We start from the raw sequence: 47,221 nt of genomic DNA on the forward strand, positions 1-47,221 counted from the left end.
TATGGGTTGTGAACAAGCTGATTTAAATTGTAGTTAATTATTAAAAAATAAGAAGAACAGATGACTCTATACACTTCAAAGAAAGTCGTCGCCATTGGCGGAGGACATGGGCTTGGACGCATGCTAGCGGCGTTAAAAGATTTTGGCTCCAATGCGACAGGGATTGTAACCACCACAGATAACGGCGGTTCCACTGGGCGCATTCGCCACTGCCAAGGTGGCATTGCATGGGGCGATACACGTAACTGTATCAACCAGTTGATCACTGAGCCTTCCATCAGTTCGATGATGTTTGAATATCGCTTTAAAGGTGCGGGAGAACTCAATGGCCATAATCTCGGTAATTTGATGCTGACTGCATTAGATAACCTATCTGTGCGCCCTTTAGACGCGATCAACTTGATCCGCAACATGCTCAAAGTCGATGTTAATATTTTACCTATGTCAGAGCATCCTTCTGATCTTAGTGCACTTTCTATGGATGGTCACTGGGTCACGGGTGAAACGAACGTGGACGAGATGACGGAAGATTTAAGGCGCTTAGATTTATCACCTGAAGTGCCAGCAACCAAAGAAGCCATACTCGCCATCAGTGCAGCAGACTGCATCATCCTTGGCCCGGGAAGCTTTCTCACCAGTGTGATGCCACCACTACTGCTGCCCGAAATTGGCAATGCCATTGAGCAAAACGTAAAAGCAAAGCTGATTTTTGTTGAGAACTTGTCTCCCGAGCAAGGACCTGCTGGTCGCATGTCGCTACGGCAGAAATTGGAATGGTGTGAGCGCGCCTGCCACGCGCGAAAAATCGATGTGGTGATCGGCGATACACCACATCCGGAGCTGGCTGAACACTGGCATTGTGTCACTACAGAGCTAGCATCATCCAATCGTGACTGGCGGCACGACCGAGTTAAACTTCAAAAAGCCATTGAGAATCAACTCACAATCTAATCCATCAAGTGGCAGTTAATCCACCAAGTGGCAATAGCAACGATGCGTCTCTTCGATAAGAGCGCGCATCGCCGCCACTTCTTCAGCCTCATCAAAAATGCAGTTTGCCTTTCCTTTGCTATCGATATCCACCGCTTTAGCGCACAGTTTATCCGCACCAAAGCTGGCGGCACTGCTTTTTAGAGCATGGCTGATGTCTTTTAAATATTCGATTTTATCCGGCAGATTTTGATCAGCTAGCTTCTGTGTATAGGCGCTCAGCTCGCTGAGAAAAATATCGAGCAATATTGGCACATTCTCTTCTCCAATTTCTTGGGCCAAATGCGCAATTTTGTTTTTATTGATCAGTTCCATATCTCTATGAGTTCTCTCTACTGTTCCACGCTTGAAGCTTGCGGTAGATCGTTGAAGGGCTAACGTCTAAATAACTGGCTGCTTTAGGAATATTACCATCACACGCTTCTATCGCTTGTTCGATGGCTTGTTTTTCCGTCATCCATAAAGGAAAAATATCGTGCACGGTTATATTTTCCTTGCGCGTTTCCGTCGTTAGGTTTGCTAATCGGATCTTGTTATCCACGACTTGATTTAGCGGTGGCGGTAACATGCTCAGTTCGATCTCGTTGCCGTGGTTCAATACCACCACATTCCGCAACACGTTTTGCAGTTGACGCACATTACCCGGCCATTCATAGCGCGTAAAACGCTCCACAACCTCTGGCGCCAAGCGGACAAAACCTTTGCCTTCTTCTTTAGACATAAAGCCGAGCAAAGAGTAAGCAATTTCAATAACGTCATCGCCTCGCTCGCGTAGCGGTGGTAAATGCAATGGGATCACATAAAGACGATAGTACAAATCTTCACGAAAACGACCCTCTTGTACCTCTTTCCATGGATCGCGGTTGGTAGCGCAGACAAAACGAACATCGACACTTTTCATCTTCGATGAGCCCACTTTCTGGAATGTGCCCGTTTGGATAAAGCGCAACAGCTTGGTCTGCAAATCCAAATCCATTTCACACAGTTCATCCAAAAACAGTGTGCCGCCATCAGCCAACTCGGCTGCGCCTTGGCGATCGGTCGCTGCGCCAGTAAATGCGCCTTTCACGTGGCCAAAGAGTTCACTCTCTATTAAGTCTTTAGGAATGGCGGCGCAGTTAATCGCAATGAAGGGTTTATCGCCACGTTTACTGGCCGCATGAATCGCTTCTGCGCACACCTCTTTACCCGTACCACTTTCGCCAGTAATAAAAATACTGGCTTTACTGGAGGCCGCTGAGTCAATGGTTCGATAGACTGATTGCATGGTTTGACTGCTGCCGATAAAACCTTGGTAGTTCTGATTACCCGGGTTACCAGCCTCATTTTTTAGTTTGCTAGCTTTACGTATGGCGTTGTTAACCGTGACGCGCAAGCGGTCTGCTTCACAAGGTTTGATCAAGAAATCTTGGGCACCGTGACGCATCGCTTCCACTGCGGTATCGATCGAACCATGAGCGGTCATGAATATCACTGGCACATTGGGGTAGTGACTTTTCACAGCATGTAAAACGTCCATGCCCGTCATATCGGGTAATCGAAGATCCAGCAATATGAGGTCCGGCTCTCGGTGAGCTAAACTCTCTATCGCATCACGACCTGTACCAACAATATTGATATCGATTTCAAGGGGGGTGAGGTATGAACGATACAGCGCCGCAACGGAAGCCGTATCTTCCACCATCAAAAGGTATTTAGCCTTTTGTAGAGAAAAGTCAGGTTGCATATTCTAGCCATTATTATTTTGCACTTTGCCTTAACTATTGCATTAAGGTTCGCATTTTGCAAAATAAAATAACAAAAAGGCACTAATTCGTTAGTTAATAGCCCTTTTTGCATAAAATTAATTGGCACGATATGTGCTCTATTCAATATGACCCTTAGGGGTCACCTAGCCAACTGACGTTGTTAGTGAATAAAGTGTTCACAAATAACAGCCAATAGACCTTTTTCTATTGGCTATTTTTTTAACTGTTGGTAATGAACTGCTGACGCAGTTTTTCAATTTGGTCACGCTTTTCGGCAGCCAATTCAAATTCTAGGTTTTGTGCGTGTTTGTACATTAACCCTTCTAGTTTGGCGATCTCTTTTTCCAGTTGTAGCGGCGTGAATATTTCATAAGTTTGCGAGCTTTCTGCCACCTTCGACAAAGGAACTTGTTTGCTCATCCTCTGCTGCTTGGACTTAGTAATATCACCTAACTCCATAATATCTTTGACATTACGTTTCAGCGCCTGAGGTGTTATCCCTTGTTCTTCATTATGTGCTTGCTGCTTTTCACGGCGACGATCGGTCTCATCCATCGCTTTCTTCATTGAGTTAGTAATGCGGTCAGCATAGAGAATCGCTTTGCCTTCAATATTACGTGCCGCACGGCCAATGGTCTGAATTAATGAACGTTCTGAACGTAGAAAACCTTCTTTATCCGCATCAAGAATTGCGACAAGAGAGACTTCAGGCATATCCAAACCTTCACGCAGTAAGTTAATACCCACTAACACATCAAATTCGCCTAGGCGAAGGTCGCGAATAATCTCAACCCGCTCAACAGTATCAATATCTGAGTGCAGATATCTGACCTTAACCCCATGTTCATGAAGATACTCAGTTAAGTCTTCAGCCATGCGTTTAGTCAATGTCGTGATCAGCACACGTTCATCTTTCGCTGAGCGAATGCGGATCTCTGACAACACATCATCCACTTGTGTTGCAACTGGTCGTACTTCCAGCACGGGGTCCAGTAATCCGGTTGGGCGCACCACTTGATCCACAATTTGTCCGGCTGATTTTTCTAGCTCATAGTTGCCCGGGGTAGCAGAAACAAAGATCGTCTGCGGTGCAAGCGATTCGAACTCTTCAAACTTTAATGGACGGTTATCTAAAGCGGAAGGCAACCGGAAACCAAACTCCACTAACGTTTCTTTACGTGAACGATCGCCTTTGAACATCGCGCCAATTTGCGGCACGGTTACGTGTGATTCGTCGATAATCAATAAACCGTCATGCGGTAGATAGTCAAACAGGGTCGGAGGCGGCTCTCCCTCTTTTCGCCCACTAAGATAACGTGAATAGTTTTCAATACCTGAACAAAAACCGAGCTCATTCATCATTTCAATATCAAATTGAGTACGCTGCGATATGCGCTGCTCTTCGAGTAGTTTATTGTTTTCCAACAGATAGGCTTGGCGAGTTCGCAGCTCCTCTTTGATGTGCTCTATCGCATCTACAATGCGCTCTCTTGGCGTAACGTAGTGCGTTTTAGGATAGATGGTATAGCGAGGAAGATCTCGCTGAATCATTGCGCCCGTCAATGGGTCAAACAAACTGATGCAATCTACCTCATCATCAAACATTTCAACACGCACGGCCGCATAATCCGATTCCGCGGGAAAGATATCGATGACCTCTCCACGAACTCTAAATTGACCACGTTCAAACGCCATATCGTTACGTGTGTATTGGAGCTCGGCTAAACGGCGGATAATGTCGCGCTGATCCATCACATCACCACGGCGAACATGCAGCATCATTTTCAGATAAGAATCAGGATCACCCAAACCGTAAATCGCCGATACAGAAGCTACAATAATCGCATCTTTACGCTCAAGCAGCGCTTTAGTCGCGGAGAGTCGCATTTGTTCTATGTGTGAGTTAATCGAGGAATCTTTTTCTATAAATGTGTCCGTGGTCGGCACATACGCCTCTGGCTGATAGTAGTCGTAATAAGAGACGAAATACTCAACCGCATTATTGGGGAAAAATGACTTCATCTCACCATACAGCTGGGCTGCGAGCGTTTTATTCGGTGCCAACAAGATAACCGGACGCTGCGCCTTGGCGATCACATTAGCCAAGGTGAATGTTTTCCCTGAACCCGTCACACCCAATAAGGTTTGATGAGCAAGACCTGCATCTAGCCCATCAAACAATTGCTTGATCGCCGTAGGTTGATCGCCTGAGGGTTGATAGCCCGATACCAATTCAAACGTTTTGCTCATAATGCCGTTGTCCTCTATAACTGAATAGGCATTCTCGCTGTTAGCCATGTTTTGTTGCAAGTAATTGTTCAAAATAGTTGCGTCGTAAATCACCCCTGTTTTGAAAAAATGCTAGTTTCTTCTCCATACGTTTGCTACCATCTTCGGCCTGATTCGTAAAAAACCACTCCTAACTTTCAAAAATAATCCACTTGTTTTCCCCAAAATTTCAAAATGACTCCCTTTTTCTCATCGCCATTCATTTTCATTTCTTATTGATAATTTCAGTTGATAAATCAAAAAATAAAATAAAAAACATAGTGTTATATAAAAAATAAACTCAACAAATGAGTAGAGTAATAACTCAACATTCATTGATGAAACGAATTGCTCAGGATTCGTCAACACACTTATCCACAATTTTGGTGGATAACTAAACCTAGCCTAATGCCGATAAGGGGTACAGAAAAGTAAAGTATTTTCAGGGAAATATTTTTACTTTTTCTTCGGCTGGAAAGGTTGACACTGGACACCCCACTCGCTACCATTCGCACCGCTCAAAGCAATTCCCCCTTAGTTCAGTCGGTAGAACGGCGGACTGTTAATCCGTATGTCGCAAGTTCAAGTCTTGCAGGGGGAGCCAAATTCCAGAAAAAAGACGTCCTAGGACGTCTTTTTTTGTATCTAAATCTAGCTATTTCAAGGAATTGTATTCTCTTTACGTCTTTTCCTGACTCGTACTGGCTTAGAAGTTTAGGTACATAAATATTTTTCCCAAAAAAGTGACCCGTTAATCAATATAATTGCCCTTCATCCAAAGCAGAAGAAACCCAAACGAGAGGAGCATTCCAATTAATCGTGATCTCATTAAACGACCATGCATTAATGTTATCTCTATAACAGGTTTGGCCAACACACTGCCCCTTCAATGTCGCAGCGACTGGATCACTGTAACTCACGGAGTTGGGTCCACCCACTAGTGCGCCAGGTGCTGGAGCTGGTGACTTTTCATCCGCAGCATGTGCCCAAAAACGGTGATGTGGACTTTTAGCCGCATTGGTGCCGTAACCTGTAATATAAGACAGGTTCATTGGGTTCGCGCCTAGTAAGTAATCCATCGCATTTGCAGCCGCTTTTACATACTTAATATCGCCGGTGAAATCATTCGCATAGATTAAGAAGATAGCTCTATTTACAAAACTCGAGTTCGATCCCCATGGATACTCTTCTACCGTGTAAGGAATATGATAACCCTCGTTATTAATCTGGCCCACAAAGTTATCAGAGGTTGCGATTAAGTTTTTCCTTGCAACTTTAATTTGATCATCACCCAATCCATTAGGCACAACGGCCAAGCTTATTGTTGCTAAAGGCGCTGTGTACCCCCAGAACATTTCGCCATCTGCTTCAATGTTACCTTTTGGTGTCTCTAGATAATGAGGAGAAGCTTTCAGTGCTTTAAGGTACTTGCTGTCACCAGTGGTGATATAAAGTTCACTTGCAGCCCAGTAGAACTCGTCTGAAAGCTCTTTATCATCATATGGGCCCGACCCTGTGAAGTTATCATAGGCAAGAATATTAGGATTTTTGCTCGCGGCTTCCCAAGCCTCTTGCGCCGCATTCAAACAGTTTTTTGAGAACGCAGGATCAATCTCTTTCCAAATTCGCGCACATTGAGCACCAATTGCTGACAAGTTCAACGTAGCCGCAGTGGTTGGATAACCCACATATCGCTTCTGGGTGTCCATATGAGGTGGCAGTGGCATACCTGTCCAAGCTTCATCAGCAACTTTATGGAAAGCCATACCTTTTGCGTCAATCTTAGTCAGTTTAAGTGTTTTGTCTTCAGACTGGTCACCAACAGGAGCCGCTACAGGTTGGTCACTATGGATCTGCATTGCCAATATAAATTCGATATTCCAACGAGCCTCAGACAACAAAGGATTAACGCCATTTCCAGCTTCTGGAATTTTCACTTTCCCTTCTGCAAAAGGAATTGGTGCGTTATCTAGCCATTTACCTCTTTCAAACAGGTTCAAAAGGGTCCAAGTCGAGATACCGCTGTTAACCGTATACTTACCATGGTCGCCAGCGTCATACCAACCGCCAGTTACATCGACAGAAAAATCACAGCCTGGCCATTTATTACCCCAGCTGTCAGTCTTATTAAAACAGGTAACCACATCGCTCATATGCCCGCCGGGACGCGCTAGATCGTCACGCTGTACCAGAGCCTTATCAATCTCAATACCACTACGGTTTTGGTAGAAGTAAGACAATGCATCGTACTTCAACTGATTGTAGATATCTTTGCTAATGCTAAATGGCAAGCTCTCGTCTTCACCGACTTTTACTTTCAAGCCACTCATATCTGATCTGTAGTTCGATAGGTCAATACGGTGAATAAACTCGCCTGATGCCTTATTAAGACCAAAAACTTCCGTTTTACCTAAATCGACATTGATATTGCTGTTGTTTGTTAGCACCCACTTTAAGGGCTCTTTAGATTCATTCGCAACAAATACAAACTTATCTGCTTGAGGAAGGTAACCGACTTGGTTAGCACGAACAGAATTTATCTTCAGCTCTTCAATGTATTTCTCACCGACGACTGAAACATTGCTAACGCATACGGTTCCCTTTTTCTGGGCGCCCATTTGAAACTGGAACTCAGTTTTAGCATCGCTTTCAACATCATGGCTGAACTTAAACTTATAGCTCTTCTTCTTCAGTGAGACTTTTGTATCATCCACAAAATAGTTGGTATAAGGAGGACCTTCATGCTGAATAAGCGTTCTCATTTGAGTATCAACGGTTGCATAAGCATCAAATGAAACTTCATAATCTGCTTTGTTTGCCAACCCAATCCCGCCCTGTCCTAAAATCACATTCCAAGGGTTCTCTCCTGGACTTCTAATCTCAAGACATGCTTCGCCATTTTTGATTTTTACATCTGCACCAGCATTCCACCAACCATCCATGTTCCCGTTAAATTTGCCGTTCTTAATTTGCTCATTTGCATAAGCAGAACACGATGAAAGAATGAGTATTGTTGCCAATGATAGTTTGAACTTATGCATATTTACTCCTAGACATATAAATTACAACACCATTGAAATTAAGCGATTTTCATGGCTAATAAGTAGATGTCTGAGCACAAAAGAACCGTTCTAAAAACGCCTATTTCTCTCTTCGTGATACTGCTAGCACTTACCTCTAGGTTAATGAATCTGTTTCAAGGAAATCTCATCGATAAATTGACTTGTGTTCTAGCGAACAATTATATCAATCGGGGGTAAATTAACTTTATAGCCTTTACAACATGCTCTTGAGCCCGGCTAACTATCTAGACCTTTGATATGAGCATAAGACCAGCTTGTACTCTTGAACTAAACGACCATGGTAAAAATCTTCTATTGGTAACCCCAAACGCTCACCAATCACCGTGGGCATTAATGTATTGATCTGCGGCAAGAGACCCAAAAAGCACAATCATCACAAACGTAATAGTGATTGAGCATTGCTAACAGCTCATTTTAAACGCGTTCCCCCATTTTGATTTAAATCTGTTTACATATTGACAATTGTACAAATGTTTCACACTATCGAAAATAATTAATGATAATAATTATCATTACGTCGTAATATTTATGCGGATAGTGCCCATGAAATCTCTACATAATGTGATGAACGTTTCATCAATCACCCCTTTACCCAATCTCTACCTTCTAGACCAATCATCAGAAACCGATAATCAACGATCAATGGCCGTTCACCAACACCGCCAAGACATTCAAAATATCTTGGCGGGTCGTGACTCAAGGATGTTGGTGATTATTGGGCCATGTTCAATCCACGACCCTGAGGCTGCAATTGACTATGCACAACGACTCGCAAAGGCACAAAAACAGTTCAGCAGCACTCTCAAGTTGGTGATGAGAACTTATTTTGAAAAACCGAGAACGCGGACTGGCTGGAAAGGATACATGGTTGACCCTGATCTCAACGGTCAATTTAACTTACTCAAAGGGCTCAGCTCTAGCCGTGAATTACTCAAGTCAGTCTTAGCGCTGGGTGTACCAACAGCAACTGAGTTTTTAGATACGCATATCGCACCGTATATCGCGGACCTTATTTGTTGGGGTGCGGTTGGCGCAAGAACCACAGAATCACAACCGCATCGCCAACTCGCGTCGGCATTGCACTGCCCTATTGGTTTTAAAAATGGTACTGACGGCAATACGACAATTGCAATCGATGCGATTCATGCCGCTAACGATTCACATCTGTTGATTATGGCGGGTGAGAATGGACAACCGGTTGCGGTGCAAACTCAAGGTAATCCATATTGCCATATCATTTTACGTGGTGGTGTCACGCCAAACTATGCAAGTCACAGTGTTAAAAGTGCGGCTTATCAATTACACCATAGCCAGCTCAGCAGCAGGCTAGTGATTGACTGCAGCCACGGCAATAGTGGAAAAATCGCTAAGAATCAATTGGATGTAATAAACAACATAGCCCAGCAACTGCTGTCTGGAGAGCGCCACATTGCGGGGGTAATGTGCGAAAGCTTTTTGCAAGGCGGTAGCCAAGCTTTGGATAAAGGCCCGCTCTGCTACGGTCAATCGATCACTGATGAGTGCTTAAGTTGGGAGGATACAATGTGCTTTTTAAATACGCTCGATGATGCGGTCGCAACACTTCAACAGCAGCAATATTGTCAGCCCGCTCCAGTGTAAACGACCACTAAGGTGAAGCTCCCGTTTGCTTCACCTTGTCTACCGTCAGCGGCCTTCACCTAATTATCGAGCGTAGCGCCGCCATCCACTCTCAAATCATGCATGGTGATTTGACTTGCTGCATTGGACATCAAAAACATAACAACCCCAGCAATGTCTTCGGGCTCCGCCATTTTGCCAAGGGGTATCCCCAAACGGTACTGTTCAAGATTACCTTTTATCACTTCCCTTTCACCATATTCGCTGTTCCATAACTGCGTTTGCATTTCGGTGCGTGTTGAGCCTGGGCTAACGATATTGCATCGAATTCCATCGTTTGCAAGCTCAAGAGCTGCGCACTTGACCAACATATGCAAAGCCGATTTAGATGCCGCATATGCTCCAATATTGAGCCGAGGCGTATTCGCTGAATTAGAACCAATCACAATAACATTGCCACGCTGGCGCACTTTCATTCCTATCGCAACCCCTTGCAAAGCGGCTAAGGTGCCAAACGTATTGACATCAAACATCGCTTTGATCTCTGACATCGATAATTCGGTTATTGAACCAAGGTGCAATATGCCCGCGCAGCTGATGAAATGATCAAACTGATAGCGCTCATTCAGTTCTTGTACCCTTTTTTTTACGTCGTCATGATGCTGTAAATCAAGCTCATAGCAATGAAGCTGCTCGGTATAGCGCTCGTTCAAACTCGCTAATTGCTGAGTTAATTGGTGGTGATTTCTATCCGTCGCTACAACTCGATAACCGCTCGCCAGTAAAGATTCCAATACCGCATAACCAATCCCCTGCCCGGCTCCAGTCAATAAAACCGTTTCGTCTAATTTCATCATTTTCCTAACTTTACTCCGTTAAATCCACACTAAACCATAGCCATAACTGAATCTCAGCCTTAGTTAATAACATTAATTATCATTTGTTATTGATAATTATTATCATATATAATCTGCGTACTTTAGTGGTTTGTAAAATAATAAGCAATTAGGCGTAACACGTTATTAATGGAGTTTTGGTGATGAAACGTGAAGTTATTGGGTTTTCAAAAATGGCTAATCAGCTATTGGATGAGCACTTAAAAGAATCTCCCTTCTTTTTTGCTTCGCCTCACAACACCATGCTTGGCGTGGGAATTGCTCATCAGTTCAATCAGGCGATCCCATTCTGTGAGCTGGCGGATCAAGCAACCAAGATGCTAGAAGCAGCAAAAACAGATGAGTACGACAATCCTATTTTATTTGCGACGATTCCTTTTAATGAAGAGACGGCGACGCGTTTCTTTATTCCAGAAAAGCTCTATGTTTCTGGTAGCCCGCGGGCCAGTGAAAAAGAGGAGCAGCAGAGCCACAAAGCGACCATTGTTTCACCGCCAACAGGCAACGACTACAGACAAGGAGTCACAACCTTACTTGAGCTGTTTAATACCACCGAACTATCAAAAGTGGTGCTATCACGTTTAGTGAAACTCTCGACTCCACAACACATCGATCAAACTCGTTTATTGCGTAATCTGTTGTCCATCAATCGCAATGGCTACACTTTTTCTACTGAAATTGGCCCTAACGCCAAGTTAATGGGCGCCAGTCCCGAGTTGTTGTTGGCGAAAAAAGGCGGGTTTATCGTTTCTAACCCCCTAGCAGGCTCGCGGCCTAAATCAAACAATGCGGTGCAAAACCAACAACGCTCTGCTTCATTACTTGATACGCAAAAAGATCTGAATGAACATGCCTTCGTCGTCGAGGAAGTCGAGAAAGTACTCAGCCGCTACTGCCATAACTTATTTACCCCTATGGTCCCATCAGTGATTGAAACCGAAACGATGCTGCATTTATCAACAGTGCTTGAAGGACAAGCCGATGATCCGATGATTAACTCGCTACGCATTGCAGCAGAGTTACACCCCACACCCGCAGTGTGTGGTTATCCAAGATTATCGGCTTACCAAGCGATTAAGCAGATCGAAACCTTCGACCGCGGCTACTTCACTGGCATGATCGGTTGGTGCGACGCTCGGGGGAATGGCGAGTGGGTTGTCACGATACGCTGCGCGGAAGTAAGCCAAAATGAGATGAGTGTGTTCGCTGGAGCTGGCATTGTGAATGAATCCTCACCGCAGAGTGAACTCGATGAAACAGGGGCAAAAATGAGTACCATTTTGAAAGCCGCTGGTATTGAAATTGATGAATTACTTACCGCCTAAGGAGTGGTCATGAATAATCTTAACCCGACCGATTTTACCCCTTGGCCAGAACAATTCAGCCAGCGCTATCGTGAACAAGGCTACTGGCAACAAAGAACCTTATTTGATTATTTCAGTGATTCCGTCAAAAAAAGCCCTGACGCCATCGCACTGATTGATGATTTCGGCCAGTACAGCTACCAAAATTTATATCAGAAAATGATCAGCCTTGCGGCTGGCTTGAGCTCCCTAGGTTTGCAGCGGGGTGATAATGTCGTACTACAAATGGCCAATCGTGCTGAATTCTATCTCTGCTTTTTTGCCTTGACCATGCGAGGCATTAAACCGGTTCTAGCTCTGCCAGCGCACCGCTATCTAGAGCTGAGCTATTTTTGCCAACATACTCACGCCAAAGCCTATATTTTTTCAGACGATATCGTGGGCTTTGACGCGCAGCAAACCGCGCAGAAACTACGAAGTAGTTGCCCTTCTCTCTTGCATACCATTGTTTGCGGTCAATCCTCACACGAGCAAATTCAGGAGTTAGATACGCTTTACCACTGCGCGGGAGAAGATCCTGTTACTGATTCGGTCTTTGCTGATCAAGTGGCTTTTTTCCAGCTTTCCGGCGGAACAACTGGCACTCCCAAATTGATCCCTCGTACGCACAATGACTACGCTTATAGCGTACTTGGTAGCATTCAAATTTGTCAGTTTGGTTCACAAACGAGGTATTTGTGTGTTCTTCCCGTTGCGCATAACTTTCCACTCAGCTCGCCCGGCGCATTGGGCGTCTTTTACGCTGGCGGTTGTGTCGTGCTCGCTTCCGATACCACACCGCACACCGCTTTCCGTTTAATTGAGAAGCACCACATTACTGTCGCAGCGCTAGTGCCACCGTTAGCGCTACTGTGGATGAAATACGCCGAGTCCGCTACAGAAAACATCGCGAGCCTCACTCTGGTACAAGTCGGCGGAGCAAAGTTTAGTGAGGCCGCAGCAATGCGCTTACCGACGGCTCTCCACTGTCAATTACAGCAAGTGTTTGGAATGGCTGAAGGGTTGGTTAATTACACACGACTTGATGACCCACTCAGCGTGATTGTTACTACTCAAGGACGCCCAATTTCAACTGATGATGAAGTGATGATAATCAACGATGAGGGTGAGACCGCTGCGGTGGGTGAGGAAGGCTTGCTCATGACCAGAGGCCCTTATACGATTCGAGGTTATTACCAAGCTCCAGAACATAACCAGCGCTCATTCACCGACCAAGGCTTCTATATCACAGGTGACAGAGTGCGTAAGACGGCTGAAGGCAATATTATCGTCACGGGACGAGAGAAAGATCAGATCAATCGTGGTGGTGAAAAAATCGCAGCCGAAGAGGTTGAAAACCTGCTACTTCAACATCAGGATGTTCATGATGTGGCTTTGGTTGCTATTGCTGATGAGTTTCTTGGTGAACGCAGTTGCGCCATTGTCGTTCCAGATAACGGTAAAACGCTCAAACCCATTACTCTCAAACGATTTTTACACGCTCAAGGATTAGCAGAATTTAAGATCCCTGATCACATCCATTTCGTCGATGAATTACCTAAAACCCCCGTGGGCAAAGTCAACAAAAAATGGTTAAGAACGCAATACTCTCACTAATCATGGCAACACAGGCGCTCAAATAACTTAAAGATGAAAAAGCCGATATCGTCGATATCGGCTTTTGCTGGGCGATGCGTTCTCTTTCGCTAGTCTAGTGGTCCAGTATACTCAAACCGGTTGCTCTTCAGTGGAACGCGTGTCCGTGACTTGATGTGACGACTGAGCAACAACACTAGGCTCCATCACATGCCACCACTCTCTTAAAGTTGAATATTTAATCATCTCTGAAAAGGCGCACTCTATGCCCATCTTGCGCCATGATTCAAATAAGGTAACCGCGCGGATAGAATCTAAGCCAAGAAAAGTGAGCTTCTCATCTACATCCACTTCATCTAAATCGAGATCCAATAGCTCAGCCACTTGCTGACGCATCTGTTCAAGGCTCAATAATCTGGTTTCTTGACTGTGGATCATTTGTGGTTTTAATGCCTCAAGCGAAGTCACGCAGCCAACACGCTCTGTGATGTATTTCAACGTATGATGATGATCTTCCAAAGAGAAGTCAGCCACAGCATCACCGACCACAAAAGGCTGTATATCCAACATAAAGGCATCTAACGCCGTTGATAAGATACCTATATGTGCATAGACACCCACAATGATCAACTGGTCACGCTGTGTCTCTTTCATCCACTCCAGCAGCGGCGTTTTCTTAAACGCGCTATAACGCCATTTGGTGTATTGGATATCCCCGTCTTCAGGTGAAAGCTCAGACACAATCTCAGTATCTTTTGTCAGCCCTGTTCCCCAAAAATCAGTCAGTAGCGCTCTCTCTACTGGGTCTTGGTTAGGGGGTTGAGCTGTGTACACCACGGGGATATTTGCCTGACGAGCCAGTGATTTCAGTTCTGAAATATTCGCTAATAACTCAGGAACGGGTGCCTGAGAATGATCAAAAAAGTTGATAAAGTACTTTTGCATATCGTGAATGAGCAGTACCGCTCTATCCGCTTGGACATGCCAGTGAACTTTATTTTTCGGAAATGTTTCAGCCAGCGGAATGGAGTAGCTGGCTATTTTGGGAATCGCCATAAATATAATCCTTGTTAAAAGAGGCTTTTCTCGTTCGTGATGCCTTAAAGCCAATAACGACTTCAGAAATAAGAGGCTCGTATTCGTCGACAATGGCCACCCAAATAGTAACAATTATCATTTCATTAATACTAAAGCAGTCTACGCATAAAAATCAATTGTTAATGAGATTAATTCTCAATTATATATGCAACATGTCGCTCTCGACTCACGGCAACACAACGAGAGCCCACCACAAAACGAATAGCTAATTCATCGTTTGCGACGCAGGTTGGGAAGTGACCTCATCTGAGGAGACGTAAGGTTCTGAGCTTGTGTTAACGATAAGCGCTGGATCAAACAGAGTCGCTTGGCGTAATGAGCGAAATGCCATCACCATCAACGCACCAATTCCCGTTGCACCCAAACCAAAAGTGAGGATCGTCATCGTTGGTGCTAGCACTTTACCCAACGCCCCTAAACCGAGTGCTCCAATCGAGTCTCCCGATACATCTTGCGCCGTCCATAAGCTACTTACGCGGCCTAACAGGTGATCTGGAGTGTGTCCTTGTACGATCGAATATTGAATCAAAGAAGCGACCGAACCCAAATAACCATAGCCAACTAAGATGAGAGCAAACCACCAAAAATTATTCACAAGCCCCATAGCCACAATCGCTAAAAATGAGCCTAACGTCGCGTAGATTAAGACCATTCCTGGCTTTTGCGACTGTTTCACCCAACCTGAAGTCAGTGCGCCACACATTGCCCCCAACGGAATGGCCGAATACATCACACCTGCGTTAGCGGCAGTGCCCTGAAATGAGACTAAAGCTAACGCAGGGAACATCACTCTAATCGCTGTTGCTAATGTTTCGAGTGTGCCAAACAGCACCACACAACCAACCACTTTGTTTGAAAATAGAAATTGAACACCTTCATACAGTGATTGAAATGGATTCTCCGGCGTATGATGTTGCGGTTTCATCGAAGGTAATCTAAACAGTGGGATCAGCGTACAAAGCGTTCCAACAGAAGCCGCAATATAGTTCCAACTGACATCACCGACAGTGATCAGTAAGCCGCCAATCGCTGGTGAGAGAACCATACCCAATCGAACCGTTAGCATGCTCAATGCGGCAGCTTCAGGTAATTTTTGTCGCCCAACAATGGCCGGTAAAGCAGCCATCAAGGCCGTCATACCCATAGCGCCAAAAAAACCATCCCACACCGAGAGGATATAGAGGGCCGCTAAGGAGGATTGCGCGACTATGCTATTCAATGCTAATGCCGCAAACCCAATGCCACAGGTCGCGCGCGCAAACAAAATCAATCGACGGCGATCGTACTTATCGGCCAGTACGCCTCCTAGCAGCAGGCCAACAAACATCCCGATACCATCCAATGCCATGATAAGACCTACCTGCAAGGTCGAACCGGTCATTTGATGTATCTGTATCGGCACTGCGACTGTCATCATGCCAAGAGCAAGCACTGACATCATGCGGGCCATAAAGACCATTCGGAAATGTGGGTTGTTTTTCAGTAGGCTAAAATCTAAAAATATATTCTTTATATTCATACTATTATCTATTCAAACCAGAATGTAATGCTTTCAAAACATCGCGAAGATTAAGACGAAACCAGCCTTGATAAGCACTGGTTTCGTCAATGGTGGTTTTTGTTATTTTTTCAGTGCTGCCTTCGACTCCAACAGCGTATTTAAACATTCGCCAATCTGGCGTACATTTTCTGGGGCCAAGATATCTTCATGTGAACAATCAAACTGATGTTTAATCAACTGGCCGACAAAAGATTGCCAATGAGCATCAATATCATAACCATCTGGCACGGTACGCTGCGCCACGAAAAGGTGGGCCGGACCTTGATAATCAGACGTTTGTGCCTGTGCAAGTAGACGTACCGCATCTTCATAGTTAGCGGTAATCTCATTGAACATCGCCAAACGTTGCTCATCTAATTCAATATCGGTTAGCTCATTGATGGCCAGAAACTGCTCTTTTTCACGCTCAATTTCGTACTGCTCTTCTTCATCCATCGGGCCATCCCAGTTCTGACCCTCCGGTGGATAGGTATCCAATAACCCTAAAAAGTGCACATCTTCACCCTGCTGTTGAAGCTTCGCGGCCAATTTTTGTGCCACAATCCCGCCAAATGAATAGCCTAATAGATGGTAAGGTCCAAATGGCTGTATCTCTCTTAAGACGGGTAATAAACGATCACACACTTCTTCCATCGTTTCACTGGTCGCCATCGCTCCGCCGGGCCGAGGTGATTGCAAACCATAAATGGGATAATGTCCTGTCAGATATTTAGGTAGCCCTGTGTATTGCCAAGCAAAGCCAGAAGCAGAGTTGACACAAAAAAGTGCTGGGCCACTTCCGGCACGGATAGGCAGCACTTCGCCAAAACCAGCTAAGGTGGGGTCGTTAAAAGCATCTTCATCTAGCAGCAAACTCGCCAGTTTCTCCACCGTAGGATTGACCATGATTTGACCAACTGTGACAGGTAGGTTTAGCGCTCTTCGAATATCTGCCGCTAATTTCATCGCCAGCAGTGAATGCCCGCCGAGCGTAAAGAAATCATCATCAGCAAACAGTGTTTCGACAGCTAATACTTGAGCAAATAGCGTCACCAATTGTGTTTCAAGGCCCGGATGAGCCTTGCGCCCTACCCGTACTGCGACGTCATTTGGCCGCGGTAATGCTTTTTTATCTAGCTTACCGTTAGCGCTAAGCGGATAGTGATCCAGTAACACGATAGCCGCCGGAACCATATGGGCTGGTAAATGTTCGGAAAGTTCAGCGCGTAGCTTCTCGCCATTCGTTACGCTCATATCATGCGCGATGACGTAACCGATAATTTGCCGTTCATCAGCGCCTAACATACCTGAATGAGTAGAGAGCGTCTGAGCACAGACCACCGCTTGTTTTACCGCAGGAAGTGCCTGTAATGCGCTTTCAATTTCACCCAGTTCCACACGCTGCCCGCGAATTTTTATCTGATCATCACTGCGTCCTAAATACTCAATCGAGCCACACGCTAACCAACGTACGACATCACCAGTGCGGTACATTCGCTCTCCACAAGTAAACGGATTGGCGATAAACCGATCCGCCGTTAATGCACTGCGATTAAAGTAACCGATGGCTAATTGCTCGCCAGCAAGATAGAGCTCGCCCGGCACACCGATTGGTACCGCTCTTAAAAAGCTATCGAGCACATAGACTTGGGTGTTCCATACCGGTAAACCAATCGGTGCACTACGGCCAACGCTTGCGTTTAATGCCTCGCCGTAAGCTGGATAATAAGTCACGTCAACCGCCGCTTCCGTCGGGCCGTACAAGTTATGCAGCGGTGCATTAATTCTACGTGCGTACTGATGGCAGAGCTCTTTCGCAAGCGCTTCACCTGAGCAAAATACTTGCTTGAGGCTTGGTGCTACGGTGAAACCCGTTGGCTGATTCGCTTCAATTGAGGCCATGAAAGCTGCCAGCATTGAAGGTACAAAGTGCATCGTGGTCACGTGATAATCGTCAATTATTTGCAATAACCATTCAGGGTCTTTATGCGCTTCAGCCGGAGCCATCACTAAGCTCGCCCCTTCCAGCAAGGGCCAGAAAAACTCCCACACGGAGACATCAAAACTGCACGGCGTTTTTTGCAATACCACATCCTCAGAGCTCAAGGGATATTGGTGCTGCATCCACTTCAATCGGTTGACAATCGCTTGATGAGAAACCAACACCCCTTTTGGGTTACCCGTTGAACCTGAAGTGTAAAGCAAGTAGGCCGCATTTGAGGGGGTAAGCCCATCTGCGCGGTTCTGCCGCTCTGCGCGCACGGGGGCTGGTAACTTATCCAACAACAATAGTGTCGCTAAACCTTCAAAACGTGAGGTGAATGAAGAGCAAGTGATGATCAGCGCAGGCTTAGCATCATTGATCATGTAGGCCAAGCGCTCATCTGGATAACCAACATCCAACGGTAAATAAGCCGCACCGCATTCAATAATACTGTAGATCGCCAAGCTCAAGGTTGTGCTGCGTGGCAAGGCAACTGCAACAATATCCCCGGCCTTAACACCTTGCTGAAGCAGCAAATCGGCAATAGCGGCCACCTGCTCAGCCAGTGCTTGATAGGTAAAACGGTGCTCACTATCAATTAAAGCCAACTGATGTGGAGAACGTTGTTGCTGCGTGATCATCAAATCACGCAGTGTCGTGCGTTCAACGGCGGTTTTGGTCTGGTTGACGCGTTGCTGCAATTCAATTTCGCCACTTAACCGCAGATCCCATTCAGCGAAAGGCTTATCACTCGAAACCATAAACTCATCCAGCATTTGCTCAAATCGTTGTACGATCTGTTTTACTACGCCGACTCGGTCTCGATATTCAAACAGGATATGCAGTTGCTCTCCCGGTAAGACGAGAATGGTTAATGGATAATGGGTATAGCCACGATTGTGGATAGCCATTAATTTCGCGCCGCTAAAGTCTTGCTGGTACCAACGGCTATGATCTGGATAGTTTTCGACCACCATCAAGGTATCAAAGAGTGTTTTTCCCCCCACCAGTTGCTGGATCTCACCCAAGCCAAGTTCATCGTGCTCCAGTAATTGGATTTGGATCGCTTGGTGCGCTTTTAATTGCTCACTCAAACTAAGGTGAGGTTGCAGTGTCACACGGACAGGCACGGTATTACTGAATAACCCTATCTGTTCATCAATACCGGCAATACGACTGAACCGACCAGAGATTGGCGTACCAAAAACCACCTCTTCGCGGCCCGTCATGCTGGCGAGAATACTCGCCCAAAGGCCTTGCATTAAGGTGCTCATGGTTAAGCCATGATGTCGTAAACACTGATTTAACTGATCCGTTTTATGCTTTGATAGCCATAACTGATGCTCGTTAACTTCCTCGCTAAGCGGAATATCATCAAAAGCCATACACGGCTGAACATCAGCTAATACTTTGCGCCAAAGCTCGGTCGCAACAGTTTTATCGCGCTGCGTTAGCTGGCTCACAACGTGAGCATAGCCGACGGTTACCGGAGGTAAATTCGAGACTCCTTGGGCGTATGCACTAAGAAAATCATTCAATAAAATCGGCGTTGACCAGCCATCGACCACCAGATGATGTGCTGAAAGGAGCAGTGTGCTTTGCTGATCGCCATGAAAAATCAACTGGGCCTGCAACAGGCTGTGGGTAGGATCGTTAAGGTCAAACTGGCGGCTTAGCTCTTGCTTCTCTAACTGATCAATCAACGCGCTTTGCTCATCACCACTCATGTTTGTTATGTCATAACGTGTCAGTGGCCAGCTTGGATTAACCTGCGTCATCACCTGTACGGTGCGCCCCAATATCGAACTATCAAATCGAGCGAGCAACTGCGGATGACGCCTAATCACCGCATTAAGCGCTTCGCTCACGCGATGCTCAGACAGTTGACCTTGGAAAGTAAGACGCGTGGTGGAGTTATAACTACTATTTTTATCCCCTAATTGAGATTGGAACAGCAATCCTTCTTGCAAAGGCAATGCTGGCAGTACATCCGCTAACTTGCCATAGTGGTGTTGCAATAGGCTCGCTTGTCGCAGTGTGATTCCTGGCTCGGTATAGTCAGCAGGCACAGAGAGGTCAAACTCAGCACTATCGCCAACTTGTAGCGCTTGCTGTATTTTGAGCAGCTCACTTTCAGTCTGTTGGCTCAGCGACACCATTTCCTGTTGGCTGAACAGGTGAGCATTCCAAGACCAGTTGAGCACCAATCGCGGCGTTGCCGATTCTTCGACGAAAATATTTAGCTCTAAGGGATGCTGCAAAGCCCGTTCACTGTTTAAGGTGACGGCAAATGTATCGGCAAACTGCCCACTATATTGCTGTGGTGACCACTGACCATCGCTGCTTTGGAAACGGCCAAGGTAATTAAACAGCAATGACGGTTGGCGTGTATTCGCCAACGTGCGTAATTCATCTCGATACGGATTATCAAGATAGCGCAGCACCATATAACCTAGCCCTTTATCTTTCACACTGCGCTTACTTTGCTTCACTTCACGTAACCGTTCGCGGTAATCACCCTGCTTTGGCACGCTAATGATCAACGGATATTCAGTGGTAAACCACCCTAGGGTTTGATTGAGATCGATCCCCTCTTTACACTCTTCACGGCCATGAGATTCGACGTTCACTTTAATCTCTTCACACCCATAAAGTCCTGCGATCGCCCCCGTAACCGCGGCTAATAGCACCTCTTCAATATCGAGATTCGTCTGGTGTGTGGGTAATTCCAATAACGGCTGCGTAACGGCATGAGAGAGTGGCGTACGCCAATGCGCCATGCGTATTTTATCGACAGGATCCTTGATGGGAGCAACAGCACGCTGTGCCTGCGCTCGCCAAAATGGCATTTGCGCAGCAGCGACCGCTAAATGTTGATACAGCGCTTTTGACCAACAATGGATACCGGTAACCTCCTCAGAAATCACCGCCACTTCACCTGTGACTTGTGCTTGAGTTAATGCCTGCAACTGCGGAAGCAATATTCGCCAAGAGACACCATCGATAAGGAAATGGTGAGCAAGGATCATGAGACTTTTACGCCCACTGCGCTCCGTTATCATCATCAAGCGTAATAGCTGACCCGATGATATTGACATCGACTGACTGCGCTGGCTAAACAGACCGTCCAACACGTTGCCATCTAGCCTCTCAACCGAAACCGATTCAACCCAGTTTTTTACATCAAGATTTTGCAGCGCCTCAATATGGTATTGCTGCTCTTTTTGGACCAAGCGACATACGGAATGGTTGGCGACCAGTTGCACTAAACTGGCTTGCAAGTGCGCTAATTGGGTTTCGCTTTCCACCTCAACAAGCACACTTTGCACATAACTGGTTGTATTAGAAAATGTCTCCTCAAACCATTGCCACATAGGCAGAGGCCGAATAATACCTTCTTGTTTCTCGCGCTGTTGTTGCTGTAGTGGCGCCATTTGGCTCGCCATCATACCCAGTTGACGGGCTGCAAAAATAGCTTTGGGTCGTAGATCATAGCCCGCCGTGCGCAATCGCGTCCCAAGGCTCATCGCCGAAATACTGTCTCCACCTAGATTAAAGAAGTCATCTGACATTCCTACGTCACTGACACCGAGTAGCTCGGTGATCGCATCACATAATAGCTGCTCTGGTTGGGTTATTGGGGCCACACATTCGCTACGCATGCCTGCCGAGTACTTAGGGAGCGCTTTTCTATCGATTTTCCCATTCACATTCAAAGAGAAAGCATCCAAGATCATCACATTGGCTGGCTGCATATAGTCAGGCAGCGCCTGTGCGATAAGACTTTGCAGTCTTTGCTCTGTGAACGCGGGTTGAACTGACTCACCCTGAGCCCCTTTCTCTAAAGTACAGTAAGCCAATAAACGATGAGTATCGCCAACAGGCTCTGCCACGACTACCGTCGTATTAACACCATCAATCGCATTAATAGCACTTTCTACATCGCCCAATTCAATACGAAAACCGCGAATTTTGATTTGGTGATCACACCGGCCAACAAAATCCAGTAACCCATTGTCTCGCCACTTCACCAAATCACCAGTGCGGTACATTATCTTGCCATACGCAAAGGGGTTCGCCACAAAACGTTCTGCTGTCATACTTGGCTGGTTGAGGTAGCCCTTTGCTAACCCCGCACCCGATAAATAAAGCTCACCCACCTCACCAATAGCGACAGGCTCTAAATTTTCATCAAGCACGTAAACACAAGCACCGGCAATCGGTCGACCAATGACAGGCGATGCATCTGCATCAAGCGAAGCGCTGATCGCATCAACCGTAAATTCGGTTGGCCCATAAAAGTTTTCCACCAGCAGTTCGGGAAACTCACTCACACGGGACCAAAGCTTTTGTGGTATGGCTTCACTACCAATCAAAACTAACGTCGGCACGTGAGCGCTCGTCATTAATCCACTATCGAGCATTTGATCAAACAGTAAAGGTGGTAAATCAAGAGCATCGATATTATCTTCAGCAACACACTGAACCAGTTCGTAGGCGTCTTTCCGTTGTTCATCGTCATACAAATACATAGTATGACCAGACAACATCCAGAGTACTTGCTCCCAAGAAGCATCGAAGGAGAATGACGTCGTATGCGCTGCACGAACAGTAATAGCTTGTTCTGGTAACTGACGACGTGTCACCAGTTTGCTGATAGCCGCAGAAAAAATCGAACCTTGATGAGAGCGCAGTAAATTCAACAGCGCTCCATGTGTGTTCATGACCCCTTTCGGGTGACCAGTCGAACCTGAAGTAAAGATGATATAAGCCACGTCGCTGTGACTGATCGTCGGTTTGGGTTGTGGCGCTGTGTGAATGCGAGCCAATTCAGGAAGAGCAATAAACCTAGGGACGTAGCTTATCGATGAATAAGCCATGTTTTGCTCATCCTCCTCCACAACTAAGCACCAAGGACGTGCTTGTTCAACAATCGATTCAATACGTTCTATGGGATAATCAAGATCGATAGGCAGGTAAATCGCACCCGCTCGCAAAATCGCTAGCATAGTCACGACGCTTTCAGGCCCACGTCGTAACGCGACACCGGCAATATCGCCTTGGCGCAAGCCTGCGGTAATCAGTTGATCCGCTCGAGTTTCAATAAGGTGATTGAAGGCATCAAATGTCCAACGCTGCTGTTTAAACACCAAGGCATCTTCGTTTGGCTTGCTCTCAACAGTCTGCTGCCATACATCCAGCACAGTTTGCTCTGTTTCATATTCATGTTGTGGCCCCACCGACCACAAAGCAATCTGCTGCTTCTCGCTCGGCGGGATTAACTCTACCAAATCAAGTGGCTGTGTTGGATGGTTGGCAATCTGCTCTACCATCGCAACCAAACGAGCGGCATGAAGTTCTAATGACTCTTGGCTATATTTGGTGCTGTTGGCCGTGATATTAACACTCAGTGTCTGACCATCGAGCACTGGCGAAAATTCAATCTCATCAATCGGACCTGCCGAGAGGATATGTGTCTCAGTCTCTACGCCAGATAAACTCAGTGCAGCTTCAAAGGGTTTAAAGTTGAGTATCGGGCCATAGAGCGGCTGGCCTACTAATCCCAAATCACGCTGGATCTGCTCAGCGTCATACATCTGGTGGCGACGAACTTGGCGGATGGTTTTATTCATCTCTCGCGCCACATCAATAATGCTCATTTGTGGATGAAGTGACAGCGCCACCGGCAGTACATTCACTACCGCACCAGCGGCACAAGTGGCGGCATTGCCCATTCGGCGCATAAAGGGGACACCCACACACACTTGCTCTTGCCCAGAATGTAAATGGAGATAAGCAAATACCATCGCCATCGCAAGCTCAGCAGGTAACAACTGTGGACTATAGCGAGTTAACCACTCTCCACCGATTAATGGCACGGTGTGAGTGATCGTGCTCGAGGATGTATTGGCTGCACTACCTGTGGTGAGCGAAATAACATTGGGTAAATGAGCCGCTTGCGTTTGCCAAAAGTCGTACGCCTGCTGGCGCGCTGCTGAGTCTAAAAATTGCTGATATTCTTGAATTACATTACTAAAAGCGCTGAACTCTTGAGGTTTCGCAGCGCCAATCCGCCAATGGTTATAAAGTTGGCAGATGTATTGACTGATGGCATTCACACTGAACCCATCCACATCAATATGATGGTAACGTTGATACCAAAACCATTGCGGTGCATTGCTTGAACCAACATCAATTAAACAGTGTCGGAAACGCCTCTTTCTTGATGAAATGTCCAACCGCTGCGCAAGATCGTGCTTCATCCACTCCCGAGCCGACTCTTCTGGCAAGGCGGCTTGTGAAAAGTCGAGAATCTCAAGCCATTGCCCTTCTTCATCCGCTGGATAAAACTGCTGCCTCACGCTGCCATCGCTCTCTAGATAATGGCAGTGGAGGGAATCAACGCCTTGCAAGCCGATGGCTACCGCGTTTGAAAATAACTCAATATCGATTTGACCTTGAATCACCACGTAGTGGGCAACATTAAATTGCTCTGGATTGGGCATCATCTGCTCGGCAAACCAAATACCTTGCTGTGTGCCGATAAGAGGCCACTGATCCTCTTGCACTGATGAGTTGTACATCTCTTTATTCCTAACAAAAGTCATTGCCTATGTCCCTTTTTGTTACCCCGCTTAACAAGCATGAATGAACAGCGCCGCTATTGCAGGAGTCAAAACTCGTTTGGTTTAAGCTCGAATATCTAACCACTGAGCTTCGATGTAGTTGCAACACTCTTGTTTTGACCTCGGTCCAAGGATGGCTTGCCAACCAGCGGGAATGGCTTTGAATTCTGGCCATAAACTGTATTGATTATGCGAATTGATCAGCACTAAAAATTGATGCTTAGATTCATCAAAAGGGTTGGTGTATTTTTCTGACATATTTCTCTCTACCGCTGAAAATTAAAGATAAGGTTCTAAAACATATGACAAGCCATCGATGATCCCGCCGCGCCAACAGAGTCGGTCATGACCGCCGTCAAACAGACGAAATTGAATCCGATGCTGTTGTGAAGCCAACTGTTGGTATAGATCTCGACTTAAATCGATCATGATGTCTTCACCGCTACCCACTTCGAGGAAAAGCGCAAGACGTGAATTGGCACCTAAACCTTGATGTACCTCTTGGCTCATTTTGCTTAATCGCGAGTCGCTTTTCGGTGGACAATATTCACTGGGGGGTTTAACGATCGAGAAATCGGGCCACCAAAATGAACCCGATTGACAAACCACAGAACCGAATCGCTGCGGCCAGTGTAATGCTGCGTACATTGCCGCTAAGCCTCCTAAACTCTGGCCTACGATCACCGTTTGGTCTGCATCGCGGGTTACTCTGACGCGCTCGTTAATCGAGGGGAGTAACTCCTCCATCACGGCTTGCCAAAACAGCGGATTACAGCTGAGATCATCACTGCGTTGTTGAGCGCTAATTTCATCAATCAACACATAGAGCGCCGCTGGAAGCTTTCCACTGTGGGTCGCCTGTGAAAGAGCCTCATAAACCGGCATCGATTGAGACCAAAAACGGCCATCCAGTATCAATACCAAGGGTAACGGCTCAGTGGTGGGTCTTTGCGCGGTCGAATAAAGCCAAATCTCGCGCGATGTACCGAGCAAAGTGCTGCGCCAAGTAAAGGTCGAATCGGCACTTTTGAAGCACTGACCTTGCGCTGAATCGAAACCGAGCCACTCTGTTTGCGTAAGCGCTTTAGGCATATGACAAGGTGTTTTCGCGCGCCCCCACTCGCATTTTGACAAATCATTTTGAGCCAGTGGATCAGCGCAACTCAGTGGAAAAATGGAGCGTAGCCATTGCCGATGTTGGTGGCGCATTGCATCGTATGAACCTTGGTAACTCGGCTGCACTAACGCTTCTGGGACAGGAATAAAAGAGTACCCTCCTCGCCAACTCTGTTTGACGCTATCGATATAAAACCACACATCGGTATTATCGATATGAGTAAACTTCGCCATCGAAAAACTGTGATGATCGGTGACACCATTAATATCAACGTAGATCGCTTGATTTGCGGCCACACTCGGCTCCGGCCCACGCCATAAAAAAAGAACCTTTGCATATTCGCCATTTATTTCAATCACATAAGGCATGCCGATCGATTGCACATGTGCCCACCAAGGCTCGTCACCAATAGAGCCGCCCTCTTGAATAAAACGGGCCAACACCCCATTGAGCTCAGCCCTCTCTTGTGAGCTCTCCTGATTAACAACCATTACTAAAACCACCCCATATCAAGCCTAGTATTTTTGAAACATAGAAACTAAGTAGCATAAAACTGCATTGATGATATTGCAAATAATAACAATTATCATTAACATTACAACCAGCAACAGTTGATTCGATAATGGTTGCAGCAACATCATTTTTTCTATTAAGGAACTTTTAGGTCATGAAGCCCATGGATATGAATAACGGTAAGGCAGTCAGAAATATCAATAAGACTCAACTCGCCACACTGATTGGCATCCTCTGCGTGAGTACTAGCGCAAATGTTGTAGCGGAACAGCTCGAAAAAAAAGAGCCACAGAAAAAGCAAGATACTGTGGTTGTGGTGGGTGAGAAATTGGGAGGAACACTGGCCGAAAACACCAGTTCGCTCACCCTATTCACCGATGAAGTGGATGATGGTGAAAGCCGAGATTACTACGATCTGCTCGACCGCGTACCCAACGTACTCAATGCACCTTCGGGCATTCCACACATTCGTGGGGTCGATGGACGTGGCCCTGGCGAAGGTTTTCTGACCTTCATGACAGGCGCAACACCTCGCGTCAATACCACGGTAGACGGCGTGTCTGAATCTTGGTCTGGAGAAGCGTTTGGTAAAGCTGGACTGTGGGATACAGAACAAGTGGAAGTCTATAAAGGGCCGCAATCCACCAACCAAGGCCGCAATAGTATTGCTGGTGCGGTTGTGATCAAAACTAAGGATCCAACGTTCCACCGTGAGGGTAAAGTTCGCGCTGGTTATGAAAATGAAGACAGTAAATATCATCTCGCAGGGGTCGTGTCGGCACCTCTGGTTGAAGATACTTTAGCGTTTCGTCTTGCCGCCGAAGGCACCAAAGGCAATACCCCTATCGATTACTCTCTGCCTAACGGCGATCAGTACCCTTGGGATCCTTCCGAGCTCGAATCCTATAATGTCCGTGGTAAATTATTGTGGAAACCTCAAGGAAATGACAAGCTAACAGCCAAGCTAACGGTTGGTAGCCGTAATGAAGAGGGGCAATATACCAACTTCGTTACCAAGCCGGGTACACTTGAACTGCATAGCAAAAGTGGCACGCGTCGCCAAGAAACCAAAAGCTGGAATATCAACCTAGACGTCAATTATGTGATTAATGATGAACTGACAACGGATATTTTAGTCGCCCATCGTAACTACACCACCAAGTTCAAAGCTTATCCTGATACTAATTGGTATGGTGATGTGGATGAAGATAACTACACCGCAGAAGCAAAGCTTACATATCAATCACTTGATGAAAAGTACAATGCGATTCTAGGCCTAGCCAGCTTCTTCAAAGATCAATACACCGAAACAGATTCATTAAAACGTAAAGATGAAGTTTTAACCAACTCAATCTACTTTGACTCAAGAATTCGTTTGGATAATCGCTGGCAGCTATTATTAGGTGCACGTTATGAAAGAGATGAACTGAAGCGAGATTTCGATCACGCTACCCTACCACTCGATTTTAAAGCCGATGAAGATGACGGCATCCTATTGCCTAAGATTGGTCTATTACTTGATGTCTCAGATCACTCCACCCTCGGTCTTACGGCCCGTAAAGGCTACAATGCCGGTGGATTAGGCTATAACGAGTACAAAGAAGAAGTTTTTGTTTTTGAACAAGAAAAAGTCTGGAGCTACGAGCTAAGTTCTCGTTCAAGCTTCCTGGATGACAAGCTGGATCTGACCGCTAACCTGTTCTACAACGACTACAAAAATTATCAAACTTCGGTCTCTGGTGAGAGCGGAAAACGCTTCGACACCTATATCACCAATATACCGAAAGGGAAAACTTACGGTACGGAAGTTGAAGCCTCTTACTGGTTTGATTCTGGGCTCGACCTGTTTGCGTTTGTCGGTCTTCTTAAAACGGACATCAGCGAAGGACCAACAGGTACCTCTACCAATCTCTCAGGCAATGAGTTCAGTTACGCTCCTAAACTGTCTGCAGGTGCGGGCTTTACTCAACACTTAGATTCTGGTCTATTTTTTGGTGCTCGTGTTAACCACGTTTCCGATTACTATACCGATTTAGCCAACACAGAGAGTAAAACGGCTGGCGATTACACCGTGTTGAATCTGAATGCAGGTTACACTCTCAACGATTTGACGATTCGCGCTTACGTGAAAAACGTCACTGATGAAGAGTACGTGATTCGCCAGAAAAGTGATCTCTACGAAGTCGGCGGTCCACGCACCTTTGGCATAGTCGCTGATTACCAGTTCTAGTTAATAACTCTGACTCACTCTCCTAGACATCAACACTTAGTTTTTGACTAGGGGAGTGATTTTTCACTCAATCTGAGATAAACGTCACCATGCAGGCGACGCATCGAACAAGTTCACTCACTCGATAGGTAAAATAGGCATGCTCATCATTCCAAACTGGCCATCTTTCATCCAATACCACCAGCTTGAAGTGAAGTATCTACCTGAATACAAAAATAAACTTGAAGAGCAAGGGATCTCCCTGCCCTCTTCTTTAAACCAAGCCGTGCTAAAACGCCATTGTGAATTTTTAGCTGGCAGGATGTGTGCAAAACACTGCCTAACCAAACTGGATCAATCACAGTCGCTAACGTTAGAGATTGGCAAGGGGAATCAAGCGGTTTGGCCGCAAAATATCGTAGGCTCAATATCCCATTGCCATGGCTACGCTATCGCAGCCGCCACTCACCAGACTCAAGCGTGTGCCGCTCTTGGTATTGATATTGAACAACTCATACGAGATGAATGGCTCAGTGATATTCGCCAGCAAGTAATGACACCCGCAGAGCACATTTTTGCTCATCACTTTGCCCAATTAGCGAGCTTTATTACGCTGATTTTTTCCGCGAAGGAATCGATTTATAAAGCCATTTATCCATGGGTTGAACAGGTTCTTGATTTTCACGTGGTAGAACTGATCCATGTTGACAAACACGCCAAACGACTCATTTTTCAGATTCACACTGATCTTCATCCTTTTTTAAATCCATCATACACAATCAGCGTTGGTTACCACTGGCCTGACAGTGAGTATGTACTGACTTGGTGTTATTTAAGTCAAGCCCATTTTTCGACACATAAAAAATAGCCGGCTGACACTGCTTTATAACGCCCCATATCAACCTAATACTGGCGTAGCAGCGTACAAAATTCCGTCAAAGGTATAAAACCTTATCTTTCCTTGGTTGTTATTCGCTTGGCAAAGCACGATAATCACCAGATCGGAACTTAAGACTTATATAACTATGACCGAATATTTTTTGTTATTAATCGGCACTGTGCTGGTCAATAACTTTGTACTGGTAAAGTTTCTAGGGCTATGTCCTTTCATGGGCGTATCAAAAAAACTAGAAACCGCAATAGGGATGGGGTTAGCGACGACTTTCGTGCTAACTCTAGCGTCAGTGTGTGCGTATTTAGTAGAAAGCTATGTTCTTAAACCATTAGGTATTGAGTACTTACGCACCATGAGCTTTATTTTAGTGATCGCCGTGGTGGTGCAGTTCACCGAAATGGTGGTACACAAAACCAGCCCAACGTTATATCGCCTGCTCGGGATTTTCCTTCCTCTTATCACCACCAACTGTGCGGTACTTGGGGTTGCGCTTCTCAACATCAACGAAAATCATAACTTCATTCAATCCATTATTTATGGTTTTGGTGCCGCGGTTGGGTTCTCATTGGTATTGATTCTGTTTGCTTCCATGCGCGAACGCATCGGCGTAGCCGACGTACCAACGCCCTTCAAAGGCGCATCAATTGCTATGATAACCGCAGGTCTTATGTCACTCGCCTTCATGGGTTTTACAGGATTGGTGAAGTTGTAATATGAGCACAATACTCATCGCTATTCTTGCACTTGTCGCATTGGCCGCTGTGTTTGGCGCTATCTTAGGTTTTGCCTCTATCCGTTTTAAAGTAGAAGCCGATCCTATCGTCGATCAGATTGATGCGATTTTACCGCAGACACAATGCGGTCAATGTGGCTATCCGGGCTGTCGCCCTTATGCACAAGCCATTGCCAATGGCGATAAAATCAATAAATGCCCGCCCGGCGGCCAAGCAACCATTGAAAAATTGGCTGACTTAATGGGCGTTGAAGCCGAAGAGTCTGCGCATGATCTTGATAATAAGGTCAAAACCGTTGCCTTCATTCATGAAGATATGTGCATCGGTTGTACAAAATGCATTCAAGCTTGTCCCGTAGATGCCATTGTTGGTGGAACTAAGGCTCTGCATACCGTGATCAAGTCAGAATGTACTGGCTGTGATCTGTGTGTTGCTCCCTGCCCAACGGACTGTATTGAAATGATCCCGGTAGAAACTACGACCGATACTTGGAAGTGGCAAATGAACGCGATTCCTGTTGTTGATGTTACCGACTCTGCCTCACGTGCGCAGAAAAGCGTGAATTAAGGATTGGTATGTTGTCATTAATAGAACAAATCAAAGCTGGCACTCTCTGGAACTTCCCAGGAGGCATTCACCCGCCAGAAAATAAACAGCAGTCAAATCAAACGGCACTGACTCATGCCAGTATACCGCAAGAAATTGTATTGCCACTCAAACAGCATATTGGCCGAGCCGGTGATTTACTGGTCAGCGTTGGTGATAAAGTACTCAAAGGCCAACCACTAACACAATACACCTCAACCTTCATGTTGCCTGTACACGCTTCAACCTCTGGCACCATTACCGCCATTGAACCGCGCACCACGGCGCACCCTTCTGGGTTAAGTGAAATGTGTATTGTCATCACGCCTGATCAACAAGATGAGTGGGCAGTGCGCGCACCACTGGCTGATTATCGACAACACTCCCCAGAGCAATTGATTGAAATCATTCGTCAAGCTGGCATCTCTGGGTTGGGCGGCGCCGGTTTTCCTACTGCAAAAAAAATGCAATCAGGCCTCGCTCGCACTGATATTTTGATCATCAACGCCGCCGAATGTGAACCTTACATCACGGCCGATGATGTACTCATGCAGCACCATGCCGCAGAGATCATCGATGGGATCAGTATTGTAGAGCACATTCTTAAGCCCAAATTAACCATCATCGGTATTGAAGATAACAAACCAGAAGCAATTCAAGCGTTAGAAGCCGCCGCAATACATAAAGACATCGTGATCCGCGTGATCCCAACCAAATACCCTTCAGGTGGTGAAAAGCAGTTAATTAAATTGCTGACCAACCAAGAAGTGCCTGCGGGTAAAATTCCAGCCGATATTGGCTTGATGGTACAAAATGTTGGCTCTATCTACGCGATTAAACGCGCCGTCATGGATGGCGAACCCCTGATTAACCGCGTAGTCACCTTAACGGGCAATACGTTTAAACAGCCCCGGAATGTCTGGGTTTTATTAGGCACACCCGTACAATATTTACTCGAACAATTTGGCTATAAGGCAGATAAAAAATTACCGCGTCTTATCATGGGCGGCCCGATGATGGGGTTCACCCTGCCTCATTCACAAGTTCCGATCACCAAAACCACCAACTGCATTCTGGCACCCACTCGTAAAGAGATTGCCTCTTCACAACATGAAATGGCCTGCATTCGCTGTGGTCAGTGCGCGGAAGCCTGCCCGGCCTCCTTATTACCTCAGCAACTGTTCTGGCACGCGAAAGCGGAAGAATATGATAAGTGTGAAGAACTAAACCTCAAAGATTGCATTGAGTGCGGGGCTTGTGCTTATGTTTGCCCCAGTGAAATTCCATTGGTGCAATACTATCGTCAAGCCAAGGCTGAGATAAAAACTCGCCAGCAAGAATCAGAAGCCGCTGAACGTGCCAGAGTACGTTTCGAAGAGAAAAAAGCACGTTTAGAACGCGATAAAGCCGATCGCGAGAATCGTTTCAAAAAAGCAGCCGATGAACGTCGTCAAGAGATAAAACACACAGGCGGCGACGATGCGATTGCAGCGGCCATTGCTCGCGTTCAAGCGCAAAAAGCACAAACAGAAAACAACCCAAGCACCGTAAAACCCGCCGTTGCTGCGGCTATTGCTCGCGCTAAAGCCAAGCAAGCCGAAGCACTGCAAGCAGGTCAAGTCGAGCCAGATAACGCTGAAATGGTTAAATTGCGCGAAGAGCGCAAACGTCAAGCTCGCGAGAAAAAAGCGCAGCAAACCAGTGCTGATGCGCCACCAGCAGAAACTGGTGATGATAAAAAAGCGGCAGTCGCTGCCGCCATTGCTCGCGCAAAAGCGCGCAAAGCAGAGCAACAAACGGCGCAGAGTGAACCCCAGCCAATGCTTGAACCTGTGCCTGCTCAACCTGAGGATGCCAAAAAAGCGGCAGTCGCTGCCGCCATTGCTCGCGCCAAAGCGCGCAAAGCAGAGCAGCAAATGGCTCCGAGTGAGCCTCAGCCAATGCTTGAACCTGCGCCTACTCAACCTGAGGATGCCAAAAAAGCGGCAGTCGCTGCTGCCATTGCTCGCGCAAAAGCACGCAAAGCAGAGCAGCAAACGGCGCAGAGTGAACCTCAGCCAACGCTTGAACCTATGCCTGCTCAACCTGAGGATGCCAAAAAAGCGGCAGTCGCTGCCGCCATTGCTCGCGCAAAAGCGCGCAAAGCAGAGCAGCAAACGGCACAAGCGAAAAACAATCATAATTCTGAGGAGAATAATTAGTGGCCTTTTTTATTGCCAGCTCCCCCCATGCACACAGCAAACGCAACACATCAGAGCTGATGAAGTGGGTCGCCTTGTGCGCCTTACCGGGGCTTATCGCGCAAAGCTACTTCTTTGGTTGGGGTACTCTCATTCAACTGATGCTCGCTATCATCATCGCTTTGGCTTTTGAATCTGCCGTTATGCTACTGCGTAAGCGCTCACCACTGTTGGCAATCAAAGATTACAGCGCCGTGGTCACCGCTTGGCTTCTGGCCATTGCCATTCCTCCGATGTCCCCTTGGTGGGTTATCTTTATTGGCCTTATTTTTGCCATCATTATTGCAAAACACTTATACGGCGGACTAGGACAAAACCCATTCAACCCCGCCATGATTGCTTATGTGGTTTTGCTTATCTCTTTCCCTGTGCAGATGACCAGTTGGATTGCTCCAACGGAATTAGCCCCGGATCCAATCTCGTTTAGTGATGCATTTTCACTTATTTTCAGTGGATTCAACGTAGAAGGTTTATCACTACAACAAATCCGAACAGGTATCGATGGTGTCACTATGGCCACCCCATTGGACGCCGTAAAAACCGGATTACATAACGGTGAGACTCTGCATGAAGCGATGAGCCAGCCTCAATTTAGTGGGTTAGCTGGGCTTGGCTGGGAATGGGTTAACCTTGCCTATTTAGCTGGCGGCTTATTATTGATCAAACTACGTGTGATCAACTGGCATATCCCGATTGCGGTGCTGTGTGGTTTAGTAATGGCAAGTGCTTTCACTGCGCTTATTGAACCGGGAGCAACCGCCTCACCCTTGTTTCATTTGCTCTCGGGCGCGACTATGCTCGGCGCTTTTTTCATCGCAACCGATCCTGTCACCGCTTCCACAACCGTCAAAGGTCGCTTAATTTACGGCGCATTTATTGGCATGATGATTTTCATTATCCGCAGTTGGGGAGGCTTCCCTGACGGGGTAGCCTTCGCTGTATTACTTGCCAACATGTGTGTCCCACTGATTGATTACTATACTAAACCTCGAACCTACGGGCATTAAGGAGCGCTATGTTAACCGCCATTCGCAATAACGGTTTGATTCTCGCTATCTTTGCCTGTGCTTCAACAGGTGTTGTAGCGTTAACCCAATACCTAACAAAAGATCAAATAACCAAGCAAGAGCAGATTCAACTGCAATCGATTTTAAACCAAGTGATCCCGCACAGTTTGCACGACAACGAACTGTACAAATCCTGTACACTGGTGACTGATCCTGCACTTGGTACAGACCAACCTATGCACGCTTATATTGCCACACAAAACGGTGAACCGAGTGGACTGGCTATTGAAGCCATCGCACCTGATGGCTATAACGGCGCGATCAAGGTAATTATTGGCATCAAGCATGATGGCACCATCACAGGGACTCGCGTTCTGTCTCATCAAGAAACACCGGGGTTAGGTGACAAAATAGATTTACGCGTCACTGATTGGATATTGAGCTTTACTGGCAAGCAAGTCACTGAGCAAAATATCGAGACTTGGAAAGTGCGCAAAGATGGGGGACAATTTGATCAGTTTACTGGAGCGACGATTACGCCGCGAGCCGTCGTCAAAGCGGTGAAAAATACCGCTCAGTTTGTGAATCAACATCGAGAAGCACTATTAGCACAACCTTTTGACTGTAAAGGAGCCAGCAATGAGTGATCATAAGACACTGATTAAAAACGGGATGTGGAGCAACAACCCTGCGCTCGTTCAACAACTTGGACTGTGCCCTTTACTAGCGGTTTCTTCCACTGTCACGAATGCGCTAGGTTTAGGCGTTGCGACATTGCTGGTTCTCGTCTGTTCAAATGTCACCATCTCATTAGTACGAGATTATGTCCCCAAAGAAGTCCGTATTCCTGTGTTTGTGATGATCATCGCCGCACTAGTAACTTGCGTACAACTGTTAATGAATGCCTACGCTTACGGCCTGTACCTATCGCTAGGGATCTTCATTCCTCTGATTGTGACCAACTGTATCATCATCGGTCGCGCCGAAGCATTTGCCTCAAAAAATGCAGTGTTGCCTTCAGCACAAGATGGATTTTGGATGGGAATGGGAATGACCACTATTCTGGTCATTTTGGGCGCACTGCGTGAAGTAATTGGCAATGGCACACTGTTTGATGGTGCTGATTTATTACTGGGTCATTGGGCAACCATTTTACGCATTGAGGTCTTCCATTTTGACAACAGCTTCTTGCTTGCGCTCTTGCCGCCTGGAGCTTTTATTGGTGTTGGCTTTTTGATTGCAGCTAAAAATATCATCGATAAAAATCTGGCTGCTCGCCAACCTAAAGAACAAAAGCCCGTCATAGAACGAGCACGCGTCACCAACGCTTAGCGAAATCATAAGGAAGTTTTCCAAACGATGAATAATGTCAAACGAGTCGAGATCCTCGAGCGTTTACGGGCCAATAACCCGAAGCCAGAAACCGAGCTTAAATGGAGCACACCGTTTGAGTTACTGATCTCAGTACTGCTTTCCGCTCAAGCGACTGACGTCAGCGTTAATAAGGCCACTGACAAGCTTTACCCTATTGCTAATACGCCACAAGCCATCTTTGAGCTTGGCGTTGATGGGCTAAAGCAATACATCAAAACCATTGGTTTATTCAATTCCAAAGCAGAAAACGTCATCAAAACTTGCCGTATCTTATTGGATCAATACGCAGGAGAAGTGCCAGAGAGCCGTGAAGCATTAGAATCGCTGCCCGGCGTTGGCAGAAAAACGGCCAATGTGGTATTGAACACCGCTTTCGGATGGCCAACCATCGCCGTTGACACGCATATTTTCCGTGTTTCAAATAGAACCAAGTTTGCGGTGGGTAAAAACGTTGATGAAGTGGAACAAAAGCTGCTCAAAGTCGTCCCTAAAGAATTCAAAGTTGATGTTCATCACTGGTTGATCTTACATGGTCGCTACACCTGTGTCGCAAGAAAGCCGCGTTGTGGCAGTTGTATCATTGAAGATCTTTGCGAATTCTCTGATAAAACTGACCTATAAAATTTAACCAGATCCCCAAAAGACTCAACTCTGCAAGTAGGCAGTAAGTAAACGAATTCCTTTGAACATAGATAAACTCTGTGATTGGAGTGGGTGAACGTAAGCCAACATCATCGCCACAGTGGTCGGGTGGAGATAGATATTTCATCAGAAAGTTAGGAGCTCAACATGTCAAATAGTCGTATTTTGCACACCATGCTACGCGTAGGCGATTTAGAAAAATCGATCGCGTTTTACACCAAGGTCATGGGTATGCAACTGCTTCGTACTAATGAAAATACAGAATACAAATACACATTGGCATTCCTGGGTTATGGCGATGAATCTCAGGGTGCGGTGATCGAACTGACCTATAACTGGGGCACCACAAGCTATGACCTAGGCAATGCTTTTGGCCACATCGCCATTGGTGTTGAAGATGTGTATACCACCTGTGACGCGATTAAAGCGGCTGGAGGTAATGTGACCCGTGAAGCTGGCCCAGTAAAAGGTGGCACCACGCATATCGCTTTTGTGAAAGATCCTGATGGTTACATGATTGAACTTATCCAAAACAAACAAGCATCAGCAGGTTTAGAAGGATAAGTCTCTTTGCGGCATCGGCTAGTGATATAAACTAGATGCGTAAGGTTTCCCGGATAACATCACAAAAGCAGCCTTTGAAATGGGCTGCTTTTTTACTCTAACGTTATTAGATAATTGTTCGACCCAGTGAAATAACCACGCGACGGTTTTTATCTTTGCCAATGGGTGATGCGTTGTCGGCAATCGGCCTACGTTTACCATAGCCTTGCACTTGAATGCGATCCTCAGGTAACCCCAGTGATTTAAAGTAGTCTCTTAATACCTCAGCCCTACGCTCAGAAAGATCCTGACTCACTCCTCGACTATCAACAGAGTCGGTATAGGTAGAAACCAACACCAAATCAATATCTTGGTTATAGCGAATATAGTCAGCAATTTGCGCAAGCCGTTTTTGCGAAGCTTTATTGAGTTGCACATTATCGCGGTCGTAATGCAGAATCGTAAATGAGATATCTTCAAAACTGTACGTCAGTAAATTGCTCACACAATCGCTAAACACGTTGTACTTCTCTTGAAAAAGAACTGACGAGAGAGCGACTTCAATGCGCTGATCTCGGCTTTGCCAATCTTGGTAGCTAAAGGTTGGATAGCGTCCTTTTTCCAATTCACTGAGTAGGCTCCAAGCGGTTTGACCACCGATGTAACCATCGAACTGTTTGAAGAATTGCAAATTGGTAATACGGTCTGCACTCTCACCCGGACGCCAACTCGGTGGTAATGACACTAAACTTACATTGCGAGTTTCGCCCATTGGACGACGCATTTTGAGTTCGAAATCGAGGTTAATCTTCTTATTCGCACGTGAAGAGAATTCAGCGTCACCGTAATTGGGGATCGGATGGACCAAACGGCACTCTAAAGGGGTATTCGTCACCATCTGCCACGTAGACTGCTGTGGTGTTGCCACATAACGCTTATCCATCGCCATAGGGGCAAAGGATGTCAGTATGCTGGTCATCACAATAGTGGCAGTAACCCATTTATTCATAACGATTTTATTCTCCGAGCGATACTACAACGATGGCGGAAAATTGCCGCTTCGCTTTCTATTGACTAAGTTAATGCAAAAATCTAGCCACATCACCACACTATCCAACGCATAGTGAAACCTGCATTTATTAACGTGTTTGGTTTTTATCGTAGAAAGAATCTGTAATAATGCCAGCCCTGTCACACAACCAAGAGCTAGCATGACTGAAGTAAATGAAGCATTGACACTGAAAAAGCGTTTCCGCGGTTATTTTCCCGTCGTCATCGACGTCGAAACAGCCGGTTTCAATGCAAAGACCGATGCACTATTAGAAATCTGCGCGATTACGTTGCGTATGGATGAACAAGGTGATCTGCACCCAGCATCGACGATTCACTTTCATGTTGAGCCTTTTGAAGGTGCCAACCTTGAAAAAGAGGCGCTTGAGTTTAATGGCATTCGTGACCCATTTAGCCCATTACGCGGTGCTGTCAGCGAAGCCGAAGCACTCAGAGAAATTTATAAGCTAGTCCGAAAAGAGCAACGCGACAATGACTGTAGCCGCGCGATCATGGTGGCGCACAATGCTACCTTTGACTTGAATTTCGTGATGGCAGCCAGTGAACGCTGCAAGCTAAAACGAGTCCCTTTCCACCCTTTTGCGACTTTTGATACCGCTGCGCTAAGTGGTTTAGCCTATGGGCAAACCGTTTTGGCCAAAGCGTGCAAATCCGCTGGGATGGAATTTGACAATAGAGAAGCGCATTCAGCGCTATACGATACGCAAAAAACAGCCGAACTTTTTTGCGGTATCGTCAACAAATGGAAGGCCCTTGGCGGATGGCCACTTGTTGAACCTTCAGAAAACAATAACAAGTAAACACAACTAACCGAGAAATATATGAATCCTGTAGTAATTTCTGTATGCATCATGCTGCTTCTTGCGCTGATGCGGGTCAATGTCGTCGTCGCACTGACATTTAGTGCGATCGTCGGTGGTTTAGTTGCAGGGATGAGTTTAAATGACGCTGTTTCTGCATTTGAAAGTGGCTTAGGTGGTGGTGCAACCATCGCACTAAGTTATGCGATGCTAGGCACCTTTGCCGTCGCGATTTCTAAATCTGGTATTACTGACTTACTGGCGCAAAACGTGATTAAGCGTATCCATGGCAAAGAGCATGGTGCGGCCACCACAGGTTTGAAGTATGCGGTTCTGGTCGCGCTGGTTCTAGTTACCATATCATCGCAAAATATCATTCCTGTCCATATCGCCTTTATTCCGATTTTAATTCCACCGCTATTGGGCGTCTTTGCCAAGCTGAAGCTTGACCGCAGGCTGATTGCTTGCGTGCTCACTTTTGGCCTTATCACGCCCTATATGGTCTTGCCTGTCGGCTTTGGTGGGATTTTCCTCAATAACATCTTACTCAAGAATTTACGCGATAATGGCCTTGAAAACGTGACGGCAAGCCAAGTGCCGATAGCCATGCTGCTACCCGCCGCTGGGATGATTTTTGGCTTACTGGTCGCCATTTTCTTTACCTATCGTAAACCTCGCCAGTATCAAGAGACGGAACATACTGTCATTAATACCGAACCAAAAGCGATCAACAAAAAGCATATTTTGATTGCCGCGCTCGGTATTATCACGGCACTTGCCGTACAACTGTCCACAGGTTCAATGATCATCGGCGCACTGGCTGGTTTTATGGTCTTCACTTTTGGTGGTGTGATTGCGTGGAAAGAGACGCACGATGTGTTCACCAAAGGTGTACATATGATGGCCATGATTGGCTTTATTATGATTTCAGCGGCCGGATTTGCCGCCGTAATGAAATCCACTGGTGGCGTTGAGTCGCTCGTCGAGGCCTTATCAGTAAGCATTGGCGACAACAAAGCGTTATCGGCTTTATTAATGCTGATCGTCGGTTTGTTGGTTACTATGGGCATTGGTTCATCCTTCTCAACGATTCCAATCATCGCAACCATTTACGTGCCCCTTGCCCTCGCCTTTGGCTTTTCGCCTATGGCGACCATTGCGCTAGTGGGTACCGCTGCTGCGTTAGGCGATGCTGGCTCTCCAGCGTCAGATTCCACCTTGGGGCCAACGTCAGGCCTAAATGCGGATGGCCAACACGAACATATTTGGGAAACGGTGGTTCCAACCTTCATCCATTATAATATTCCACTGATTGTGTTTGGCTGGATTGCGGCAATGATCCTTTAGTCAAACCCTGTTAACGAGCACAAAAAAGGCTTCCTAGATGGAAGCCTTTTTCTTTGCAGCCTATTTCGGGAGATGCGCTCGATTACGCGCCTTCGTTATGAATCTCTAGGTTGGCGAGATCTTGCTGGATTTCTCGAACCGTTTTTGCATCGTCGCTGCGCATCGATTCAAGAAAATCAAGATACTGCTGATCAATATCGCCCGTGACGTATTCGCCGTTAAATACCGACGCTTCAAATTTTGCAATATCGCGGTTACCCATACCGACGGCATCCACTAAATCTTCCAGATTTTGGAAAATCAGAGCATCGGCACCAATTCGCTGCGCAATTTCATCGGCATCTCGACCATGAGCAATCAACTCGTTAGCACTTGGCATATCAATGCCATAGACGTTAGGGAAACGGATCTCAGGCGCGGCTGACACCATGTACACCTTATTTGCACCAGAATCACGAGCCATCTCAATAATTTGCTCTGACGTAGTTCCACGCACTATCGAGTCATCCACTAGCAACACGTTTTTGCCCTTAAATTCAGAACGAATCGCATTGAGTTTACGTCGCACCGATTTTTTACGCTGTTGCTGGCCCGGCATAATAAATGTGCGGCCAACGTAGCGGTTTTTGACAAAACCTTGGCGATATGGAATATCAATCGCTTGTGCAATTTGCAATGCGATATCGCACGAAGTCTCAGGAATGGGGATCACGACATCAATATCTAAGTCAGCAAATTCGTTCTTGATGCGCTCACCCAACTTTTTACCCATTTCTACGCGCGCGCTGTAAACCGAAATTTTGTCGATAAACGAATCTGGGCGGGCGAAGTAGACAAATTCAAAAATGCATGGGTTAAGTGTTGGATTATCGGCACATTGTTTAGTAAATAGCTGGCCATCAAAGGTCGCATACACCGCTTCCCCGGGGGCAAGGTCACGCACAAAATCAAAGCCGACAGCATCTAGCGCCACCGACTCCGAAGCGGCCATGTATTCGGTACGGCCATCGACTTCACGTTTACCTAAGCAGATAGGACGAATACCATGCGGGTCACGAAACGCGATCATCCCATGCCCAATGATCATCGCGACAACAGCATAAGCACCGCGAATGGTGCGATGTACATTGGCGACAGCACGAAACACATCTTCTGCGGTTACATTGCCTCTGACTGTATCAATTTCATGCGCCAAGACGTTAAGCAGCACTTCGGAATCTGAAGTGGTATTGATATGGCGACGATCTTTTTCAAACAACTTCTGGCGTACTTCGTTGGCATTGGTGAGGTTGCCGTTATGAGCAAGCGTGATACCGAACGGGGAGTTAACGTAGAAAGGTTGAGCTTCTGAGGCACTCGAACTACCCGCAGTAGGATAACGCACATGCCCAATACCCACCGTTCCTTGAAGACGCTGCATGTGTTTTGCTTCAAAGACATCTTTCACTAAACCGTTCGCCTTACGCAGACGGAAACGATTGCTTTCTATGGTACAAATACCAGCGGCATCTTGGCCACGATGCTGCAATACCGTTAACGCGTCATAAATTGACTGGTTTACCAGCGTTGTACCCACGATTCCAACAATACCACACATGTCCTGATCCTCGATTTGCGACAGTAACTGGCGCTAAATCGCGCCAGAGAGAAAACTTGATGTTGCTTGTAAGTGCTCAAAGAACGGCGCAATGATACGGCTAAATTCCGGTACCAATTGCGAGCTCTTCCACCACTCTGAATTTGGAAATGCGGTAAACGCATCCATAAAAAACAAGGCAGCTGAAACAATCAACACACCACGCAATGCTCCAAAAACAATGCCCAGTACCCGATCAGTTCCTGATAGGCCCGTTTTTTGTACCAATTGAGCAATCACATAGTTAATGATCGCTCCGACAATGAGTGTTGCAACAAACAGTGCTGCGATGGCCGCGCCATTACGGAACATGTCATCTTTGATATTTGAAAAATACACCGCAAGTTTTGCGTAGTATTGGCTGGCAATAAAAAATGCACCGAACCATATCACTAATGACAACGCTTCTTTAGCAAAGCCACGGACTAAACTGATCAATGCCGATAGGCCGATCACACTTAAAATGACAATATCTAACCAATTCATGAGTTCTACATCTTAAGTTGGCGCGCATTTTAACAGAAAAAAACGCGACGCAAACGTTTTCTTATGGGTTTAGTGGTTTAAATTTGAGCAATTGACCTTTTGCACCGGTAATTTTTTCCAGTTCTAAGAGTTGACGCTCAAGCTTGGTTTTGGAAACATCTGGGCCAATAATGATCCGAGTGAAGCCATTTTCTTGCTTAGTATGAGCTTGATAACCCCGTTTTTGCAGATCTTTAACCACGGTTTTTGCGTTTTCGGCATTCTTTAATGCCATCAACTGAATGAGCCAAGCACTATCTTGGTAATCATTTCTTTCCGCTGTTTCTTTCACTTTCACAGTGAGTGGCTTGCTCTGCGTTGCTGCATCGCTCTGGTTAGTTTGTGCGATCACTTCAACAGGCGAATCGGGCAACGCGACTTGATCTTCAACGGGGTCGAGAATTTCAAACTTCTCTACGTCGCTGTCTAATTCAGGCTTAATTGGAATGCTGGCAATATCTTCTTTGTAGTGGGTCTTTTTGCCATCCAATACATCAGGTAACACTATCACCCCTATCGCCACCAATATAATTGTTCCTACCAAGCGGCTCTGAAACTTACTTGCCATTTATACTCCTTTGTTCTGCCAGTGCTCTAATACTTCACCCACAGTATGAAACGACCCAACCACGATAATGACATCATTGCTATCGGCTTGTGTCATCGCGGCTTCAAAAGCGCTGACTGGGTTAGCAAACGGTTTAACGCCAGGCTCAAGGTACTGACACAGTTCATTCGCTTGCGCGGCTCTAGGGCCACTTAATGAAGCAGGATACCAAACGTTAGCGATTGATTTCAGTTGATGAAGCGTGGCCTTCACATCTTTATCATGCAGCATGCCAATCACCACATGGACCTTTTTGTGTGCGTAACGCTGTTTGAGCTGCGCCACCAAATATTCGGCCGAATGGGGATTATGTGCAACATCAAGAATGATTTCTGGGCTATCACTGATTTTTTGCATCCGCCCAGCAAGTGTTGCGTTGCTAAGCCCATTGACGATATTGACATCACTCACAACCAAACCGGAGCAGCCGAGTGCCATTAATGCCGTAGCCGCATTAGGCAAGGGCAAGCAAGGGAGCGGTAAATCAGATAACTCAAATGGACCACTTCGCCAATTCCACGTTGTTTCAGAGGCCAGTTCATAGGAAAACTGAATACCGACTTGGTACATCTCCGCACCAATATCATCGGCATGCGCTGCAACCGTTGGTGGTGGCTTAGGCTGGCCGCAAATGGCGGGTTTACCTGCACGATAAATCCCCGCTTTCTCATAGCCAATAACATTGATGTCATCGCCGAGCCAATCCACGTGATCAATCGCCAAGCTGGTGATCACAGAAACATCGTGATCCACGATATTGGTCGCATCAAGTCGGCCACCTAGCCCAACTTCCAATAAAATGACATCCACCGCTTGCGTTTGAAATAAACGCAGCGCCGCCAATGTACCGAACTCAAATAGGCTTAGACTGATGTCACCCCGTTGCGCTTCAACAAAAGCGAAGGCTTGCGTATGCTGTTCATCGCTGAGCTCAAGCGCATTAATACGCACGCGTTCGTTATAACGGATAAGATGAGGTGAGCTATAAACGCCCACGCGATAACCTGCATCCAATAAAATGGCTTCCATTAATGCACAGGTCGAGCCTTTGCCATTCGTTCCAGCCACGGTGATTACGGTAGGTGCAGGTTTAATAAGATTCGCTTTTTGAGCCACAGCTTGAACACGATCCAAGCCAAGGTCGATAGCGGAGGTATGAATATTCGCTAAATAATCAAGCCACATCGCAAGAGAGGATGTGGCTTGTGGGATAAGGTTTTGAGTCATCTAACGTTTATAACCATTAAGCAGTTAGTGTGTTAGTGCCTACTTTACCCTTTTTCGTGCGCTTCTGGTACAGCGTAATCAGGTTCAATCGGTGAATCATCAACAGAAACGACCAATGGTGAGCTGTGATTGGTCAATTTAGCGATCAATCCACCTACGCGTTGACGCATTTCACGGCGATCGACAATCATATCAATCGCACCATGCTCAATTAGGAATTCGCTGCGTTGGAAACCTTCAGGTAGATCTTCACGTACCGTTTGTTCGATAACTCGACGACCTGCAAAACCAATCAGTGCTTTAGGTTCACCAATATTGATGTCACCAAGCATCGCTAAACTTGCCGATACGCCACCCATGGTCGGGTCCGTCATCACTGAGATATAAGGTAAGCCTTTGCTTGATAAACGTTCAAGCGCCGCACTGGTTTTTGCCATCTGCATCAATGACATTAACGCTTCTTGCATACGCGCGCCGCCACTGGCAGAAAAGCAGACCAAACCACAGTTGTTTTCTATAGCGGCATCAACAGCTCGTACGAAACGCGCACCAACTACAGACCCCATTGAACCACCCATGAAAGAAAACTCAAAAGCACAAGCAACCAAAGGCATACCCAATAGTTCGCCTTGCATCACCACAAGAGCGTCTTTCTCGCCACTGCTTTTTTGAGCAGCTGAAAGGCGTTCTTTATAACGTTTTGAGTCTTTAAACTTGAGTTTATCTTGCGGCTCTAACTCGTCACCAATCTCGACACGATTCTGTTCATCAAGAAAAGTCTCTAAGCGGCGACGTGCTTTCATGCGCATGTGATGATCACATTTAGGGCACACTTCCAAGTTACGCTCAAGCTCAGCGTGATATAACACTTGCTCACAAGAAGTACATTTAGTCCAAACCCCTTCAGGGATGGATGCTTTACGCGAAGTTACGATATTGCTTTTTTCTAAAATCTTTTCAAGCCAACTCATGGAAGACCTTTACTCTTAACTCTCTCGCGTGATTGCGAGAGATACAAATTTGGGATTTATGCGTGAGGATTAAAACATATAAAATGCTTAGTGTAGACAAAAAACTGGTTGTACCTATTTTCTGGCTGTCATTTCCACACACGTCACGACTCTGTTTTGGACACTTTACGCGTTATTAGTTCAAATTATCAGCTAAAAATAGCGGCCCAAGCGACTCTTTTGGTAAAGAAAATTCTTCTGGATAATCAACAGCAACCAAATATAATCCTTCCGCTTTGGCTGTTGCACCCGCCAGTTTTCTATCTTTGGCTTCAAGCAGCCATTTTATCCATGCGGGAGGCTGCTCACCCCGGCCGACAACGATGAGGCTACCGGTAATATTTCGCACCATATGATGGACAAAAGCATTTGCTTTAATGTCGATGACGACATAGTTGCCATGCCGAGTCACATTCAAATGCATGACGTTTCGCCAAGGACTATTCGATTGACAATGCACAGCACGAAAAGAGGTGAAATCATTTTCGCCCAATAAAAGCTGCCCTGCTTGCTGCATTTTCTCAACGTCTAAATCGCCATGATAATGACTGACACCTGAAGATAATATGCCAGGGCGATAAGCATGATTATAAATGATGTAGCGATAACGGCGTGCTGTAGCCGAAAAGCGAGCGTGAAAATCGCTTGAAACCTCAGTTGCCCAACGAACAGCGATATCTTTTGGTAAATGAGCATTGACACCCATTGTCCAAGCGACCATTTTTCGGCAAGCCGTAGTATCAAAATGTATCACCTGCCCTGTGCCGTGAACCCCTGCATCGGTGCGCCCCGCACACAATACTTCAACCGGATGGTTCGCCACAACTGTGAGTGCTTTTTCTAATTCTTCTTGGACACTTTTAACGTCACGTTGTCGCTGCCAACCATAGTATTGAGAACCATTGTACTCAATACCTAAAGCGATTCTCATCATCTGATTCTCTTTGAAAATGGGTCGGGCAGTATAATCGCAATCAAAAAAAAATTCTAATCGACAAGCCATCTACCCCCGACAACTTTCAATGTGAAGTTCAGGTCATCTGCAAGTCAGAAAAGGCTATTCAATAACAACGAGGCCGTATATTCACGGCCTCGTTTGTTTTTAAGCTCGGCGATTAATGCTGTCAATCAAGGATTTCGCTTCTCGTCGAATATCATCACTACCATCAACAATGGCTTCCTCTAACAGTTTTATCGCCCCTTTATCATCGTTCATCTCGATGTAAATTTTGGCGAGGTCAAGCTTACCCGCCGCCTCAGAGTTATTGTCTACATCGATATCACCAATGTCACCAATCACATCCGGAAATTCACTTAAACCAACATCTAACTTGAGTTCTTCATCTTCAGGGCTGATCCCCTCTTCACCCTCAACTTGAGCCATTAGCTCATCGATGGTCATGTACTGGCTCTTTTGGGCTTCAAAATCATCAAGTTCATCTTGAATTCCCCAGTTTTCATCAAGAATTTGAGGCTCGTCGGTTTGGATCTCATCGTTCCAAACGGCAAGCTCTTCTTCAGGCACGTCATCTGGGATGGAAGCTTGTTGATCTGGCGTTAAATTAAAACCGTTCCAATCTTCACCGCCTACCTCTAACATTGCATCAATATTCATACCAGCACTATCAATGGTACGAGCATCTAATGGTCGATCAAAAGAGAATGGCGCAGAGGGTACACTTTCCTCATCTAGCCAATCTTTTAAGGCTTTCTCATCGAACTCCTGTTTTGAAACACTCTGCAATTGGTCTGCGTCATCATCTTCTAAAAGCGGCTGTTGATCTGTTTCTAGTGCTGGTTCGTTAATTGGAGCAAGTGCATCTTCTTCACTAAATTCAGGTAAGGATTGCTCGTCAATCGCTTCAAAACTTTCTTGAGCAACAGGCTCTGACGCCGCTTCTTGAGGTTCGGCTATCGCATCCGCTAGCGCGTCTTCTTCTGTGTACTCTGGCAGCTCAAGATCCGTAAGGTCGCTCTCGTCTTCCTTTTCTTCTTCTAGAGGAGGCTCGCTAATTGAAGCAAGTTCATCTTCTTCACTAAATTCAGGCAAGGCTTGCTCGTCAATCGCTTCAAAACTTTCTTGAGCAACAGGCTCTGACGCCGCTTCTTGAGGCTCAGCTATCGCATCCGCCAGCGCGTCTTCTTCTGTGTACTCTGGAAGCTCAAGATCCGTAAGGTCGCTCTCGTCTTCCTTTTCTTCTTCTAGAGGAGGCTCGTTAATTGAAGCAAGTGCATCTTCTTCACTAAATTCAGGCAAGGCTTGCTCGTCAATCGCTTCAAAACTTTCTTGAGCAACAGGCTCTGACGCCGCCTCTTGAGGCTCAGCTATCGCATCCGCCAGCGCGTCTTCTTCTGTGTACTCTGGCAG

General features: G+C 46.2%; 34 protein-coding genes and 1 tRNA gene. 17 read left to right on the forward strand and 18 right to left on the reverse strand.

Translation table 11 applies throughout. The features are described from left to right. Positions 1-60 precede the first annotated feature (60 nt). Positions 61-951, forward strand: coding sequence for a YvcK family protein (locus AACT18_RS06855; protein ID WP_094125804.1), 891 nt, complete (start codon positions 61-63; stop codon positions 949-951). Positions 952-966: 15 nt separating this feature from the next. Here the strand turns inward: AACT18_RS06855 and luxU are convergent, their stop codons facing one another. From luxU to uvrB, 3 genes are all read right to left on the reverse strand, one after another. Beyond that, positions 967-1,305, reverse strand: coding sequence for a quorum-sensing phosphorelay protein LuxU (luxU, locus tag AACT18_RS06860; RefSeq protein ID WP_088721080.1), 339 nt, complete (start codon positions 1,303-1,305; stop codon positions 967-969). Between the two features lie 4 nt (positions 1,306-1,309). Continuing rightward, positions 1,310-2,716, reverse strand: coding sequence for a quorum-sensing sigma-54 dependent transcriptional regulator LuxO (luxO, locus tag AACT18_RS06865; protein ID WP_026028983.1), 1,407 nt, complete (start codon positions 2,714-2,716; stop codon positions 1,310-1,312). Positions 2,717-2,957: 241 nt separating this feature from the next. Further along, a complete protein-coding gene (gene uvrB, locus AACT18_RS06870; RefSeq protein WP_029189720.1) occupies positions 2,958-4,988 on the reverse strand; it encodes an excinuclease ABC subunit UvrB in 2,031 nt (676 codons plus the stop codon). 546 nt (positions 4,989-5,534) lie between these two features. On the opposite strand from uvrB, the gene AACT18_RS06875 reads away from it, so the two are divergent. Next, positions 5,535-5,610: transfer RNA gene (locus tag AACT18_RS06875), tRNA-Asn, on the forward strand. A 151-nt stretch (positions 5,611-5,761) separates the two neighbouring features. Here the strand turns inward: AACT18_RS06875 and AACT18_RS06880 are convergent. Continuing rightward, entirely contained in the window at positions 5,762-8,047 is a 2,286-nt protein-coding gene (locus AACT18_RS06880; protein WP_094142974.1) for a glycoside hydrolase family 9 protein, read from the reverse strand. Positions 8,048-8,632: 585 nt separating this feature from the next. Between AACT18_RS06880 and AACT18_RS06885 the strand changes: the two genes are divergently transcribed. Further along, positions 8,633-9,709, forward strand: coding sequence for a 3-deoxy-7-phosphoheptulonate synthase (locus AACT18_RS06885; RefSeq protein ID WP_094124594.1), 1,077 nt, complete (start codon positions 8,633-8,635; stop codon positions 9,707-9,709). Positions 9,710-9,768: 59 nt separating this feature from the next. Here AACT18_RS06885 and AACT18_RS06890 read toward each other — a convergent pair whose 3' ends face one another. Then, positions 9,769-10,545 carry a 2,3-dihydro-2,3-dihydroxybenzoate dehydrogenase gene (locus tag AACT18_RS06890; protein WP_017045627.1) on the reverse strand — a complete coding sequence of 259 codons (777 nt, stop codon included), beginning with the start codon at positions 10,543-10,545 and terminating at the stop codon, positions 9,769-9,771. A 176-nt stretch (positions 10,546-10,721) separates the two neighbouring features. Here AACT18_RS06890 and AACT18_RS06895 point away from each other — a divergent pair, with 176 nt between their 5' ends. Next, positions 10,722-11,909 (forward strand): isochorismate synthase, encoded by a 1,188-nt coding sequence (locus AACT18_RS06895; protein WP_094124595.1) that lies wholly within the window; start codon positions 10,722-10,724, stop codon positions 11,907-11,909. Between the two features lie 3 nt (positions 11,910-11,912). Then, positions 11,913-13,544, forward strand: a complete 1,632-nt coding sequence (gene vabE, locus AACT18_RS06900) for a 2,3-dihydroxybenzoate-AMP ligase VabE (protein WP_094124596.1) — start codon at positions 11,913-11,915, stop codon at positions 13,542-13,544. 111 nt (positions 13,545-13,655) lie between these two features. Here the strand turns inward: vabE and AACT18_RS06905 are convergent, their stop codons facing one another. The 5 genes from AACT18_RS06905 to vabH form a co-directional block, all read right to left on the reverse strand. After that, positions 13,656-14,579: an isochorismatase family protein gene (locus AACT18_RS06905; protein ID WP_094124597.1), complete on the reverse strand. Its 924-nt coding sequence runs from the start codon at positions 14,577-14,579 to the stop codon at positions 13,656-13,658. A gap of 247 nt (positions 14,580-14,826) precedes the next feature. After that, positions 14,827-16,140: a vanchrobactin export MFS transporter VabS gene (gene vabS, locus AACT18_RS06910; protein ID WP_094142970.1), complete on the reverse strand. Its 1,314-nt coding sequence runs from the start codon at positions 16,138-16,140 to the stop codon at positions 14,827-14,829. 102 nt (positions 16,141-16,242) lie between these two features. Next, positions 16,243-24,729, reverse strand: a complete 8,487-nt coding sequence (vabF, locus tag AACT18_RS06915) for a vanchrobactin non-ribosomal peptide synthetase VabF (protein ID WP_094125282.1) — start codon at positions 24,727-24,729, stop codon at positions 16,243-16,245. A gap of 105 nt (positions 24,730-24,834) precedes the next feature. Next, positions 24,835-25,029 (reverse strand): MbtH family protein, encoded by a 195-nt coding sequence (locus AACT18_RS06920; RefSeq protein WP_013857274.1) that lies wholly within the window; start codon positions 25,027-25,029, stop codon positions 24,835-24,837. Between the two features lie 21 nt (positions 25,030-25,050). Continuing rightward, positions 25,051-26,391: a vanchrobactin esterase VabH gene (gene vabH, locus AACT18_RS06925; protein WP_094125283.1), complete on the reverse strand. Its 1,341-nt coding sequence runs from the start codon at positions 26,389-26,391 to the stop codon at positions 25,051-25,053. Positions 26,392-26,555: 164 nt separating this feature from the next. On the opposite strand from vabH, the gene fvtA reads away from it, so the two are divergent. From fvtA to gloA, 10 genes are all read left to right on the forward strand, one after another. Next, entirely contained in the window at positions 26,556-28,631 is a 2,076-nt protein-coding gene (gene fvtA, locus AACT18_RS06930; protein ID WP_094125284.1) for a TonB-dependent siderophore vanchrobactin receptor FvtA, read from the forward strand. 139 nt (positions 28,632-28,770) lie between these two features. Beyond that, positions 28,771-29,478: a 4'-phosphopantetheinyl transferase family protein gene (locus AACT18_RS06935; RefSeq protein WP_010318462.1), complete on the forward strand. Its 708-nt coding sequence runs from the start codon at positions 28,771-28,773 to the stop codon at positions 29,476-29,478. 157 nt (positions 29,479-29,635) lie between these two features. After that, on the forward strand, positions 29,636-30,217 hold the full coding sequence (rsxA, locus tag AACT18_RS06940) for an electron transport complex subunit RsxA (protein ID WP_010318463.1): 582 nt from the start codon (positions 29,636-29,638) through the stop codon (positions 30,215-30,217). 1 nt (position 30,218) lies between these two features. Continuing rightward, on the forward strand, positions 30,219-30,806 hold the full coding sequence (gene rsxB, locus AACT18_RS06945) for an electron transport complex subunit RsxB (protein WP_013857280.1): 588 nt from the start codon (positions 30,219-30,221) through the stop codon (positions 30,804-30,806). A gap of 8 nt (positions 30,807-30,814) precedes the next feature. After that, the gene (gene rsxC, locus AACT18_RS06950) at positions 30,815-33,025 is read left to right on the forward strand and encodes an electron transport complex subunit RsxC (RefSeq protein WP_094125285.1); all 2,211 of its coding nucleotides are present in this window, start codon (positions 30,815-30,817) and stop codon (positions 33,023-33,025) included. Further along, positions 33,025-34,071, forward strand: coding sequence for an electron transport complex subunit RsxD (gene rsxD / locus AACT18_RS06955; protein ID WP_094125286.1), 1,047 nt, complete (start codon positions 33,025-33,027; stop codon positions 34,069-34,071). Before rsxC ends, rsxD begins: the two co-directional genes overlap by 1 nt. An 8-nt stretch (positions 34,072-34,079) precedes the next feature. Then, positions 34,080-34,718 (forward strand): electron transport complex subunit RsxG, encoded by a 639-nt coding sequence (rsxG, locus tag AACT18_RS06960; protein WP_013857283.1) that lies wholly within the window; start codon positions 34,080-34,082, stop codon positions 34,716-34,718. Then, complete coding sequence (locus AACT18_RS06965) at positions 34,711-35,403, forward strand: electron transport complex subunit E (RefSeq protein ID WP_010318468.1); 693 nt, start codon at positions 34,711-34,713, stop codon at positions 35,401-35,403. The genes rsxG and AACT18_RS06965 overlap by 8 nt, the downstream gene beginning before the upstream one ends. 27 nt (positions 35,404-35,430) lie before the next feature. Then, entirely contained in the window at positions 35,431-36,066 is a 636-nt protein-coding gene (nth, locus tag AACT18_RS06970) for an endonuclease III (RefSeq protein ID WP_010318469.1), read from the forward strand. Between the two features lie 168 nt (positions 36,067-36,234). Beyond that, positions 36,235-36,651: a lactoylglutathione lyase gene (gene gloA / locus AACT18_RS06975; RefSeq protein WP_013857285.1), complete on the forward strand. Its 417-nt coding sequence runs from the start codon at positions 36,235-36,237 to the stop codon at positions 36,649-36,651. 106 nt (positions 36,652-36,757) lie between these two features. Here the strand turns inward: gloA and motY are convergent, their stop codons facing one another. Further along, positions 36,758-37,639 (reverse strand): flagellar protein MotY, encoded by an 882-nt coding sequence (gene motY / locus AACT18_RS06980; protein WP_013857286.1) that lies wholly within the window; start codon positions 37,637-37,639, stop codon positions 36,758-36,760. Between the two features lie 202 nt (positions 37,640-37,841). Here motY and rnt point away from each other — a divergent pair, with 202 nt between their 5' ends. Further along, a complete protein-coding gene (gene rnt, locus AACT18_RS06985) occupies positions 37,842-38,501 on the forward strand; it encodes a ribonuclease T (RefSeq protein ID WP_010318472.1) in 660 nt (219 codons plus the stop codon). Positions 38,502-38,522: 21 nt separating this feature from the next. Further along, the gene (locus tag AACT18_RS06990; RefSeq protein ID WP_094125287.1) at positions 38,523-39,848 is read left to right on the forward strand and encodes a Na+/H+ antiporter family protein; all 1,326 of its coding nucleotides are present in this window, start codon (positions 38,523-38,525) and stop codon (positions 39,846-39,848) included. 82 nt (positions 39,849-39,930) lie between these two features. Here AACT18_RS06990 and purF read toward each other — a convergent pair whose 3' ends face one another. The 7 genes from purF to AACT18_RS07025 all read right to left on the reverse strand — a co-directional run. Beyond that, positions 39,931-41,445: an amidophosphoribosyltransferase gene (purF, locus tag AACT18_RS06995; protein WP_013857289.1), complete on the reverse strand. Its 1,515-nt coding sequence runs from the start codon at positions 41,443-41,445 to the stop codon at positions 39,931-39,933. Between the two features lie 33 nt (positions 41,446-41,478). Then, a complete protein-coding gene (locus AACT18_RS07000) occupies positions 41,479-41,970 on the reverse strand; it encodes a CvpA family protein (protein WP_013857290.1) in 492 nt (163 codons plus the stop codon). 61 nt (positions 41,971-42,031) lie between these two features. Continuing rightward, positions 42,032-42,577 (reverse strand): SPOR domain-containing protein, encoded by a 546-nt coding sequence (locus tag AACT18_RS07005; RefSeq protein WP_013857291.1) that lies wholly within the window; start codon positions 42,575-42,577, stop codon positions 42,032-42,034. Then, the gene (folC, locus tag AACT18_RS07010) at positions 42,578-43,843 is read right to left on the reverse strand and encodes a bifunctional tetrahydrofolate synthase/dihydrofolate synthase (protein ID WP_094125288.1); all 1,266 of its coding nucleotides are present in this window, start codon (positions 43,841-43,843) and stop codon (positions 42,578-42,580) included. A 44-nt stretch (positions 43,844-43,887) separates the two neighbouring features. Then, positions 43,888-44,814 carry an acetyl-CoA carboxylase, carboxyltransferase subunit beta gene (gene accD, locus AACT18_RS07015; protein WP_013857293.1) on the reverse strand — a complete coding sequence of 309 codons (927 nt, stop codon included), beginning with the start codon at positions 44,812-44,814 and terminating at the stop codon, positions 43,888-43,890. A gap of 175 nt (positions 44,815-44,989) precedes the next feature. Then, positions 44,990-45,784, reverse strand: a complete 795-nt coding sequence (gene truA, locus AACT18_RS07020) for a tRNA pseudouridine(38-40) synthase TruA (protein ID WP_026029107.1) — start codon at positions 45,782-45,784, stop codon at positions 44,990-44,992. Positions 45,785-45,955: 171 nt separating this feature from the next. Then, the coding region (locus AACT18_RS07025) for a FimV/HubP family polar landmark protein (protein WP_303396230.1) at positions 45,956-47,221 on the reverse strand (1,266 nt) is incomplete at its 5' end.

This window comes from Vibrio sp. V04_P4A5T148 (assembly GCF_963875605.1).
Lineage (GTDB): Bacteria > Pseudomonadota > Gammaproteobacteria > Enterobacterales > Vibrionaceae > Vibrio > Vibrio anguillarum.

Excerpts from the sequence above, each read along its gene's own strand:
- AACT18_RS06855 (WP_094125804.1), top strand. The coding sequence starts at position 61 with ATGACTCTATACACTTCAAAGAAAGTCGTCGCCATTGGCGGAGGACAT.
- luxU (WP_088721080.1), bottom strand. The coding sequence starts at position 1,305 with ATGGAACTGATCAATAAAAACAAAATTGCGCATTTGGCCCAAGAAATT.
- luxO (WP_026028983.1), bottom strand. The coding sequence starts at position 2,716 with ATGCAACCTGACTTTTCTCTACAAAAGGCTAAATACCTTTTGATGGTG.
- uvrB (WP_029189720.1), bottom strand. The coding sequence starts at position 4,988 with ATGAGCAAAACGTTTGAATTGGTATCGGGCTATCAACCCTCAGGCGAT.
- AACT18_RS06880 (WP_094142974.1), bottom strand. The coding sequence starts at position 8,047 with ATGCATAAGTTCAAACTATCATTGGCAACAATACTCATTCTTTCATCG.
- AACT18_RS06885 (WP_094124594.1), top strand. The coding sequence starts at position 8,633 with ATGAAATCTCTACATAATGTGATGAACGTTTCATCAATCACCCCTTTA.
- AACT18_RS06890 (WP_017045627.1), bottom strand. The coding sequence starts at position 10,545 with ATGATGAAATTAGACGAAACGGTTTTATTGACTGGAGCCGGGCAGGGG.
- AACT18_RS06905 (WP_094124597.1), bottom strand. The coding sequence starts at position 14,579 with ATGGCGATTCCCAAAATAGCCAGCTACTCCATTCCGCTGGCTGAAACA.
- vabS (WP_094142970.1), bottom strand. The coding sequence starts at position 16,140 with ATGAATATAAAGAATATATTTTTAGATTTTAGCCTACTGAAAAACAAC.
- vabF (WP_094125282.1), bottom strand. The coding sequence starts at position 24,729 with ATGTACAACTCATCAGTGCAAGAGGATCAGTGGCCTCTTATCGGCACA.
- AACT18_RS06920 (WP_013857274.1), bottom strand. The coding sequence starts at position 25,029 with ATGTCAGAAAAATACACCAACCCTTTTGATGAATCTAAGCATCAATTT.
- fvtA (WP_094125284.1), top strand. The coding sequence starts at position 26,556 with ATGAAGCCCATGGATATGAATAACGGTAAGGCAGTCAGAAATATCAAT.
- AACT18_RS06935 (WP_010318462.1), top strand. The coding sequence starts at position 28,771 with ATGCTCATCATTCCAAACTGGCCATCTTTCATCCAATACCACCAGCTT.
- rsxA (WP_010318463.1), top strand. The coding sequence starts at position 29,636 with ATGACCGAATATTTTTTGTTATTAATCGGCACTGTGCTGGTCAATAAC.
- rsxB (WP_013857280.1), top strand. The coding sequence starts at position 30,219 with ATGAGCACAATACTCATCGCTATTCTTGCACTTGTCGCATTGGCCGCT.
- rsxC (WP_094125285.1), top strand. The coding sequence starts at position 30,815 with ATGTTGTCATTAATAGAACAAATCAAAGCTGGCACTCTCTGGAACTTC.
- rsxG (WP_013857283.1), top strand. The coding sequence starts at position 34,080 with ATGTTAACCGCCATTCGCAATAACGGTTTGATTCTCGCTATCTTTGCC.
- AACT18_RS06965 (WP_010318468.1), top strand. The coding sequence starts at position 34,711 with ATGAGTGATCATAAGACACTGATTAAAAACGGGATGTGGAGCAACAAC.
- nth (WP_010318469.1), top strand. The coding sequence starts at position 35,431 with ATGAATAATGTCAAACGAGTCGAGATCCTCGAGCGTTTACGGGCCAAT.
- gloA (WP_013857285.1), top strand. The coding sequence starts at position 36,235 with ATGTCAAATAGTCGTATTTTGCACACCATGCTACGCGTAGGCGATTTA.
- motY (WP_013857286.1), bottom strand. The coding sequence starts at position 37,639 with ATGAATAAATGGGTTACTGCCACTATTGTGATGACCAGCATACTGACA.
- rnt (WP_010318472.1), top strand. The coding sequence starts at position 37,842 with ATGACTGAAGTAAATGAAGCATTGACACTGAAAAAGCGTTTCCGCGGT.
- AACT18_RS06990 (WP_094125287.1), top strand. The coding sequence starts at position 38,523 with ATGAATCCTGTAGTAATTTCTGTATGCATCATGCTGCTTCTTGCGCTG.
- purF (WP_013857289.1), bottom strand. The coding sequence starts at position 41,445 with ATGTGTGGTATTGTTGGAATCGTGGGTACAACGCTGGTAAACCAGTCA.
- AACT18_RS07000 (WP_013857290.1), bottom strand. The coding sequence starts at position 41,970 with ATGAATTGGTTAGATATTGTCATTTTAAGTGTGATCGGCCTATCGGCA.
- AACT18_RS07005 (WP_013857291.1), bottom strand. The coding sequence starts at position 42,577 with ATGGCAAGTAAGTTTCAGAGCCGCTTGGTAGGAACAATTATATTGGTG.
- folC (WP_094125288.1), bottom strand. The coding sequence starts at position 43,843 with ATGACTCAAAACCTTATCCCACAAGCCACATCCTCTCTTGCGATGTGG.
- accD (WP_013857293.1), bottom strand. The coding sequence starts at position 44,814 with ATGAGTTGGCTTGAAAAGATTTTAGAAAAAAGCAATATCGTAACTTCG.
- truA (WP_026029107.1), bottom strand. The coding sequence starts at position 45,784 with ATGAGAATCGCTTTAGGTATTGAGTACAATGGTTCTCAATACTATGGT.